Annotated in this window: 52 protein-coding genes; 12 read left to right on the forward strand and 40 right to left on the reverse strand. The window is 36.3% G+C overall.

All coding sequences use genetic code 11. The features are described from left to right. Positions 1-115: 115 nt before the first annotated feature. The 6 genes from bshC to ACR65M_RS14690 all read right to left on the reverse strand — a co-directional run bounded on the left by bshC (position 116) and on the right by ACR65M_RS14690 (position 6,349). On the reverse strand, positions 116-1,741 hold the full coding sequence (gene bshC / locus ACR65M_RS14665) for a bacillithiol biosynthesis cysteine-adding enzyme BshC (RefSeq protein ID WP_440273676.1): 1,626 nt from the start codon (positions 1,739-1,741) through the stop codon (positions 116-118). Between the two features lie 91 nt (positions 1,742-1,832). Further along, entirely contained in the window at positions 1,833-2,225 is a 393-nt protein-coding gene (locus tag ACR65M_RS14670) for a DUF3397 domain-containing protein (protein WP_341331973.1), read from the reverse strand. Between the two features lie 12 nt (positions 2,226-2,237). Next, positions 2,238-3,104 (reverse strand): 2-dehydropantoate 2-reductase, encoded by an 867-nt coding sequence (locus ACR65M_RS14675; RefSeq protein WP_440273677.1) that lies wholly within the window; start codon positions 3,102-3,104, stop codon positions 2,238-2,240. 140 nt (positions 3,105-3,244) lie between these two features. After that, positions 3,245-4,786 carry an acyl-CoA carboxylase subunit beta gene (locus tag ACR65M_RS14680; RefSeq protein ID WP_440273678.1) on the reverse strand — a complete coding sequence of 514 codons (1,542 nt, stop codon included), beginning with the start codon at positions 4,784-4,786 and terminating at the stop codon, positions 3,245-3,247. Between the two features lie 10 nt (positions 4,787-4,796). Beyond that, the gene (locus tag ACR65M_RS14685) at positions 4,797-5,009 is read right to left on the reverse strand and encodes an acyl-CoA carboxylase biotin carboxyl carrier protein subunit (protein ID WP_440273679.1); all 213 of its coding nucleotides are present in this window, start codon (positions 5,007-5,009) and stop codon (positions 4,797-4,799) included. Positions 5,010-5,023: 14 nt separating this feature from the next. Then, positions 5,024-6,349, reverse strand: coding sequence for an acetyl-CoA carboxylase biotin carboxylase subunit (locus tag ACR65M_RS14690; RefSeq protein WP_440273680.1), 1,326 nt, complete (start codon positions 6,347-6,349; stop codon positions 5,024-5,026). A gap of 189 nt (positions 6,350-6,538) precedes the next feature. On the opposite strand from ACR65M_RS14690, the gene ACR65M_RS14695 reads away from it, so the two are divergent. Beyond that, entirely contained in the window at positions 6,539-7,012 is a 474-nt protein-coding gene (locus ACR65M_RS14695; RefSeq protein ID WP_341331978.1) for an N-acetyltransferase, read from the forward strand. Positions 7,013-7,094: 82 nt separating this feature from the next. On the opposite strand, the gene gerR is transcribed toward ACR65M_RS14695, so the two are convergent. From gerR to ACR65M_RS14715, 4 genes are all read right to left on the reverse strand, one after another. Beyond that, entirely contained in the window at positions 7,095-7,712 is a 618-nt protein-coding gene (gerR, locus tag ACR65M_RS14700; protein ID WP_121449094.1) for a sporulation-specific transcriptional regulator GerR, read from the reverse strand. Between the two features lie 85 nt (positions 7,713-7,797). Continuing rightward, positions 7,798-8,562, reverse strand: a complete 765-nt coding sequence (locus ACR65M_RS14705) for an enoyl-CoA hydratase/isomerase family protein (RefSeq protein ID WP_341331979.1) — start codon at positions 8,560-8,562, stop codon at positions 7,798-7,800. A 187-nt stretch (positions 8,563-8,749) separates the two neighbouring features. Next, complete coding sequence (rpmF, locus tag ACR65M_RS14710) at positions 8,750-8,923, reverse strand: 50S ribosomal protein L32 (protein WP_077617716.1); 174 nt, start codon at positions 8,921-8,923, stop codon at positions 8,750-8,752. 37 nt (positions 8,924-8,960) lie between these two features. Next, entirely contained in the window at positions 8,961-9,482 is a 522-nt protein-coding gene (locus ACR65M_RS14715; protein ID WP_341331980.1) for a YceD family protein, read from the reverse strand. 292 nt (positions 9,483-9,774) lie between these two features. Here ACR65M_RS14715 and ACR65M_RS14720 point away from each other — a divergent pair, with 292 nt between their 5' ends. Then, complete coding sequence (locus ACR65M_RS14720) at positions 9,775-11,016, forward strand: nucleotidyltransferase (protein ID WP_341331981.1); 1,242 nt, start codon at positions 9,775-9,777, stop codon at positions 11,014-11,016. 37 nt (positions 11,017-11,053) lie between these two features. On the opposite strand, the gene ACR65M_RS14725 is transcribed toward ACR65M_RS14720, so the two are convergent. Together ACR65M_RS14725 and ACR65M_RS14730 are read right to left on the reverse strand one after the other, a co-directional pair. After that, positions 11,054-12,088, reverse strand: a complete 1,035-nt coding sequence (locus ACR65M_RS14725) for a SepM family pheromone-processing serine protease (protein WP_341331982.1) — start codon at positions 12,086-12,088, stop codon at positions 11,054-11,056. Further along, a complete protein-coding gene (locus ACR65M_RS14730) occupies positions 12,069-12,875 on the reverse strand; it encodes a patatin-like phospholipase family protein (protein ID WP_341331983.1) in 807 nt (268 codons plus the stop codon). The genes ACR65M_RS14725 and ACR65M_RS14730 overlap by 20 nt, the downstream gene beginning before the upstream one ends. Before the next feature lie 266 nt (positions 12,876-13,141). Between ACR65M_RS14730 and spoVV the strand changes: the two genes are divergently transcribed. Continuing rightward, on the forward strand, positions 13,142-14,368 hold the full coding sequence (gene spoVV, locus ACR65M_RS14735; RefSeq protein ID WP_121449100.1) for a dipicolinic acid transporter SpoVV: 1,227 nt from the start codon (positions 13,142-13,144) through the stop codon (positions 14,366-14,368). A 41-nt stretch (positions 14,369-14,409) separates the two neighbouring features. On the opposite strand, the gene coaD is transcribed toward spoVV, so the two are convergent. The 3 genes from coaD to ACR65M_RS14750 form a co-directional block, all read right to left on the reverse strand. Continuing rightward, positions 14,410-14,898 carry a pantetheine-phosphate adenylyltransferase gene (gene coaD / locus ACR65M_RS14740; protein ID WP_121449101.1) on the reverse strand — a complete coding sequence of 163 codons (489 nt, stop codon included), beginning with the start codon at positions 14,896-14,898 and terminating at the stop codon, positions 14,410-14,412. Between the two features lie 2 nt (positions 14,899-14,900). Next, entirely contained in the window at positions 14,901-15,470 is a 570-nt protein-coding gene (rsmD, locus tag ACR65M_RS14745) for a 16S rRNA (guanine(966)-N(2))-methyltransferase RsmD (protein WP_440273681.1), read from the reverse strand. Between the two features lie 106 nt (positions 15,471-15,576). After that, on the reverse strand, positions 15,577-15,699 hold the full coding sequence (locus ACR65M_RS14750; RefSeq protein WP_440273682.1) for a hypothetical protein: 123 nt from the start codon (positions 15,697-15,699) through the stop codon (positions 15,577-15,579). 177 nt (positions 15,700-15,876) lie between these two features. On the opposite strand from ACR65M_RS14750, the gene ACR65M_RS14755 reads away from it, so the two are divergent. After that, positions 15,877-16,266 carry a DUF7147 family protein gene (locus tag ACR65M_RS14755; RefSeq protein WP_341331985.1) on the forward strand — a complete coding sequence of 130 codons (390 nt, stop codon included), beginning with the start codon at positions 15,877-15,879 and terminating at the stop codon, positions 16,264-16,266. Positions 16,267-16,654: 388 nt separating this feature from the next. Here the strand turns inward: ACR65M_RS14755 and ACR65M_RS14760 are convergent, their stop codons facing one another. From ACR65M_RS14760 to ylbD, 5 genes are all read right to left on the reverse strand, one after another. Further along, positions 16,655-16,930 (reverse strand): YlbG family protein, encoded by a 276-nt coding sequence (locus tag ACR65M_RS14760; RefSeq protein ID WP_099363114.1) that lies wholly within the window; start codon positions 16,928-16,930, stop codon positions 16,655-16,657. 134 nt (positions 16,931-17,064) lie between these two features. Next, complete coding sequence (locus ACR65M_RS14765) at positions 17,065-17,508, reverse strand: YlbF/YmcA family competence regulator (RefSeq protein WP_341331986.1); 444 nt, start codon at positions 17,506-17,508, stop codon at positions 17,065-17,067. 62 nt (positions 17,509-17,570) lie between these two features. After that, positions 17,571-17,954, reverse strand: coding sequence for a hypothetical protein (locus tag ACR65M_RS14770; protein WP_341331987.1), 384 nt, complete (start codon positions 17,952-17,954; stop codon positions 17,571-17,573). Between the two features lie 93 nt (positions 17,955-18,047). Next, the gene (locus ACR65M_RS14775; protein ID WP_121449106.1) at positions 18,048-18,287 is read right to left on the reverse strand and encodes a YlbE-like family protein; all 240 of its coding nucleotides are present in this window, start codon (positions 18,285-18,287) and stop codon (positions 18,048-18,050) included. A 19-nt stretch (positions 18,288-18,306) separates the two neighbouring features. Further along, positions 18,307-18,696, reverse strand: coding sequence for a spore coat protein YlbD (gene ylbD / locus ACR65M_RS14780; RefSeq protein ID WP_341331988.1), 390 nt, complete (start codon positions 18,694-18,696; stop codon positions 18,307-18,309). A gap of 143 nt (positions 18,697-18,839) precedes the next feature. On the opposite strand from ylbD, the gene ACR65M_RS14785 reads away from it, so the two are divergent. Both ACR65M_RS14785 and ACR65M_RS14790 read left to right on the forward strand, forming a co-directional pair. Then, a complete protein-coding gene (locus ACR65M_RS14785; RefSeq protein ID WP_341331989.1) occupies positions 18,840-19,337 on the forward strand; it encodes a PaaI family thioesterase in 498 nt (165 codons plus the stop codon). 12 nt (positions 19,338-19,349) lie between these two features. Then, on the forward strand, positions 19,350-19,715 hold the full coding sequence (locus tag ACR65M_RS14790) for a hypothetical protein (protein WP_440273683.1): 366 nt from the start codon (positions 19,350-19,352) through the stop codon (positions 19,713-19,715). Between the two features lie 22 nt (positions 19,716-19,737). On the opposite strand, the gene ACR65M_RS14795 is transcribed toward ACR65M_RS14790, so the two are convergent. The 3 genes from ACR65M_RS14795 to safA form a co-directional block, all read right to left on the reverse strand. Next, the gene (locus tag ACR65M_RS14795) at positions 19,738-20,700 is read right to left on the reverse strand and encodes a CAP domain-containing protein (RefSeq protein ID WP_341333549.1); all 963 of its coding nucleotides are present in this window, start codon (positions 20,698-20,700) and stop codon (positions 19,738-19,740) included. Between the two features lie 208 nt (positions 20,701-20,908). Continuing rightward, on the reverse strand, positions 20,909-21,334 hold the full coding sequence (locus ACR65M_RS14800) for a CBS domain-containing protein (protein ID WP_341331991.1): 426 nt from the start codon (positions 21,332-21,334) through the stop codon (positions 20,909-20,911). Between the two features lie 33 nt (positions 21,335-21,367). After that, positions 21,368-21,931: a SafA/ExsA family spore coat assembly protein gene (safA, locus tag ACR65M_RS14805; protein WP_440273687.1), complete on the reverse strand. Its 564-nt coding sequence runs from the start codon at positions 21,929-21,931 to the stop codon at positions 21,368-21,370. A 226-nt stretch (positions 21,932-22,157) separates the two neighbouring features. Between safA and ACR65M_RS14810 the strand changes: the two genes are divergently transcribed. Then, positions 22,158-22,526, forward strand: a complete 369-nt coding sequence (locus ACR65M_RS14810; RefSeq protein ID WP_341331993.1) for a YugN family protein — start codon at positions 22,158-22,160, stop codon at positions 22,524-22,526. Between the two features lie 163 nt (positions 22,527-22,689). Here the strand turns inward: ACR65M_RS14810 and ACR65M_RS14815 are convergent, their stop codons facing one another. The 9 genes from ACR65M_RS14815 to cyoE form a co-directional block, all read right to left on the reverse strand. After that, entirely contained in the window at positions 22,690-23,055 is a 366-nt protein-coding gene (locus tag ACR65M_RS14815) for an Asp23/Gls24 family envelope stress response protein (RefSeq protein WP_341331994.1), read from the reverse strand. Between the two features lie 286 nt (positions 23,056-23,341). Next, positions 23,342-23,851: a GNAT family N-acetyltransferase gene (locus ACR65M_RS14820; RefSeq protein ID WP_341331995.1), complete on the reverse strand. Its 510-nt coding sequence runs from the start codon at positions 23,849-23,851 to the stop codon at positions 23,342-23,344. A gap of 124 nt (positions 23,852-23,975) precedes the next feature. Continuing rightward, positions 23,976-24,437: a DUF420 domain-containing protein gene (locus ACR65M_RS14825; RefSeq protein WP_341331996.1), complete on the reverse strand. Its 462-nt coding sequence runs from the start codon at positions 24,435-24,437 to the stop codon at positions 23,976-23,978. A gap of 38 nt (positions 24,438-24,475) precedes the next feature. Continuing rightward, on the reverse strand, positions 24,476-25,375 hold the full coding sequence (ctaG, locus tag ACR65M_RS14830; protein WP_341331997.1) for a cytochrome c oxidase assembly factor CtaG: 900 nt from the start codon (positions 25,373-25,375) through the stop codon (positions 24,476-24,478). A 145-nt stretch (positions 25,376-25,520) separates the two neighbouring features. Beyond that, positions 25,521-25,847 carry a cytochrome c oxidase subunit IVB gene (gene ctaF, locus ACR65M_RS14835; protein WP_121449116.1) on the reverse strand — a complete coding sequence of 109 codons (327 nt, stop codon included), beginning with the start codon at positions 25,845-25,847 and terminating at the stop codon, positions 25,521-25,523. A 4-nt stretch (positions 25,848-25,851) separates the two neighbouring features. Beyond that, positions 25,852-26,472 carry a cytochrome c oxidase subunit 3 gene (locus ACR65M_RS14840; RefSeq protein WP_121449117.1) on the reverse strand — a complete coding sequence of 207 codons (621 nt, stop codon included), beginning with the start codon at positions 26,470-26,472 and terminating at the stop codon, positions 25,852-25,854. Continuing rightward, a complete protein-coding gene (gene ctaD, locus ACR65M_RS14845) occupies positions 26,472-28,346 on the reverse strand; it encodes a cytochrome c oxidase subunit I (RefSeq protein ID WP_440273684.1) in 1,875 nt (624 codons plus the stop codon). Before ctaD ends, ACR65M_RS14840 begins: the two co-directional genes overlap by 1 nt. 32 nt (positions 28,347-28,378) lie before the next feature. Then, the gene (gene coxB / locus ACR65M_RS14850) at positions 28,379-29,455 is read right to left on the reverse strand and encodes a cytochrome c oxidase subunit II (RefSeq protein ID WP_341331998.1); all 1,077 of its coding nucleotides are present in this window, start codon (positions 29,453-29,455) and stop codon (positions 28,379-28,381) included. Positions 29,456-29,564: 109 nt separating this feature from the next. Next, a complete protein-coding gene (cyoE, locus tag ACR65M_RS14855) occupies positions 29,565-30,503 on the reverse strand; it encodes a heme o synthase (protein WP_341331999.1) in 939 nt (312 codons plus the stop codon). Between the two features lie 663 nt (positions 30,504-31,166). On the opposite strand from cyoE, the gene ACR65M_RS14860 reads away from it, so the two are divergent. Next, positions 31,167-32,144 (forward strand): COX15/CtaA family protein, encoded by a 978-nt coding sequence (locus ACR65M_RS14860; protein WP_341332000.1) that lies wholly within the window; start codon positions 31,167-31,169, stop codon positions 32,142-32,144. Between the two features lie 77 nt (positions 32,145-32,221). Here the strand turns inward: ACR65M_RS14860 and pyc are convergent, their stop codons facing one another. The 3 genes from pyc to ACR65M_RS14875 form a co-directional block, all read right to left on the reverse strand. Continuing rightward, positions 32,222-35,662 carry a pyruvate carboxylase gene (gene pyc, locus ACR65M_RS14865; protein WP_341332001.1) on the reverse strand — a complete coding sequence of 1,147 codons (3,441 nt, stop codon included), beginning with the start codon at positions 35,660-35,662 and terminating at the stop codon, positions 32,222-32,224. Between the two features lie 54 nt (positions 35,663-35,716). Beyond that, positions 35,717-36,931 carry a putative lipid II flippase FtsW gene (ftsW, locus tag ACR65M_RS14870; RefSeq protein ID WP_341332002.1) on the reverse strand — a complete coding sequence of 405 codons (1,215 nt, stop codon included), beginning with the start codon at positions 36,929-36,931 and terminating at the stop codon, positions 35,717-35,719. A gap of 233 nt (positions 36,932-37,164) precedes the next feature. Further along, positions 37,165-37,446 (reverse strand): Fpa/YlaN family protein, encoded by a 282-nt coding sequence (locus ACR65M_RS14875; protein ID WP_099363135.1) that lies wholly within the window; start codon positions 37,444-37,446, stop codon positions 37,165-37,167. Between the two features lie 220 nt (positions 37,447-37,666). Here ACR65M_RS14875 and ACR65M_RS14880 point away from each other — a divergent pair, with 220 nt between their 5' ends. Beyond that, a complete protein-coding gene (locus tag ACR65M_RS14880; protein WP_341332003.1) occupies positions 37,667-38,158 on the forward strand; it encodes a peptidyl-prolyl cis-trans isomerase in 492 nt (163 codons plus the stop codon). A gap of 177 nt (positions 38,159-38,335) precedes the next feature. Here the strand turns inward: ACR65M_RS14880 and ACR65M_RS14885 are convergent, their stop codons facing one another. Continuing rightward, a complete protein-coding gene (locus ACR65M_RS14885; RefSeq protein WP_341332004.1) occupies positions 38,336-39,664 on the reverse strand; it encodes a PhoH family protein in 1,329 nt (442 codons plus the stop codon). Between the two features lie 217 nt (positions 39,665-39,881). Between ACR65M_RS14885 and ACR65M_RS14890 the strand changes: the two genes are divergently transcribed. Both ACR65M_RS14890 and ACR65M_RS14895 read left to right on the forward strand, forming a co-directional pair. Then, positions 39,882-40,481, forward strand: coding sequence for a YhcN/YlaJ family sporulation lipoprotein (locus ACR65M_RS14890; protein ID WP_440273685.1), 600 nt, complete (start codon positions 39,882-39,884; stop codon positions 40,479-40,481). 599 nt (positions 40,482-41,080) lie between these two features. Further along, positions 41,081-41,284, forward strand: a complete 204-nt coding sequence (locus ACR65M_RS14895) for a YlaI family protein (protein ID WP_341332005.1) — start codon at positions 41,081-41,083, stop codon at positions 41,282-41,284. Positions 41,285-41,599: 315 nt separating this feature from the next. On the opposite strand, the gene ACR65M_RS14900 is transcribed toward ACR65M_RS14895, so the two are convergent. The 3 genes from ACR65M_RS14900 to typA form a co-directional block, all read right to left on the reverse strand. Continuing rightward, positions 41,600-41,884 (reverse strand): hypothetical protein, encoded by a 285-nt coding sequence (locus ACR65M_RS14900; protein ID WP_341332006.1) that lies wholly within the window; start codon positions 41,882-41,884, stop codon positions 41,600-41,602. A 17-nt stretch (positions 41,885-41,901) separates the two neighbouring features. After that, positions 41,902-42,207, reverse strand: coding sequence for a YlaH-like family protein (locus ACR65M_RS14905; RefSeq protein ID WP_099353582.1), 306 nt, complete (start codon positions 42,205-42,207; stop codon positions 41,902-41,904). 247 nt (positions 42,208-42,454) lie between these two features. After that, positions 42,455-44,296 (reverse strand): translational GTPase TypA, encoded by a 1,842-nt coding sequence (typA, locus tag ACR65M_RS14910; RefSeq protein WP_121445018.1) that lies wholly within the window; start codon positions 44,294-44,296, stop codon positions 42,455-42,457. Positions 44,297-44,446: 150 nt separating this feature from the next. Between typA and ACR65M_RS14915 the strand changes: the two genes are divergently transcribed. Further along, positions 44,447-44,632, forward strand: a complete 186-nt coding sequence (locus tag ACR65M_RS14915; protein ID WP_341332007.1) for a YlaF family protein — start codon at positions 44,447-44,449, stop codon at positions 44,630-44,632. A 31-nt stretch (positions 44,633-44,663) separates the two neighbouring features. Here the strand turns inward: ACR65M_RS14915 and ACR65M_RS14920 are convergent, their stop codons facing one another. Next, on the reverse strand, positions 44,664-45,458 hold the full coding sequence (locus ACR65M_RS14920) for an inositol monophosphatase family protein (RefSeq protein ID WP_440273686.1): 795 nt from the start codon (positions 45,456-45,458) through the stop codon (positions 44,664-44,666). Positions 45,459-45,642 lie beyond the last annotated feature (184 nt).

Consider the following 45,642-nt stretch of genomic DNA (forward strand, 5'->3'; position numbering starts at 1 on the left):
ATTTTTTTTGTCTTCTGGTACGACTCTATAAGTTTCGTTTGCACACACGCAGAGCGTGTGGTTTAAAAAGACTAATAAAAAAAATCCCCGGAATTCCGAGGATTTTCGTCATATTCTACATTATTACTACCTTATGCTTTCCGTTAAATTCAAACGGAAGTACTAATAAATCTTGGATAAAATCGTCTCCGTATTTATTTAAATAATAAAAAACATTCCAAACTCTCTCCTGTGGGGAGCCAAGTGGTAGAAGAGATTTTTCAATTCGGTTAAAACGATTCAATTCAATTTCATTACGGTTTAAAATACTTCGGTTTATAGTGTTCTTCAAGAAGTCAAGCTGGGACTGAATATTTTGAGCATTTTTCAAGAGGAGATCCCCTAATCCTGAATCAACTTCAAGCCCCACTTTTCGTATTTTCTTATGAATTTGCTCTACTTCTTTTTTCGCATCTAGGATAATCCCGTCCACATCAGCTGTTTGATGTTCCAACCAAGACTGTTTCACTTTTGAAAGTTCTCCGGAAAGGGTAGCTGGAATTGTTAATCCCACTTCTTCGATATTAGACTCGATCGCCCTTTCTACAATTGTCATCATGAGTCTTGGTACAACAGGAGGCATCTGAATCTCCATGACGGCAAACACTTTTTTTAACTCGGCCCAGTATGAAACCTCGCCAGGTCCGGAAATAAAAGCTAATGTTGGGAACAAGAACTCCTGCATAACTGGTCTTGTTACTACATTGTTACTTAGAAGTTCTGGTTGTTTCTCCGCAACTTCAAGTAATTCGTCTCCACAAAGTATACATTCATTGTTTTTCCCACTAAACACATCATGTTCCACATTATACTCAAGTAAAATACGTTCATCATTTTGGGTATAAAAAAGGTTAGCACTTGACTCGTTCATTTCAATCATTTTTGAGTATTGATTAGATGACAATACCTCTTGCTGAAGCAACAATCCATCATGGAGTTCTCTATTTTTTTCAACCATTTTTCTTAAGAATTGTGATTGAATAGTTCTAAGTTCTTTTGATCCTGAATCAACAAGGATAAGACCGGTTTCTCCAAAAAGATCATTAATAATGTGTACAAAGAAATCAACATATGTTTTTGAGTTTTCTACAAACCCAGTTAAACGGTCCAGAAGACGATTTGTATAGTTTGTTTCACCATATGTCTCAAAGATTTCTTCAATCCATTTTAAAAATCCCGCTTGTTCAATTTCAATCGATGAAACCATTGTTTTACGATTGTGATATTGTGGAACAGTCCTTTTTCGAATACCATTTTGTAGATTTACATAGAGATGATTGATCTCAGCAAAATCATGGTCTTCTCCCGCAATCCAAAACACTGGTAAAACCGGTACATTTAATTTCTCCTCTTGCTCTTTTGCAAGTTTTATAATAGATACGATTTTATGGATCGTATATAATGGCCCAGTTAAAATACCCGCTTGTTGCCCACCAATCACCACGACACTACTTGGATCAAGTAGCTTGTTAATATTCTCGATCGTGTGTTGATGATAATTGAATCTTTTATTAAAGGTTAGCAAATGCTCAACAAGTTTTTCACGTTCAAAATGCCTTTTTTGTATGTCCTTTTTTCTTATCTCATAGACAAGGGGAGAATGTATATCATAATCGAAAAATTTCTCTATATCCATTTTATTTAAAAGATAGTCATTGACTAATCGATTTGATGATGGCAAAGAGAGATCCAAAACCTCCATAAATTCTTGTTCTTCCTTTCTTATCCAGTATGTATCTTAGATGAGTATAGCACGCTTTTTCTATAAACCAAAAATATTCGCTCATGATGGATTAATTTATGGTTGTGACGAAAATTCGTTGAACCAATCCAATTAAAAGCAAAAGAATATAAGCAAATGTAGATGCAAGAAAAACAAATCGCCATGATTTCTTAATTACTTTCACAGTATCTATTTCATGACTCTTTCTCCAGGTTACAAAACCAGTCAGCAAAATGGCAATAACAAGGACCAGGATGATTAGCCAAAGCATGCTTTTTCCAACAATTACGAGCAATAAATAATGTACTGCAATGAGAAAAAATACGGTTGTAATATCTACCGAAAGAAAAAACGATTTTCTGTTATTTTTCATTATAAATCTACTAATAAAATAGATTAGTATAAAGCCAAGCACAGGAGCTGTAACAAATGTCGCAGCAATACCCGCAAAAAAATTTATCATTTCCTATCCCCCTCATCTTTCCATCCCTTTTATAGAATCATATAAAAATTGTGTTATCGCTAATTCCCGATCTATTTTCTTTGCTTCAGCTAATACATACCCTAAAATGGCATCAATTTCGGTTTTTCTTCCCTCTTCTATATCTCGTAGCATAGAAGATTTATTTTGAGCAGTATTCTTACAAATTGTCGCCACAAGCTCCCACATTTGTTCTTCATTACAAGGTATGACAGACGTGATTTCACGAAATAAAGTCTTGACTTGATTCTTGAAATACTCATTTTGAAGCAATCTCCCATTCTTAACTCCATATAAAGCTGTTAATGGATTGATGACCGCATTAACAATTAGCTTTGAAGTCATCATTTCATACCAATTGTTATGAAATTCGTTTTGAAACTCCTTGATAGGAATATCAAATGTAATAAAATCCCCTTTAATAATCCCAAACTTTGTAAGACCTATGCCAGTATGTATGATGGTAGTATCATTCAATTTTAATGCACCATGTTCTACAACACCTACAAGGATATTCTTATTTTCGAGTTGTTTCATGATATCAAGATGCCCCATTCCGTTTTGTAGAAAACAAACCGTTTGTACCTTTTCTATGTCTTTGATCTGTGAAAGGACGTCCTTCAATATGTATTGTTTCACCGCGATGAAAAGAATATCTTCCCTTATTACACTAGCTGTACTTGTTACAGCTTGTACACGGTATGTATTTGACGTGTTTTCAATTTCTATTGTTACACCTTTTTGATTAATTTCAGATGCCTGGCGTTCAGTTCTCGTATATAGGGTTACATCATGGTATTCTGCAAGATAGCCTGCAAATAACAACCCGATAGAACCCCCACCAATTATTCCAATTTTCATAGTTCCAACTCCATAGTTTGTCCTACCTTTATTTTACCAAAAAGCCCGACAAAATGACTAGATACTTACTACAAAAGGTAGGCAAAACAAAACAGAACTAACCCCAAGGCAATTCCTTGGGGTCTAATCATCCTTCTTATTTATACTGGGTAAACTGGATGCTTTTTCTGGACGAATTCAAGTTCCTTTGTTTCGTAAACGGCCAAACGATCAATGAGGACACGTCTAAGCTCTGCAGCTGGAACAATATCGTCAACAATTAACTCTGATGCAAGCTTGTAGATATCGATCGTCTCTTTATATTCTTGTTGTTTTTGTTGAACAAAAGCGACCCGCTCTTTTGGGTCTTCAATTTCATTAATTTTATTCGAATATACCGCATTAACTGCTGCTTCTGGCCCCATAACAGCAATTTGAGCTGTCGGAAGTGCCACACAGTAATCCGGCTCAAATGCAGGACCAGCCATCGCATAAAGTCCTGCACCATATGCTTTTCGCACGATAACTGAAATTTTCGGTACAGTTGCTGAGCTCATTGCAGCAATCAATTTTGCTCCATGTCTAATGATGCCCGCTCTTTCGACCTTTGTTCCAATCATAAACCCAGGAACATCTGCTAAGAACACTAATGGGATATGGAATGCATCACATAATGTGATAAATTTAGCCGCTTTGTCTGCAGAATCTACAAATAAGACGCCGCCCTTTACTTTCGGTTGGTTAGCGATAATTCCAACAGGTCTTCCATCTATACGTGCTAACCCAGTAATTATTTCCGGAGCAAATAGTTTCTTAATCTCATAGAAGCTACCTTCGTCAATGAGGGTATCAATACCTTCGTACATATTAAAAGGAGCATTCTGATTTACAGGTATTATCTCTTGAAGACTTTTACCTTCCTTTGGTAATTTCCCTTCAATAAAAGTGGGTTTATTTAAATAATTGGCAGGAAAAAATTGCAAATACTGTCGTGCACTTTGAATCGCTTCCTCTTCATTGCCAGCAAGTACATCGCCACAGCCACTAACTGTACAGTGCATTCGTGCTCCGCCCATTTCTTCTAAGGTCACTTTCTCACCAATTACCTTTTCAGCCATCCTTGGTGATCCTAAATACATCGAGGCATTTTTATCGACCATGATTACAATATCGCAAAACGCTGGAATATAGGCCCCTCCTGCAGCTGATGGTCCAAATAAAATACATATTTGAGGGATCATCCCAGAAAGTTTTACTTGATTATGAAAAATGCGCCCTGCGCCGCGACGATTCGGAAACATCTCAAGTTGGTCAGTAATTCGAGCTCCTGCGGAATCTACTAAATATAATAGCGGTACACGAAGCTTTTCAGCAGTCTCTTGAATTCGAATGATTTTTTCAACTGTCCGGGCTCCCCACGAACCCGCTTTAACAGTAGAATCATTTGCCATTACACATACTTTTTGACCGTTTATTTCCCCAATTGCAGTAACGACACCGTCTGCTGGAAGGTCACCCGCTAAATTGTTTGCGTATTTTCCATCTTCTTGGTATATTCCTTTATCAAATAAAAGCGCTAGACGATCACGAACAAATAATTTATTTTTTTCTTTCAGCTTTTGATGGTATTTTTCATGCCCTCCTGCTTCAATTTCTTTGCTTTTTTCTACTAACATTTGATCTAAATCCTTCGTATGAAGCATTATTACCCTCCTATTCTAGTACAAGTAATTCATCGTCTTCGTTTACAAAATCACCGATTTCTACTTTAATAGAAGCAACTTTACCAATTTGTCCGCTTTCTATTGGTATTTCCATTTTCATTGATTCCAGCATGACCACAACTTGGCCTTCGTTAATTTCTTCCCCTTCTGAAACCAATACTTGTAATACTGTCCCTGCCATACTCGCTTTTATTTCTTTCATATCAATTCCCCCTATTAATTGAGATATTTTGTAGTATATTCTCCTTTTAAAAAGGATTCCTCGTTGATAATTCGTTGGAATAAAGGGATATTCGTTTTTATTCCTTTGATTACAATTTGATTCAGATACTCCTTAGCTGATTGAATCGTTTCTTTTCGGCTGTCACCATTCACAATAATTTTTGCAATCATCGGGTCGTAAAACGGCGTAACAATTGTTCCTTTTTCATAACCATTGTCTACTCGCACATTTGGATCATTATCCGGAAATGTATACTCCTCTATTTTTCCTGGAGATGGGAAAAATTTTACCGGATCTTCTGCATACACACGAAACTCAATCGAGTGGCCTGATGATAGTATGTCATCCTGTGACAAAGGTAGTTTCTCTCCCCTGGCCACAAGAATTTGCCACTTTACAAGATCTATATTCGTAATCATTTCCGTAATGGCATGTTCAACCTGAAGTCTCGTATTCATTTCTAAGAAATAAAAATTTTCTTCTTCATCGACAATGAATTCAATCGTACCGGCATTTGTATAGTTCACATATTCAGCTGCCTTTTTGGCTGCGTGACATATTTTTTCACGCGTTTCATTAGATAAGAATGGAGAAGGTGTTTCCTCAATTACTTTCTGGTTTCGACGTTGAATCGAACAATCTCTTTCAAAAAGATGAACTACGTTTCCGTGATGGTCACCAAAGATTTGTACTTCTATATGTCTTGCATTGGGAATAAATTTTTCGATGAACACTTCTTCATTTCCGAAATACGTCTTAGCTCTAGTCTTTGTTGCGTGAAACGCTTTTTGTAGTTCTTCCTCAGAATTGCAACAAATCATCCCAATACCACCACCACCGCCACTTGCTTTTAGCATTACTGGGTAGCCATATTCTAAAGCAAGCGTACAGGCTTCCTCTATTGTTCGAATACTTTCATTACTTCCTGGCACAACAGGGATACCCGCTTCGATCATAGTTTGTCTTGCTTTTACCTTATCGCCCATCAATGAAATAAGTGAGGGTGAGGGTCCAACGAAAACCATTGATCGTTCTGCAACCGCCTTTGCGAAAGCTGCATTTTCCGATAAAAACCCATAGCCTGGATGGATTGCATCAACATGTTCCATCTGGGCAATTTCGAGGATTTTATCCATTTGAAGATAGGATTTTAAAACGGGTGCCTCACCGATTCGATGCGATACAGTTGCGTTATTTACAAATGGTAATTGCTGGTCCGCATCTGAATAAATAGCGACTGTTTCAACCCCCATCTCGTGGCATGTTTTCATGATTCGTAGAGCGATTTCTCCCCTGTTTGCAATTAATACTTTTTTCAAGATCTGTTCCCCTTTCGTTGAAAGATCAAATCCACCCACACTATAATTTCTACACGTATCTACATAATCCTGCACACAATTGAAAACGCTTTCTATATTTTTCTACAGAATTTTTTGTATTTTTGTTGTATAATGTTTTTATATTCATAATTACAGTTTCTCTTAGTAGAATCGCAAGGGGGATACAAAATGTATACGGCAAAGGTTGAGAAATTATTAGTAAACTACAAAACACTTGAAGAATTTAAAGCATTTAAAGAATATGGTCTTCAAGAATTATCCATGCTGGAAGACCTTGAATCAAACATTATCGAAAATGATAGCGTTTCACCGTTTTACGGAATTTTCTTTGGTGATAAATTAGTAGCACGTATGAGTCTTTATCGTGTTGATAAAAAATTCAATAAATATTTTGAACCTGCACAAGATTATTTAGAGCTTTGGAAGCTTGAAGTACTTCCAAATTATCAGCAAAAAGGATTTGGGAAAGCATTAGTGGACTATGCAAAAGCATATAATCTACCGATCAAAACAAATCCACGTGTGAAATCAGCTGAGTTTTGGGAGAAAATGGGCTTTACCCCTGCATCTTACAATATGGAACGTGACCTTGGAGAAAACCCTCTTCTTTGGTTCCCGAATGGTGTACATGAAATCGACTGATTTTTCTATATAAGTGCAAGGCACATGGAACTAGACACCAAAAGAAGAAAACAGCTGAACATATTGTCAGCTGTTTTCTTCTTTATTTCTCAACTCTTTCCAGATTCCCATTTCGGTCCATTTGAAATTTAACTTTCTTACTTCTTTCATCCTCCTGAAGAACCACCATTTTACGAGCACGCTCCATGATTTCGATTAATGCCTTATAATCTTCTTCAATTAATTGAATATTATTTTCTAACGTATTATTTTGTGCCTTTAATGTTTTAACTTGTTCTTGAAGCTTACTTATTTGAGTGTTCAAGTTCCGATTTTCATTTACGACCTTCTGAAACTCACTTTCCGTCTTTTCATATTCTTCAAGGAACCGAATCACATCTTTTAATTGCAATACTTGTTGTTTACTATCTACATTTTCAATGATCACTTGTTCCAATGAATTATCCTGAAGTTGTTCTCCATTGTTTTGCTTCTTCAATTCCTTACGCTGCTTTTTTGCAAGTTCAATCCCTGATTTATATTGTTTACGGACATATGAGTTCCATCTAAAACCACAAGCAGCAGCGGTTCGGGATAATGTTCGGCCCACCTCTTCAAATGCACCTAATTGTGTGCCTCCCTCACGGATATGGCGCAATACTACCTCTGCAAGCAATAAATCTTCATCTTGAGTCCATGCATCTTGACGTGTTGAAGTCATATCTTTCCCTCCTAAACTTCTTTTTTATTAATACATATGCATGTAATAGAAAAGATAGACTACTCACACTCTAGCATGGAAATAATTATTCTTTTTGCATGATTTTGCGTACTGCTTCTAGATGTTCTTCAGTTACCCACAAAGTAGTACACTCCTTGATCTCCTCACTTATTCTCTCCTTCAACCCGGTTTGAGACCATTTCCTATTTACTACCTTTTTGTATGCATTTACTACTTTAGTATTATGTAAAAATTCTTTAGAAATAAATTCTTTACAATCCATAATAGAATTGTCCACTGACAAGATATGTTGGATAAATCCAAGTTCTTTACCAGCTTCGCTTGAAAAAATCTCACCTGTGAGAAGAAGGCGATACGCTTTGTCAATCGATACTCTTTCTAATAGGAGAGTTGCTCCACCCCAGCCGGTCGTAATCCCCTGTTTACCCTGAACAAAGCCGAATCTACTTCCACGAGATGCTAGTCTATAATCACAGGCAGTCGCAAGCTCACATCCACCTCCAATTGCTAGTCCATTCAGTAGAGCAATAGTTGGTTTCGTTAATGTAGCAAGTGAGTATAGAATCATCCCCATCTTGCTAAGCATCTGATAAGCTTCATGCTCTGTTTTAAGGTTTTGAAAAACGGATAAATCTCCACCTGAACAAAATGCTTTTTGTCCTGTACCCGTAATCACTAAAACTTTATCATCATCATTTTCTTCTACGTCAGTAATGGTTTTTTTTAGTCCATCCATCACTTCATAATCGATTGCATTCCATTTTTCAGGGCGATTGATAGTAAACCAAACGATTCCCTCTTCATCTCGTTTCACTATATATTTTGACATGAATTTACCCCTTAAGCTTTTTATCTTATTGTACTGGTAAAAAATTGAGATTGGCAACATTGGATTGAGTAACATTAGAAAGAATCTGAGGTGTTTTCATTGAACGGGGGATGCTAGGAAGTACTCTAATAAAGTAAAAAGCGTATTGATAACAAATGTTATCAATACGCTTTAACATGTTAACAAATTATTTGTTAACAACTTCTTTTCCTTTGTAAGTACCGCATTCTTTACATACGCGGTGTGCTAATTTCATTTCACCACAGTTTGGGCATGCCACCATACCTGGCACTTGTAATTTGAAATGTGTACGACGTAATCTTTTTCTAGTTTTAGAAGTTCTTCTAAAAGGTACAGCCATTATTCCCACCTCCTTAAAAAAAATAGATCAAGATGGTCTATTCTTCCTCAAAGAATTTCGCTAATCCTGCTAATCTTGGGTCAATCTTGTTCTTTTTATCATCTTCACTGATAACTTCCCAATCTTGTCCTGATTGCGGTGCTGCATCTTCAGAGTTCGAATCCTCATCACAAAAAATCTGAATTGGTATTTCAAGTAAAATATTTTCCTTGATAAGCGGAAGTAAATCAATTACTTCTCCTTTAACTTGATGAACATCCTCTTCCGACTCTAAGTCAAATTCAGATGTCTGTCTAAGTAAAAACGTTTCAGTTGTTTTGATCTCGAATGGAAATTTAACATCAACCAAAGTTCGAGAACAAGGCAAAATCATTGATCCAGAGATTTCTAAATGAAAGCTCGCTTTCGTGGAGCTTAGATCAGCACGACCGGTTATTTGTACCGGCGAAATATCTCGAATCGATTTTTCGATTTCCATTAAGTCTCTAACATCAACAGTTTCGTCAATCATTAGACCTTTTCGAGCTAACTGATTTAATTGATTAATTGTCCATTTCAAGTGAAATCACCTCAAGGCAACAAAGGTAATTATAGCTTTGCGGATTACATTTGTCAATATTTTTTCTTTACACTATACTTAATGTGTAGATACTTATCTACTATATCAGCTTTTCCAAAAAAATGATATTTAAAAATAAAGTTTTAAATAGAAATGTATAAGGGTCTTGATTAGCTATAACAAGCACTATACGGGCAGGCTAGAGGGTAGTTTATTAACCTTGTTGTCGGAGCGGCTTGTGACCTTGATGGGCTATGCGCTTATACTAGACATTGAAAAAAAGGGTGAAATGATGAAAGCTGTAGGAGTTATTGTGGAATATAATCCATTTCATAATGGACATAAGTACCATCTCGAAGAAACAAAAAAGAAAACAAATTCAGATTGTACGATTGCAGTAATGAGCGGAAATTTTCTACAACGCGGTGAACCTGCCCTCGTTTCAAAATGGACAAGGACCAAAATGGCATTAGAAGCAGGGGTCGATATCGTCATTGAATTACCTTATGCGTTTGCCACTCAGAAAGCACAAAACTTTGCGAATGGAGCAATTTCCCTATTAAGTGCACTTCATTGTGACGAAGTTTGCTTTGGTAGTGAAAATGGAACAATTGACGACTTTCAAAATACTGTGGATTTTATGAAAAAAAATCAACGAACCTATGATTCCATCACTCGGCTGAATATGAAAAAAGGATATAGCTATCCTAAAGCAGCTTCTCTTGCTTATTCTTCACTTTCAAAACATGATACATACGTTGATTTATCAAAACCAAATAATATTTTAGGCTATCATTACGTAAAAGCTATCTATGATCAAAATAGTAGTGTAAAAGCTGAAACAATTATGCGAACCTCTGCGGGTTATCATGATGAAACCATTTCTCATGAATCCATCGCAAGTGCAACTAGTATTCGTAAAACATTATTTTCAACTGAGAAAAATATGGATCAAATTAAAAATTATCTTCCACCCTCAACTTCCAAATGGCTATCTTCTTACTATCGAGAAAATCAATTATTCCATCGGTGGGAGGAATACTTTACCTTATTAAAATATAGGTTACTAACGTCTACATCGGCTGAATTAGCAAATATTTATGAGGCCGAAGAAGGTATTGAAAATAGACTGCTAGCCCAAATTACAACAGCAACCTCGTTCATGGACTTTATGGAAAAAATAAAAACGAAACGATACACTTGGACAAGGCTTCAACGATTATGCGTACATATATTAACTAATACAACGAAGGAACAGCTAAAACCAATTAATGAAAATCCACTAGCCACCTATATTCGTTTACTAGGTATGTCTCAAAAAGGACAGAACTATTTGAATCACATCAAAAAAGAAATAGAACTTCCCATTGTAACAAAAGTGTCAGGATTTTCAGATGAACTATTTACACTTGATGTGAAGGCTACCCAAACATATTTAACTATATTCCCTGAACCACTTCGCTCCTCACTACTGCGACAGGAATATGCTACTCCACCAATTAGATATGATGAGGAACTGCAAAAATATTTATAAAGAAATCAGCCGCATCCATTTTGGAAGCGGCTGTGTTTTATTTACTATTTTCATCAAGATTCTTAAGATAATGAAGGGCGTCCTCAAATGTATCTACAGGAACAATTTTCATGTCACTCTTAATATCTTTTGCAGTTTCTAAAGCTTGTCGATAATCTGAAACTGCTGCACCATTTTCATTCGGTGCAAAGAAAATGTCAACATCTGTGTTATCAGCAGCAACTATCTTCTGACCAATCCCACCTATTGGGCCAACCTGTCCCTCAGTATTGATTGTTCCAGTACCAGCTATGCGTAATCCGTGAGTTAGATCCTTTTCTGTAAGCTGATTATAAATCTCAAGTGTAAACATAAGTCCAGCTGAAGGACCACCTATTTTTTTCGAATCAATGTTAATTTTTGGATCAGCTACCACTTCGATATCAGTAATTAATTCAATTCCAATTCCAATTTTGTCTGGTTCCTTTGGAAAAGGTGCAAGTGAAACAGAGACTGTTTTCTCTTCTCCATTTCGTTCAACCTCAATGTTTATCGTTTCATTTTCTTTTTTATCAGCTACATATTTCATAAATTCTGTATGTTCTTCAATTTGTTTCCCATCAACTGCAAAAATTCGATCGCCTGGCTTTAACACTTTCTCTGCAGGCATTCCCTCGACAATACCCATTATATAGATTCCATGGTTTTTTACCGTAACGGGCTTGTTTGCATACTTATAGGCAACCGTAATTGCTGATTCCTGTGAATCTTCCATATAAAATAATTGGCGATTCGTATATTCCTCATCACTCTCATTGTCCCGTCGCACATGATTAATCGGTAAAATTTCATGATACTTTTGAAACTTAGCCAATAAATAGCTAAATATATTGGCTTGGCCAAGACGTATCGTCGTTAACATAAATTCTCCTTCTTCTTCATAACCGTTTTCAACATTAATGATGGGGTCGAGTTCTGTTGCCATTCCTGGTTTTGTCACGTAATATGGGAGTTGGATAAAGGTGCCTAAAATTGCAAGCACCACACCAATTACGAGGGCTTTTAAATACGCTTTATTTCTCTTTCTCTTCATTTAATGCAGACTCCTTCCACTTTGCAATTGCCTCTTGGATCATAGGAAGTTGTTTTCTCGTTTCCTCTTCCCCGATTCGGATAATATCCTCAATATTTGTAAATGCACGGGAACTAAAATGTCCGACATGTGGACGGATCATGATATCAGAGGAAAATTCCCCATACTTCACGAGTTCCTTCTGCATAATATCAATACTCTGTAATATTACATCAAATATTGAAGCAACCTCTTCATTTATTTTAACATGTGAAACGTCTACCGCAATAACTATATCTGCCCCCATTTCTTTTGCAACAGAAATGGGAACACGATCAATTACACCACCATCGACAAGGATTCGACCATCAATTTTTTCAGGAACAAATATTCCAGGAATGGCAATACTTGCTCGGACAGCATCTGCAACTGGACCTTTTCGAAACACAACCTTTTCTCCGGTTAATAAATCAGTTGCCACAATACCAATTGGAATATCAAGTTGTTCTATATTTTTGCCGTGTGTGAATACACGTATAAGTTCTTTTACCCTTTTTCCAGCAATAAATCCCATTTTAGGAACTGTAAAATCTAAATAATATTTGCGTTTAAATGCAAGAGCAAGCTTATATAATCGGTCAATATCCAATCCTGCCCCGTAAAAACTTGCGACCAAAGAACCCATACTTGTTCCTGCGATGAGATCAATTGGAATGTTTTCAGCCAAAAGTACCTTAATTACTCCTAAATGTGCAAATCCTCTCGCCCCACCTGATCCAAGTGCCAATCCGATTACAGGTTCGTTCATACGAATCATCCCCTAACATTGAAACTATAACAGTATATGAAAAAAGAAATGAAAACTTGTACAAACTTTTGGTCTAAACTTGCCACCTATACACGTATATTTAAATAGATGTACAAACCATCGGTTGATAATTGATGATTCTATTCATTACACTCACGACGTCAGAATTAAAGAAAAAGAATATTTCGAAAACTGTGGACTCTCTTATTCTATCACTTAAATGAACTAATTGTATAGAAAAGAAGACTTCTATAGGAGGAGTACCATTGATACGTTCTAGGTTCAAAACAGTAGCCATTGCAGCAGGAATAACCTTACTTACCATTGCACTAATTTATTTTCCAAAGGATTCACTCGAAGCTTCTAGGGTCGGTTTGGAAATGTGGTGGAAGATCGTTTTCCCATCCTTACTGCCTTTCTTAATCATTTCTGAATTATTAATTGGTTTTGGTGTTGTCAAATTTATCGGTGTCTTATTTGAACCACTAATGAGACCACTGTTTCGTGTTCCAGGTGTAGGTGGTTTTGCATGGGCGATGGGCATGGCTTCAGGGTTTCCTGCCGGTGCAAAGCTAGCTGCACGGCTAAGACAGGAGAAACAGATTACAAGGGTCGAAGCAGAAAGACTTGTTTCCTTTGCGAATGCATCAAATCCTCTTTTTATATTTGCCGCTATTTCTGTAGGATTTTTTGAAAACCCAAGGTTAGGCATCTTGCTTGCGGTCAGTCATTATGTCGGTAATTTTTGTGTCGGGTTAATTATGAGGTTCTATGGTAAAAAAGACGACGAACATACACCAAAAGATAAAGAGAAAAAGAGTATTATTGTTAAAGCCTTACAGGAACTCCACCGTACAAGATTGAAGGAAAAGAGGCCATTTGGTCAATTATTAGGGGATGCGGTAACCACCTCAATACATACCTTGTTAATGATTGGTGGATTTATCATTCTATTCTCTGTATTTAATAAGCTTCTCTCTTTAATAAATGTTATTGCCATAATTGGGGCAGGTTTATCGATATTATTAAAACTGTTCCAATTACCTACCGAACTTAGCATCCCGCTTATTTCCGGAATATTTGAAATTACAACGGGATCGATGATGACAAGCGAACTAGAACACATCGATTTACTTCCTAAAGTGATAGCTGTCAGCTTTATTCTTGGATTTTGTGGACTATCAGTTCAAGCACAGGTAGCGAGTATACTAGCGGAAACTGATGTGAGTTTTAAGCCATTTTTTATGGCTCGAATTATGCACGGCTTTTTGGCTGGAGTTATCACATTATTTTTATGGAATCCACTTTACGTGAAAAACAGAGGCTCGGAAGAAACATTGGGAGTCTTCTCTCCATTAATACCAGAGCATACCCCCTTATGGGTAGAAACGGTTTGGAGTGGTTTATTAACTTACGGACCGCTTTTTACCATATTATCTTTATTTTGTTATATCGGTATATATTCCATTAGAATGAAAAACCCTCGTATTTAAAATGCGAGGGTTTTTACTATTGGTATTAAAAGATATATAGCTTAATGATTGGTGTTAAACTTCTCCTTAAGTGCAAGTTCTACTGGCTTAGGTACAAGCTCTGAAATTTCGCCATGATACTTTGCAGCTTCTTTTACTATACTTGAACTCAAAAATGAATATTGGTTATTAGTCATCATAAAAAAGGTTTCGATTTCTTCATTTAAAATACGGTTCATTGAGGTGATTTGCATTTCGTACTCGAAATCTGAAACAGCACGAAGACCACGTAAAATCGCATTTGCTTTTTTCTGACTTGCATAGTCCATCAACAAACCTTGAAATGATTCAACCTCAATATTATGTATGTCCTTTGTGCTTTCTTGTAATAGTTCGATCCGTTCCTCTACTGTAAACAAAGGTTTTTTTGACGAGTTATTTAATACACATACGTAGATTTTATCAAATACTTTTGCGCCTCTTTTAATTATATCAAGATGCCCATTTGTTACAGGATCAAAGCTTCCTGGGCAAACTGCAATTCTTGTCATTTCTATTCCCCTTCCCATCCCTCTTCATATCTGTATAGTGATACACCAATGATTCCATACTCTTCATGCCGAACTAATTCTAGGTTACCAATTGACTTTTCGAGTAATACTTCTGAATCATGTTCTGCAATAACAACTCCATCACTTGTTAACAACTGATGTTTACTAATTTCTTCAATAAGTTCAGTTAATTTTTGCTGTTTATATGGCGGATCTAAAAAAATTACATCAAATTTAATGTCCCGCTTCACGATTGCTTTTAATGCTCGCACAGCATCATTTCGATATACTTCTGCTTGATCCAGAAGGCGACAAGTTTCTAAATTTCCTTTTATCGTTTGAATGGCTTTTTGGTCTCGATCAACAAAAATCATTTTGTCGATCCCGCGGCTGAGCGCTTCAATTCCAAGTCCTCCACTTCCACCGAACAAATCAAGACCAACTCCACCATCAAAATAAGGACCGATTATATTGAAGATAGCTTCTTTCACCTTGTCTGTTGTTGGGCGTGTAGACGTCCCTGGTACCGCTTTCAAGTGCAGACCTTTCTTTACCCCAGATACAACCCTCACTACTATCACCACTGTCTATGTAAAATGAATAACATTATCCTACCATAAACATTATCGTTTGTTAATCAATTAAGAAAAATTCGAAACGAAAGGCCAGTAAAAAATTTTACTTCAATAATAAAAATACGCCGGAGCATGTATACACAATTTTCAATTGGTCATAATTAGTAATAACAACATCATTCGAGGATGTTGTTGCCAACCGCGGAGAAGACTTACGTTTCCCCATAAGTTCTTCCTCCGGTTTCTCCTCTCCCTTTGCCTTCTTCCATGTGAACGGTAACGAAAAACATGGAATGGAAGGACCCTGCAAGTGACTTGCAGGGTTTTTTTGTTTGTAATTGTTAATTCCTATCAAATCGTGATACAGTAAACATGGAATATATGAAAGTAAGGGGAAATTAGTATGATACAACGCTTTATAGAGCTTGGTGAAGGATACTCTGATATTTATGAACTCCTGGAACTTATGAAAAATAATAGGAACAGAATCTCAAAGCTATTTGCCTTTAACACTACCGTTCAAGATAGGCAGCTATCCTCTTTAGCAATAGCTTTTCAACCAACAAATCCTGGTGATTTTCAAGCTATCTATATTTGTAGGGAAGGAATACCGAACCCGCAAATCAAACCCAATAAGAGGTACTCTCTCTTTGCAGAATTAGCTAGCGTTCTGGATTTATCCATTATTACACTTGACGTTAAACCATCCACCATGTTTAGTGAAAAAGAACTGTATTATCAACACTTAATTGGGATTCTAAGAATGAACCGATACATACCGCCAATGCAATAACAATATCTACACTTGGAGGCGTTATGCAAATAGTATGTGTTGCTGGCGCCTCGAGTAATGAATGTACGTTTCATCTTTCATACCCTCGCTTGTGTTACGACCATTGCATGAGGGTACGATTCACCCTTTTTCTTACCCTCACTTGCATTACGGACATTGATTGAGGGCACGAAGACCCTATTTCTTACCCTCACTTGCGGTACGACAACTGCTCGAGGGTACGACTAACCTCTTCACACCTCTCTTGGGTACCTCATTTTTTCGTTTTGATGGTCTTCATACCGAATCTTAACGCTTCAACATTCTTAACCTTGTATTCAGCTATAACTGACCTAGAGCTAGACAATAAAAAAAGCTTATCAAAAGCAGGATGCTTTTGATAAGCTTTTTATAGTCCAATCTTATAATCGTATTCCTTTGCGCGATCTGGTTTTCTGTTCTCGAATTCAATCTTTAAAAATGGTTTATATGATGGCTCTACTCTTTTTACGAAGGCAAGCGAATTTAACTTTTCTACGATTGAATCGGTATTTTCCATATCGTTATAAAGGACCACGTATTTTAGACGTTTTGATACATAGTGAATATTGCCAAATTTACGCAGCATTTTTGAATGCTTTAGCGAATGTAGCCAAACTATAATTCCTTGGCGTTGTCCAATCATAGTGTTTTCTCCTTATTTCAATAACTTTTTTATAGTGTAGCACAATGAGTTAAAATTTTACAATATGAAATAAAGTAGAAAACTTACTTTTTTCAGAAAATATGGGTAATATATTCATATTATTTGCTAAACTATTAATGACAACCACATGCGCCGCCGCTGCCACAGCCGCCGCCACAACTTGAAATGGAATCAAAATATGGGTTGCCTGTTGGCACTTTAATATGTTTTGATACAGCTCCCCCTAGTAACACGCTGATTTCATCAAGGACTTTTTGGAGATTATCTTCTGCTTTTTTAAAATCAGCAATGGTTTCATGAAGATCTAGCTTCCTTTTTAACTCTCTTGTCTCTTTTGAAACAGTTCGAAAATCAGGATGGTATTTCCCGAATCGTTGAACCTCGTCATATTTCTCCTTCATATTCTGAAATTCCGCGATAAGTTTTTGTGCTTCCTTATCCTTTTGTAATGTATATAAACAGCTGCGATATTCCTCAGCTAGTTCAGATTGTAGAATCATTGATGCTAGGCTTTCCGCCTCTTCAAGTATCTCAACTCTTTCAAGTGTAGCTATCAAAAAAAACACCTCCATAATCACTATACCATGATTCTTCACGAATCGCATCTTATGGAACTTTATTACTTTATTTGAAAATGAATCGTGTGTGCGAGATCGTAATTCGTTAAATCATTATGGACTACTTGAATTTTCAAGGTATGCTCACCCTTTGTTAGCCCTTTTATAATAAATGCAGCCGTGGATATCTTTTCTGTCCGTCGACCATCTACTATAACATTAAGATGGCCCTCACCTTCCTTCTTACGGCCACCACTTTGTTTAAATAAAAAATTTGAGATAATACATTCGAGATATACATCATTTCCCCTAACATGGTGATTCACATGCAGAGTTCGTTCTGATTGGATCGACAAGTTTTCAGTAATCATAGCCTCAACCGGAACTTCATGTATATAAAAATAAAGGAAACTTAGAAAAAAAAGGGATAAAACAATCTTGTACAACTTTCAACCACTCCTTTTTCCTAGTTTTTCCTATCACATAACAAATATCCTGCATTCCCTAAAAAAAGCGACTCTTAAAGAGTCGCCTTGCGTTTAATCGCTTTGTCGCATACCTTGATACATTTGTAGCATGAAAGAGGCCATTTCTAAAGACTGGTTGAGTTTTTGCACTTTATGTGGAAGAGTCTGTTTGAAATACAATTTTGACTCCATCTCAAGGCTCTGAAAATCATTAGGATTCCTGGTTAATTTTCTGTACCAAATTGGGTTTTGACGTACAAAAGTTCGAATTTGTTTTTTTGTTTTGAGGTACTCATAGGTATCTTTTCGCATCATGCTCCTCCCTTCTCACCTAATCTTTTCGAAAGGCAAACGGTTGAGTATGTCGGTGCGAAGACTGCCCTTGATTCTGCTTTTCTTCTCCACGAAACTGATGGATGACTGCTTGAATCGTTGAAATGGCTTCACTTACATTTGAGATTTGCTGCTGAAGATTATTCATATCTGCATTTTTAAAGGATGAAAAGATTTTTCCGATAAAATCTTCTTTGTCTCGTTCTTCTGTCTTACTGTTACTATTTTTATATTTCTTCCACTTCTCATCATTTTCACCAAGTATATACCAATCTTCGTATACTTCTTGCCAATTAAGTGCTCCTTTTCGCACTTCCTGAACTAGAATTGGATGTTTTTTTACAAAAGATTTAAATTCTTGAACGGACGGATGAAGTTTTTTTCCCATACCAATCACCTCTTTTTCATACGAATGCCTACTATAGTTTATCTTTAATAAATTGATTTGTTCGCCCATTTTAAATTGCACTAAGCCCAATATAATTGATAAAATAAGAATAATAAAAATATTATGGATTTGAGGTAAATATCATGGAAGATCGTATCTTACAAAAATTACAGACATTCTTCGTTGAAGCAAACGAAGAAGAAAAACAGGCGTTAGAAAGGGTAATTGATGCCGTAATTCGTAAACAAACAAAACAAAATGGATCATATATTGGTGGCATACTACAAACAAGTCGAAAAGTCCTTGATGATCTAACCTATGAAATTACCATTCCAAATACGGAGCTAATTCAAAACCCATTAAAAATCGTCCATGGGGGAATTACAGCAACACTCCTTGATTCTGCTATGGGTTCAGTAGTTCACAATGTCCTCCCACATGACAAAGCAGCTGTAACAACTGAAATGAAAATTAATTATGTGGCCCCAGGAATAGGAAAAGAATTCCGCTGTGTCGCACAAATGATTCATAGAGGTTCAAAAATATGCGTGACTGAGGGTAGAGTATTCCGGGATGATGGAACATTAATCGCTCATGCTACAGGCAGTTTCTTTATCATTGATCGTCCAAACAAAAAATAACGAGGTGTAGGAATGGTTACAGCTATTGTCATTCCACTCATTATTGTCTATTTTTATGTACTTTCAAAAAAGGAAAGAAAGAAATACGAGGAAAGCTGGAAGGACCTTGAAAAAGTAAATGAAGAAGCGGTAATCAAAGGTAGAATTATCAGTAAAAATGAAGAAAAGCAACGCTATTATTATCATAAATTCGTTCATGTGACTGAGTTAAAAATAAAAACGTCCACAGGTATTATTAAAGCAAAACGGATTATTCCACTAAGGGGTGAATATAAACCTGCTCAAATTAATTTAGGTGATGAAATTTCATGTATTGGTGAATGGACAAAAGATCATTTCCAGTTCAACAAATATCAAATCTTAGTAAATAATAAGTAAGCAATACACCTAGATGCATTGCTTACTCCCATTTTTGAATAAAGTTTTGCGTGTAATATTTTTCGTATACCCCTACCCCAAGAAAGTTGTAGTCCTCGCTTAATAGAGTCTCGCGATGTCCTTCACTATTCAGCCATCCTTCAACAGCTGCAATACCGTCAACATATTTTGCTGCAATATTTTCTCCCGCAAGTTGATAGGTCACATCCCCATTAGCGAGTCGGTCAGCTAGCCCCCCGTTTGTCGGCGAGGTATGGTCAAAATATTCATTTGTACTCATATCTTTACTATGTAAATAAGCAACGCTAGCTAACTTTTCGTCTTGTTTTAATGTATGAAGTCCATGCCTAGTTCGTATCACATTGGTTATATCTAAAATTTGGGCTGAGTTTCCTTGTTCTATTTCCTTCCATTCTACCTTTGAAACTTCTTTTGCGGAAAGTAATTCTCCTCGATACGCTAATTCATAGGGACGCAGCTTAATCAGTGTCTCCCCATCTAAAAAACGAATGCTCGAAATCTCATTCGTAAATGTATCCACATATACTTGTACATAAACATTCCCCATCGCAATCAAGGGTCTAGCCTTCATTTCTTCTTCAGTTAACTCAAATCGATATGGATTTTTATTCACATTCAAAGAGATTTTAGGTTTTATTAAGCCTTTTGAATGTAACTCTGCAACAGCTTGTCCAATTTCAAATGGTTCAACTTGTACATCATTTCCTGTTCCAAACACGGTAACAACACGATCATTTTCAATCCCCACCTGGATATAATTTTGAGGGGTAGAGTTGTACACCCACCAATTATAATCATAGGATGAACGGTCTATTCGGTCGGGCTCACCAAGTATTTCTACTATTTTTGAACTCTCCACTCCAATGTATGAATAGAGCCCTTCAAATTGATGAATCTCCTGTTGATAAGGTAAAGTGGTTTTTTCAGGATTTTCATGGCTTGATAACAACTTATAATTGTTCATTCCATTCACTATTTCTGTTCTTCCATATTTAATAGAAATATAATAAATGCTAGAAGCTAAAAGTATGATAGTAACTACAATCTTAGCTATTTTCAGAAGAACCACTTCCTAACATCAATCTTTTTCTATCATGTATATTAAACTTTTCCTAGATTTATGCGATTAATGTAAGAAGAATAAAACAGGCACCAATTTGGTGCCTGTTAATTTAGTGTAATTGGTCTTGTTCAGATATATCACTTAATGCTTCTCCTGCATGTGTATCAGACATTTTATTTGTTGCCAAGTCACCTAATGATACAATCCCAACTAATTGACCATTCTCAACAACTGGTAAACGTCTAATTTGATGTTTTGCCATCAATTCGGACGCTTGTTCAAGTGACGTATCAGGAGAACATGTAACAAGATTATCACTCATCACATTTGTTACTTGATTGGAGCCTGATCTTTTTTCAGCATACCCTCGTACAACTAAATCTCGATCAGTAATCATTCCGATTAATTTTTGATCTTCTAAGATAGGAATTGCACCAACATCTAAATCCTTCATTTTAACTGCTACTTCATACACATTATCAAGGGGAGTACAATATTCAACTTCAGTACTCATTACATCACGAACAGATTCCATTGTATCCTCCTTATTAACACTCACTTTATTATCTTATTTACCAATAAACATTTGTGTCCAATAATGTCTTTTTGAACCACCTTCTGCATACCCTACACCAATATGAGTAACATCTTGCTTTAGAATATTTGCCCGATGCCCAGGGCTGTTCATCCACGCATTTACAACTTCTTGAGGTGTTCTTTGTCCAGCGGCTATATTTTCAGCTGCTGTTCGATAAGAAATCCCAAAGTTGCGCATCATCGTAAATGGTGAGCCATATGTAGGTGAAGTATGGTCAAAATAATTTCGATCTCTCATGTCTACAGATTTATAACGTGCCACACGTGAAAGTTCCCAATCAACCTTTAATGCAGGTAATCCATATTTTGCACGTTGTTGATTAGTTAACGAGATAACTTGATTTTCAATGCTTTTAACATTTTCCAGAATTGGAATTGTTACCTTTTGACCAGGATAAATGAGGTTAGGGTTTTTAAACTGAGGGTTTGCTGAAATTATTTCAGACAAACCAACTTGATAGCGAACAGCGATTTTCCATAAAGAATCACCAGGCTGTACGGTATATGTAGTCGTACCTTGTCCATTTGCAATCATTGGACTACCTAAAATAAAAAATAAACCTGTAATGATTAAAAGAAATTTCTTCATCTTATCCCTCCTTTCCCTGTTAGTTTGACCAAATCTTTAAAAATTCCACATAAAATAATTTTTTATTTTTCGTGACATATTAATGTCAAACGTTGCAACTTGTATCTTTTCGTACTATTATTATACTGAGAACATATAAATCGTTGTTTGACGGTTTTTGGAGGGATATTAAATGAGATTTGAAAATACGGGGATAGAAAACGTAACAATTGAATTACCAAGATTAACTGACATAATGAGATCAGAAGGTTTTATTCTTGCAGGTCAGTGGGATTATGAGAGAATTACATACGACCGTAAATTTGAGATTAAAGGCGATATTTACTACCTTCGTGTACAAGGTCATGCAGTTGAGGGAGTAATCGAAGAAAATGCAACTGATGCAGTCATTAAACTACTAACACCTTTCGTTGGTAAGTACTATTATCCACATGGTGTTGAATATGGCGAAGATGAAGTTTTCCCTAAAACATTAGTAGATCAATGTGAACGCATCTTAGCGAAAGTGAAAGAAAATATAGATGCGGTTGTAAACGCATAATAATGAAAAGTGAAAGACGCCCGATTTTCGGCGACAAGCTTCAGACATTCGTAGACAGAAGGTGATTTTACCTTCCGAAGCGATTGACTAGCTTTAGAACCGATGGCGAATAGAACTAAACAAATTGCATATAAAAAGGAACAGTCAAAAACTGTTCCTTTTTTTACGTTGTTGTTAATGGTTGTGTATTAGTAAGCCCTTCAACTTTAATGGTAAGACTAGATAAACTAATCCCAGTCATACTTTTTATTTCATGCAAAATTGCTGCTTGCAGGACTTCACATGTCTTTTTGATTTCTAAGCCGTATTCAATGGCAATTTTTACCTCAAGGGCAATTCCTTCTTCTTCATTTTCGATTACGGTAATACCGTTTTTATGAAAATTCCGATTAAGAATTCCAGATACCCCATCCTTTAATCCTGATACAATCGTAACCCCTTCAATATCTTCGGCGCAAATTGAAGCAATCATTGCTAATACATCATTCTTAATATAAAGCGAACCATTTTCTAATGCTTTTCTTACCACCCCAACCACACTCCTTCTCAATTTCAAGACCACCATGGTTACTCCTACCATATGCATTAAGGAATGAATTGGGCACTAGTCTAGAAAAATCTTTTCATATTATTTATTACGCATATACGACTTACCGCCCTTTTATAAGTCTTACAGGAAGTGAGTCATAAGGATGTTGCTACAAGTGTGACGTTCTTAGTCTTTGGACTTACTGCCTCAAAAAGTTCCTCTGAAAAATTGTGGCATCCACCAGAGGCTTAAACATTTAGCAGAAGTTTTACTTTGCTAAATATAATTAAATAACTTTACGGAGCTCCCAAGTCAAAAACTTACCATCCTTTTTTGTACATCTCATTCCTAGCTTTTCAAAAAGTTGGATGGATTGATAATTACTATCACTACATTCCATAAGTACTTTTTTGGCATCCGCTTGTGTCACTAGCCAATCAATTAAAGCGTCCACCGCTTCATAGGTTAAGTTCGTTTTTTGATAATCTCGATTCATTGTATACGTCAATTGGACATTACCTTTCTTATCTGGTTTTCCATGAAGATAAATATCACCAATAATCCGTTTATCGGCATAATTAATGATTAACCATAAACCCCAGCCATACTGATTCTCATCCTTCTCAAGCTTTTCTATATAAAACGGAAGAATACCTGTTATTAATGGAGATGGCCAATTTTGTGGAATCGTTATAGGTGATCGTTTTTCAAGTTCTTTGCGATGAAAAACTAATGACTTGGCAATATCCAAAGAACATGGAACCAATAATAAGTTTTCTGTAAAGATCTCAATCATCCTTAACACTCCCCTCTAAGAAAGATAAAGTTATGTGCATAGAATAACAAAATAAAAAGGTGCTCTAGAATATTGTATTCTAGAACACCTTATACATATTACAAACAATCCATTCTACCATTTTTTAAAAACCTAAAATTGCTTTTAACATCGATGTTGTTTCTCCGCCCTTATAAAAGACATACAACAAGAGATAAACCGCTACACCTGTCAACGCTGTAAAAAACCATATGATACTTGTGATGGGACCCAGCTTACGATGCTTTGCAATTTTGTTTTTAAAGCCGAGGTATAATGTAATCACTCCAAATATTGCACCTGTTGTTGCCAAGAAAATATGAAAGATTAAAAATATCGTATAGTATATTTTAACATCGTCAGGCCCGCCAAATGAAGTATTTCCGACAAATACCGTTCTTGACATATAGATAATGAAAAAAATCAATGCAAAAATAGCAGCGGTCGTCATCGCTCTTTTATGTGCATCAATTCTTTTTTGTTTAATCAGATACCAACCGATGGCAACTGTTACTGCACTTAAAACAATAAAAGTGGTGCTCACTGTAGGCAGAATCGGTAAATTCATAGTAAACCTCTCTCACATCGTTCTCTCTATATTTTTGATTAGTTCGTTTGGGGCTTGAGTAATTGCTCCTCAAGTAATTTTTCTTCCTCACGTTCCTTACGAACCCATTCAAAGAATACTTTCCCTAGTAAAATCGCATAAACAAATTCTTGAATAATTTTCATAACAACCCCGCCAGTACGTTGGTCTTCAAGTGGAGGCATGAAATTAAACATCTCTGGCCCGGTAAGATTAAGACTGGCTAGCATTGAGGCTGGTACACAAAGCTCTAGAGCAGTTACCCATGACCCAAGCTCGGTATATGTTGAATACATAGCTACATCTGAAAAAATAATAAGTGCACATGCAGGTGTTAATAACATACCGTCGGCAAAAATATAACCAACTTTTTTAAGTCCACTCAACGTGTTCCACTCTTCTAATTTATTAACTAAAGGCCACCACATAAAAAAAGCAGCAATAAAAATAAATGTCGTTGTTGCAGCATGAATGAACACATTTGTCTTTACAAAGTCAAAAATGAGTGGGATATGATATAAGGAAAATGAACCGTTAAATACAACTAAAGCAATTAATGGCTTAGTGAAAAATCTAAAAATTGGCTTTATTACGTTGAAGTTTATAAAGGTTCTCCATAACCAATTAGGCACTCCCAAAATAAAAAAGGTCGGTACAATTAAATATAGTGTAGCCATTTGCGTCATATGAGCAGTCATAGTCATATGACCTAGTAAATCAATCGGACTTCCCTTACAAAAATAAAGCAGTGCGATTCCGATCACAAATAAAATCTTTGTTTTTATTGAAGTAGGTTCAGAATGAGCAAAACGATGTCTCCATGGACCAACAATCATAAAATATAGAATCGTAATGACGATAAGCGATACTAAAAAATAGGGACTCCATAATGCCCGAAAACCAAAGATATCGATAGACATCTCTATCTCACCTCTCTTAATAATATAAACAATGTACACATACTATTAATTATACCTTTAGGGAAATAGTCATGCAAACAAACCATTTATGAACTTTTAGTGTCTAAAAAAAGAAAGCCGGCATTATACCGACTTTCTCCTACTTTTACCACCAAATAATTGTTGTGAAGCAAAGAACAGTTACAGCAGCGATTAATATTCCTGAGAACAGGAACATTTTTGGTGCTTCATGTCCTTTATGATTCATATGCATGAAATAATACAATTGTAAAATAACCTGAATCACTGCTAGAAGTAAAATAAATGGTACAACGAACCATGGTGAAAATTGTTCAGACCCAACTGCTATAAATGCAATGATAGTAAGGAAAATCATGAGAGCAAAAGAAATAACATGCTGCTTCATTTCTTCCGCACTCTTTCTTCTGCGATAGGCTAAATCAACATTTGTGTTATTAGTATTATTTGCCATGTGTTTATCCCACCATTCCCATTAAATATACAACAGTAAAGATGAACACCCATACTACGTCTATAAAGTGCCAGTAAAGGCTGAAGACATAAAACTTAGGTGCATTGTATAGATCTAATCCACGGTTAGCGTTTCTAATCATGATTGTTAGAGCCCAACATAGTCCAAATAGTACGTGAGCACCATGAGTTCCAACAAGTAAATAGAATGCAGAACCAAATGCACTGCCCGTGATTGTATGACCTAAATGTACATAATGTTTAAACTCATAGATTTCTAATCCAAGGAAAGCTGCACCTAGAAGTACAGTTAGCCCTAACCAAAGTTGCATTTTCTTAAAATTAAAGTTCTTCATATGGTACATAGCGTACACACTAGTTAATGAACTTGTTAAAAGGATCATTGTCATTGTAAAAGCAAGTGGTATCTCAAACAAATCTTGAGATGATGGTCCTGTACCATTACTTTTGTTTAGTGCTAAATAAGTTGCAAATAGGGATGCGAATAAAACTGTTTCTCCTCCAAGGAAGAGCCAAAAACCGATAAACTTATTTTTACCTTCAAGGGTCGCTTTTTCAGGCTCTGCAGGGAAAGTTTCAGCTGTTAATTTTTCTTCTGCATGCATTATGCCTCAACCCCTTTCTTGTCATCATCATCCATTAAATCCGCTTTGTGAATATGGTATCCATGATCATCAATAATTGAACGTAGGAACATAGCCCCAAAAGTAATAATTCCACCAATGATCATGACTGGAACTGACCAGCTTGCGCCATCTGGATGGTGTAAGAAACCGAATGCTGCAATGAACAGTCCTAAAGATATGATGAATGGTAAGATTGAACGATTTGGCATATGAATGTCTCCAAGTGGTTCAGCTGGAGTCATTTCTTTTTTACCTTGCATTTTTTCAACCCATAAAGGATCTAATCCACGAATTAAAGGTAATTGCTTAAAGTTATATTCTGGTGGTGGTGATGCAATAGCCCATTCAAGTGTACGGCCATCTCCCCACGCATCTGCTGATGCTTTTTCCCCTTTAATTGATGTGATTACAACATTGTAAAGAAGAACAATTACACCTAATGCCATGAAAATAGCACCAATTGAACTGATTAAGTTTCCAAGTTCCCAACCATGGTTTGGTAAGAATGTGAATACACGACGTGGCATACCCATTAAACCAAGGAAATGTTGGATAAAGAAAGTTAAATGGAAACCAATTAAGAATAACCAGAAAGTTACTTTTCCAAGAGTATCGTTAAGCATTTTACCAAACATTTTTGGCCACCAGTAGTGTGCCCCTGCAAATACTGCAAGTACAACCCCACCTACGATTACATAGTGGAAGTGAGCAACAACGAAGTAAGAATCGTGGTACTGATAGTCTGCTGGTGCAGATGCTAACATAACCCCTGTAACTCCACCCATGATGAATGACGGAATAAATGCAGCTGCATATAACATTGGTGTTGTAAATTTCAATGAACCGCCCCACATTGTAAAGAGCCAGTTAAAGATTTTAATACCAGTCGGTACAGCAATTGCCATTGTAGCAACCGCGAAAATTGCGTTCGCAATTGGTCCTAGACCTGTTGTAAACATGTGGTGAGCCCACACCATGAATCCTAAGAAACCAATTAATACTGTTGCGAATACCATTGAAGAGTATCCGAATAGTCTTTTTCTTGAGAACGTAGCAAAAATCTCTGAGAAAATACCAAACGCTGGAAGAATTAAGATATAAACTTCTGGGTGACCGAAGATCCAGAATAAATGCTCCCAAATAATTGTGTTTCCGCCCATTGATGGAACGAAGAACGCAGTACCAAAGATACGGTCAAACATCATTAATAACAACCCAACAGTTAATGGAGGGAATGCGAATAATATTAATGCTGATGCAACAAACGTAGTCCATGTAAATAATGGCATACGCATATAAGTCATACCAGGTGCTCTCATAGTGATAATTGTCGCTAAGAAGTTAATACCACCTATTAAAGTACCAATACCTGAAATTTGAAGACCAAGTACATAGAAATCAATACCATGACCTTCGGAATGTAATGCTAGTGAAGCATATGAAGTCCAACCTGCATCAGGTGCGCCATCCATAAACCAACTTAAGTTTAAGAATACCCCTCCAAAGAAGAATAACCAGAAACCTAAAGCATTAACAAATGGGAATGCAACGTCACGTGCGCCAATTTGAAGCGGCATGACAGCATTCATAAATCCTAATAATAACGGCATGGCTGCCAAGAAAATCATTGTTGTACCATGCATTGTAATGATTTCATTAAAAAAACCAGCAGTTACAAAATTATTGTCTGGTACAGCAAGTTGAATTCGAATAATAAGAGCTTCGATTCCTCCTAAAAGGAAGAAGAATCCACCTGCTATTAAATAAAGCTTAGCAATCTTTTTATGGTCAACGGTTGTTAAATAATCCCATAAAGTAGCGCCAAACCCTTTTTTCTGAGCTACAGTACTCACAATGTGACCTCCTTATTCAATTATTTCTTATCTTAATCTTCGACACTAAGGCCCATTAGATATTCAGCTAAAGCATCTAAATCTTGATCTGATAAACCTTTATTATCATAGGTTCCTGTCATGTTGTTACCCGGCTTAATTGACTCAGGATCCTTCAACCAATTTTTTAAATTTTCTTTGTTGTATTCTAATTTTCCAGCAATACTAGAGCGATCACCGAAGTTCGCTAAGCTCGGTGCTGTTGGACGCTTTTCACCTGGATTGATTGCATGACAAGAGATACAGCCGTTTGCACTGAATAATTCTTCCCCAGCTTTTGCAACATCATTCGCAGGAACATGTTCTGCATCCTTAGCTACAACCATTTTGTCGATCCACTGATCAAATTCAGCACGTGGAACTGGTTTTACTTTGAAATCCATTAATGCATGGGAAGGTCCACAGAGTTCAGCACACTTACCATATAATAAGCCGCCAGCTTCATCTGTACTCTTAGAGTTAAACTCTAGCCAGAATTTGTTTGTGTTATCTGTGTTTGTATCTAGTTTTCCACCTGCAGCTGGAATCCAAAATGAGTGTTTAACATCAGAAGAAATAAGTTCAAAATATACTTTTTCGTCAGTAGGAACAACTAACTCTTGAGCAGTGACAATACCATGGTCTGGGTATTCAAATTCCCACCAATATAGATTAGCAGTTACTTTAACTACTACTGCGTCCTCGTCTCTTGTCCCCTCTTCCATCGCTTTTACGTCAGCTAATTCAAAAGTAGCAGATACTGTTGGAACTGCTAATACTAAAAGTAAAAGAATCGGTATAACAGTCCAAATGATCTCTAAAGTGTGATTTCCTTCGACTTGCTTAGGAATCTTGTTTTCATCACCTTTTCTACGTCTGAATTTTACTAAGGCGATAACGAAGATAATTGTAACTACTGCAATAACGATGACCATGATCAATGTTGCTAGGATCATTAAATCGTACTGCATTTTCGCAACTTCCCCTGCTGGGGAAAGTGCAGAAACGAATGGTTCCCCACACCCTGCTAACAGCAGCGCCATGAAACTAAACAGTGTGAACAAGCGCACTTTTGGTAGCCATTTTTTCATAGCTTAATCAAACCCCTCTTTCAATAATATTTTGCTACTATCTTTATTGATAAAGATATTAAATCCTTCTACTTGTATATAGAAGAATTATTTATATTTTGAAACCCACTTACACTAATGTAACGATTATCATTGTTACAAACATAATCGTTAAGTAGTTAAGTGAGTAAACAAACATCTGTTTTGCCCATTTGATATCATCTTTCTTTTTAAAACCACTAATACCGAGGACTAACCACCCGATATTTAGGAGGGTTGCAATTGTTACAAATAGGCCTCCTAAAGAAAACATATAAAATGGAAGTGGGATCAAGCATAGAACCCAAATCATGATTTGTCTCTTTGTCATTGCAAACCCATGAACAACCGGCAACATCGGAACTCCCGCAGAACGGTATTCTTCAACTCGTCTCATAGCAAGTGCTAAAAAGTGCGGCGGTTGCCAGATAAACATAATAAAAAACAAGAGCCACGCTAGAACGTGTAATTCTGGATCAATCGCTGCCCACCCAATAAGAGGAGGTACAGCCCCAGATATACTTCCAATTACGGTATTAATTGTATATCTACGTTTTGACCACATTGTATATAAAACGATATAAGAGAAAACCCCAATTAATCCAATCACTGCAGCAGTAACTGTAGTGAGAAGTAGAAACCCAGTTCCTATTAGTATGAGTATTAATCCCAATACTAAAACATGTTTAGGATTAATTCTACCGGTTACAGTTGGACGTACTTTTGTACGTTCCATTACATGGTCAATATCTCGATCATAATAATTATTCACCGCACAGGAACCAGCTATAACCAACGCAGAACCAACTAGCGCATATATAACGATATCGATTTCCTGCAAAAAGCTTTGACCCGTAAAGAACAAGGCAAGCCATACACCCGTAAAGGCGGTTATTAGATTGGAATTTACAATCCCAATTTTTATGATTGCTAGGAAATCCTTAAAGGCAGTGGTTCGATATTCCTGATCACGATTTTTTTCATTCTGTATCTTTTCATCTGCACTAAGTACAGACCTTGTCGTCGTCATCATGAAGCCTCCTTATTTTAATAACGATACTTTCAAACATTGCATACAGCAATCTTATCAGCCTCATTCTTTTCAATTAATGAACGTGATACCATCATTCTGCACTATCTTCAATCTTAAAAAACGCAATAATAAAAATAAAGCGTTTTCGAGATGTGAGGTATGTATAAAAAGTACAAGTTTTATGTTATCCAGTTTATTATGTTGTAGATATTATAAATTATATTAAAAAATACCCTTTCTGTATATTAAATCACATTTTTTAGTTTTTTTGTGAACATTTAGTTAATAATTTATGACTTTTTTGTGACCTTTAAATGACCGCAAAACCGCTATTTAAACACTATTATCACTATATTAATAGTGTTAATCCCTTGTTTATAGCTACTTGTCGAAATGTAAAACAATTCCCCTATCTATTTCTAGCAAACTCCTTCATAATTTTCAACCTTTTTTACTACAATAATAAATTTTTTTCAATTTCATGCGGGTTGTAAACAAATCGTAAATTGTGTAATATCGATAATAGTGTTCCTTTGAAATTTATCTATTCTTTAGGTATGATAAATATCGTAAAAATATAGGTAGAATATAGGGACATCTGCAAAGTAAAGTTAAATACTAGACAATGTTATAGTTTTATAAAAGTAAGAAGGTGATTTTTTGAGCCGTTCATTAAAATGGTTATCGGTTTTAACAACGATCGGTATGCTATTTGTGTTAATCGGTGGTGCTCTTGTAACGAAAACAGAGTCAGGAGCTGGTTGTGGAGATTCATGGCCATTATGTCATGGGCAGTTAATCCCTGAAGAAATAACATTTGAATTAGTCATTGAACTAAGTCATAGGGTTGTTTCTGGAGTAGTAGGGATTTTAGTATTAGCTCTATCTATTTGGTCTTGGAAAGCAATCGGTCATATTAGAGAAACGAAATTTTTAGCATTTATATCTTTCTTTTTCTTAGTTTTACAAGGACTGATTGGTGCTGCAGCAGTTATGTGGGGGCAATCTGATATCGTACTGGCCCTTCATTTCGGGATTTCGCTTATTTCCTTTGCTTCTGTATTATTATTGACGTTACTTATTTTCGAGATTGATAAAAAGTTTGATGCCGACTCACTGGTGATTGACAAAAAACTACAAACTCAATTTTACGCCATAACAATCTACAGTTTAGTTGTTGTATATACCGGTGCACTCGTGAGGCATATTGGCGCTTCTCTTGCTTGTCCCGATTGGCCTGTGTGTACTTACAACAATATCGGCTTCCCCACTCAAATTCATGAATGGGTTCAAATGGGGCATCGGGCATTAGCTGGTGTATTATTCATTTGGGTATTGTACCTTTTCATCCGCATTTATAAGCACTATAAGCATGAAAAAGTTCTCTATCGCGGCTGGATGATTGCTCTTGGTTTAGTTTCTATTCAAGTTACTTCAGGGGCCGTCATTATATTTTCCAGACTAAATCTATTTATTTCTCTAGCACACGCTTTATTTATTGCTTGTTTATTTGGAGTATTTAGTTACTTCATTCTATTATCTTCAAGAAGCAAGAAAAATGAAGTGGCACTAAGATTAGAAGCTGAGAAAGCGAATGAAGACTCTATAAATGGAAATCAAACAATTACAGTGCAATAAGCTAAAAATCCGAGGATGCTCTCCTCGGATTTTTTGCATAATTTAAGCCCCAAAGTAAACTTTGGGGCTTTCTTTGGTTATTTTGTAAGTTCAAGTAAGAGATCGCCTGTTTGAATAGCTTCACCGTTTGCAACGTGAATATCCTTCACTATTCCAGTGTAAGGTGCTTGTACAGTAGTTTCCATCTTCATGGCTTCTGTAATCATGAGATGGTCCCCTTTATTCACCTTGTCACCTTTTTCAACTAATACTTTTATCACCGTACCTGGCATTGTTGCGCCAATATGGTTTTCATTATCGCGATCAGCTTTTAGCTTCGCCACAACTGTTGATTTAATATTTGTATCTTTAACGATTACTTCACGTGGCTGACCATTCAATTCAAAATAGATAACCCTAGTACCATCTGGTTGAGCTTGACCTACTGAAACAAGCTTAACAATTAATGTCTTTCCTTGTTCAATCTCTACTTCAATTTCTTCTCCAAGTCTCATTCCATAAAAGAAAGTAGGTGTATCTAACATTGAAATATCGCCAAATTGCTCAAACATTTTTTGATAATCCATAAATACCTTTGGATACAACGCGTAAGAGATCATCTCTTTATTCGTTACATCGCGGTGTAAGCTATGTGTTAAAGTATCTTTTATCTCGCTAAAATTAACAGGCTCTAGTAATTCTCCAGGGCGAACTGTAATTGGTTCGCGTCCTTTAAGGATAATTCGTTGAAGTTCCTTAGGGAAACCACCATGAGGTTGACCTAAAAATCCTTCAAAGAGTTCAACTACTGAATCAGGGAAATCTAGTGTTTCTCCTCTTTCATAAATATCATCTTCAGTGAGATTGTTTTGAACCATGTAGAGAGCCATATCTCCAACTACTTTTGAAGAAGGGGTTACTTTAACAATATCTCCAAACATATCATTTACACGACGATACATTTCTTTAACCTCTTCCCATCTTGTACCGAGGCCAACTCCCTTAGCTTGTTGTTGAAGGTTACTATACTGTCCTCCTGGCATTTCATGCTGATAGATTTCAGTATGTGGCGATGTCATCCCACTTTCGAAATCTTGATAATATTTACGAACTCCCTCCCAATAACGTGCAATCTCTTCATATGCCGTTACAGAAAGTTCAGGTTTTCTAGCTGTCCCTTCTAATGCATATAATAATGAGTTTGCACTTGGTTGAGACGTGAGGCCAGCCATTGAGCTCACTGCTACGTCAACAATATCAACTCCAGCTTCAATTGCTTTTGCATACGTAAATAGTCCATTCCCACTCGTATCATGTGTGTGTAAATGAATAGGAATTGAAACTGTTTCCTTCAATGCAGAGATTAAAGTATAAGCCGCTTGTGGCTTAAGTAATCCTGCCATATCCTTAATTCCAAGCATATGTGCACCTGATTGCTCAAGCTCCCTTGCTAATTCTTTGTAATATTGTAAATCATATTTTGAACGTGTTGGATCTGTTATGTCACCTGTATAACAAATCGCAGCTTCTGCAATTTTTCCATTGTTACGAACAGAATCGATAGCAAGTGTCATACCCTTAACCCAGTTCAAGCTGTCAAATATACGGAATACATCAATTCCTGATTCTGCTGATTCTTTTACGAATTCACGTATTAGATTATCTGGGTAATTTTTGTAACCAACCGCATTTGATGCTCGAAGCAACATTTGGAATAAAATATTTGGTGCTTGCTTGCGTAATGTAGCAAGACGGTCCCATGGTTCTTCATTTAAGAAACGGTATGCCACATCAAATGTTGCTCCACCCCACATCTCAAGTGAGAATAATTCTGGTAATAATCTTGCAGTTGGATCTGCAATATGCTTAATATCATTTGTCCTAAATCTAGTTGCTAGTAATGATTGGTGTGCATCACGGAATGTTGTATCAGTGAAGAGAACTTGTTTTTGTTTTTTCACCCAATTCACTACGCCTTCTGGACCATGTTGGTCTAGAATTTGTTTCGTTCCTGAAGGGACTGGTTCATTATGTTTTACTTTTGGTAAAAACGGCTTATCAAACACAGGCTTTCTTTTCTTTTCAACACCAGGGAAACCGTTAACAGTTACATTTCCGATATAGGAAAGCATTTTTGTACCACGGTCCTTTGGTTTAGGAAAAATGAATAGCTCAGGTGATGAATCAATAAAGGATGTATCGTATTCTCCGGATAGGAATTTTTCATGTTTAACAACGTTTTCTAAGAACGGGATATTTGTTTTAATTCCACGGATTCTGAATTCCTTCAAGTTTCTGACCATTTTGGATGCAGCTTGTTCAAAAGTTAAGGCCTGAGTAGATAACTTAACTAATAAAGAATCATAATATGGTGTGATAACTGCACCTTGGAACCCATTTCCTGCATCAAGACGAACACCAAATCCGCCACCACTTCGATAAGCACTAATTTTACCTGTGTCAGGCATAAAGTTATTTAATGGGTCTTCTGTTGTAACACGGGATTGAATTGCATACCCATGTGTTTTGATATCTTCTTGTGCTGGAATGCCAATCGCATTACTGTGTATCGAATGACCTTCAGCAACTTGTATTTGTGTTTGTACAATATCAATACCTGTAATCATTTCTGTAATTGTATGCTCAACCTGTACGCGCGGGTTTACTTCAATAAAGTAAAACTCATTATTCGCAACTAAGAATTCAACAGTTCCAGCATTCAAATACTGTACATTTTTCATTAATTTAACAGCAGCTTCACAAATATCTTGGCGTAATTTCTCTGTTAAAGATACACTTGGCGCTACTTCAACAACTTTTTGATGGCGTCGTTGAACAGAGCAATCGCGTTCATATAGATGAACAATATTACCTTGACTGTCACCGATAATTTGAACTTCAATGTGTTTTGGATTTTCAATAAGCTTTTCGATATAGACTTCATCATTACCAAATGCAGCCTTAGCTTCTGATTTAGCACGTTCGTATGACTCTTTTAATCCTGCCTTGCTACGGACAATCCGCATTCCACGTCCGCCACCACCAAGAGATGCTTTGATAATGACTGGATAACCGTGTTCTTCTCCAAATCGCACTGCCTCTTCCAAATTCTTCAATGGTCCATCACTACCAGGAATAACTGGGATCTCCGCTTTTTCCGCTTGATGTCTAGCTTTTACCTTGTCTCCAAACATATCTAAATGAGTAGATTTAGGTCCAATGAAAATAATATTCTCTTCTTCACATCTTCTTGCAAAATCAATATTTTCAGATAAGAATCCATAACCTGGATGAATCGCATCTACGTCATTTTCTTTTGCGATTTCAATAATCCCTTCAATATCCAAATATGCATCAATTGGTTTCTTTCCTTCACCAACTAAATAAGCCTCATCAGCCTTATATCGATGATAAGAGCCTGCATCTTCCTTCGAATATATTGCAACTGTACGAATATGCAACTCCGTACAAGCCCTGAATACACGTATTGCGATTTCTCCCCGATTGGCAACTAGTACCTTCTTGATGCGTTTCTCCATATAAATCCTCCTTTAAATAAGAACGTAAATTTATCATCAACATATAGATAATGGTTATCTATAAGAGACATAGTTTTTTTGATAAGTACGAGCTGGTTGATTTTGTGGCTTCTTTTCTTTTGTACTATACATAGAATGATAGTTTGTAAACATTGAAACATTGATCAGAATCCCCATGGATGCCATTAATAGCAATAATGAAGAACCTCCATAACTAATAAATGGTAATGTAACTCCAGTGATCGGAATAAGTCCTGTCAAACCACCTAAATTGATAAAAGTTTGAATGGCAACCATAGATGATATACCGACTGCAAGTAAACTACCAAATGGGTCAGTACATTTTCTAGCAATTTGAAATCCTCGTAAAACAATATATGTTAATAATAATAATACAAATAATACTCCAAATAAACCTAATTCCTCTGCAATAACTGCCATTATGAAATCTGTATGGGCTTCAGGGAGATAATTAAACTTTTGGATACTTTGTCCAAGCCCCAGGCCTTTCCACCCACCAGCTCCTAGAGCAATGTATGAGTTTACCAATTGATAACCATTTTTTTCATCCTCAAATGGATGCATAAAACCTAAAAAACGGCCCATTCTGCCTTCAGATAATATCCCATCTGATAAAATATATAATAATGGTGATAAAATAACTGCTGTTATTAGGCCAAGTAATATCAACTTTCCTAAGCTTCTTAGATTCATTCCTGAACATAAAATAATGGATAAAGCAATTAATCCTATAATAAAGGCCGTTCCATAGTCAGGCTGGATTGCTACTGTCATACATATACAGAGAGTAAAAATGATTGGCGGCATAACTGCTATACCAAATTGGTTGATATATGCTTGTTTCTTAGAATAGACTGCAGCAAGATAAATAATAACACTTAGCTTTGTAAACTCGGAGGGCTGAATCCCCCTTGCTCCTACCATTATCCAGCTTTGTGCATTATTAGCTGTGTGTCCAACGACAAATACTAATAAAAGCATCGCAACTGAACCTAGGACAATTATAAGAAGAATTTTTTTTGTGGCATATAGTTTATAAGGTAGAATCATGGTTACAAAAAATGCAACTGCACCTACTAGTAAGGCCATTCTTTGTCTATCAAAAAAGAATGATGGGTTTTCTCCAAACTTAGGGGCTGAGGCAATGACCATGCTTGCACTATAGACCATGACTAGTCCAAAACAACATAAAAGAAAAACAGCAAGGACTAAAGTATAATCATATGATTTTAAAATTTTCTTGAGCATTGGGCATCTTCCTCTAAATAGAAGGTATAATTATTTATTGTACTATATTTTTGCAATATATATTGCAAAAAACCTCCATTTTCTTTTAATCTTATAAACTATTAAAACAATATTAAGTGAAATCCTTTAATAAAAAATACTGTAAAACGGGAAAACTGTAAACCCAAATTATAAAAAAACTCAAATTATCCTAAAGTCATGATAATTTGAGTTAATTTATCTATAGATTTTTCCTACTTTCGGGTAGAAGCTTCATGTAGAACGGATAATTCACGCTCAAGTTTTGAGATGAGCTCTTTACCTTCATTGCTCTCTATTAATCCCAATCTTACCGCAAAGTCTATTTCTCTGGATAATCCGAACATTTGCGTATCCAGTACTTCTTCGTATAATGGGCATTGAGGCATAGTTAAATTATCCATTTGAACTTTAATAAGTTTTAATATTTTTTCAGCATCTGCTTGTAGTAAAGACAGTGCTTTTTCACGGTGATTCACCGAAATCTCTGAAGTCAATTCATAACCCCTCCGTTTGCGAAGCGATACCTAATCCTATCTATAAATATTAACCTGTATACAGTAAAATTGCAAGAATAAATAGAAAAGACTAGCACTCTTATAAATGGAACTAATTAACAATTAGGCAATTATCAGGTTTCACTCCAATAATAAAAGTCTGATACTTCCTATTACGTTTCAAAACCTCTATAATATGAATGAAAGGAATGATTTATCGATGATTATTATGATTGAAGGAAAGACTAAGTATAACATTACACTTGATCCTAGTGTGTGGATTTTTGATGATCGTAGAGTAGATTTACTTACATATTTCGATTCAAATCAAAAAGTGGAAGAAGATTTAAGCGAATACACAAAGTCAGTTTCAAAGCATTGGGATAGAGAAATCCGCGAAGGTGCGATTTACCCTCCTACTCTCAAAACAGAAAAGAAGTTTTTGAAAGAAAAAATATTAACCGGTACATATGGCATTCCATTTTGTGATTTTATTAAAAATGCAGAACCGTTAGAAGATGCCACAACCTTAAAAATTGTACAAAAAGAACAAGAAACTAAGATTCCATTAAGTGAAGCATATGATGCTATCCTTGGGTTTTCAAATGTAGGTAAACCATTACGTGAAGATGGTCCTGTCCATTTTTATTTTGGAGATGGTTCAAACCGTGAGAACCCAATAAAACATATAACTCGTTTTATCATTGAATAATTCAGAAATACGTAAGCGATATCCTCAACACCGACTAGCGCTGGAACCTCAACGAGGATGGTATGGCCACAGCAGGATGGTGAAGCCTGACTCGGGAGGCAATGCATTCGAGCTTAATATGAGAATAAAGCCTGTCACTAACCCTTTTAATCGAGGAAGCATGACAGGCTTCATACTTTAAAGAATATCTGCAGCTAATTGGGCAAGGCCAGATCTTTCTCCCTTAACTAATCGAATATGGCCACCTATTTTTTGGTCCTTAAACTTCTCTACCACATATGTTAACCCATTATTGTATTCATCCAAATAAGGATGGTCAATTTGTTCAGTATCTCCCATAAACACGATTTTACTTTTTTCCCCTACTCTAGTAAGGATTGTTTTTACTTCATGCTTGGTTAAATTTTGAGCCTCATCAATAATGATAAATTGCTCAGGGATGCTTCTACCTCGAATATAAGTCAATGCCTCCACCTCTATCGAACCCATTCCAGCTAAAATGGCATCAAGTTCTCCAGGTTTTTTTGTATTAAACAAATATTCAAGATTATCGTAAATTGGCTGCATCCACGGCCTAAGCTTTTCCTGCTTTTCTCCTGGTAAGAATCCGATATCTTTACCAACTGGGACGATCGGACGGGCTACTAAGAGTTTCTTATACTTACCCATATCCTCCGTCTGCATTAAACCAGCAGCAAGCGCCAACAAGGTCTTCCCTGTACCAGCCTTGCCTATTAAAGTCACCAATGGAATATCATCTCTTAACAACAGCTCAAACGCCATTGTTTGCTGCACATTTCGAGGTTTAATGCCCCATATATGATCCAGTTTAAAATTAAGCTTTCTAACTACTTTACCTGTCTTATCGACTATTCCAATAGCAGATGAGGAACCTCCAAGTGCGTCTTTTAATAAGATAAATTGGTTTGGATAAAATGGATGGTTAACTAACTCTGTAACATGAAGCTCCCCTTTTTCATAAAAAAGGTCAAGTAGGTTACGATTTATATAAATCTCGAGGAACCCCGAGTATATATGATCAACCTCAACGACGCGGTCATTTAAAAAATCTTCAGATTGTAGTCCTAATGCGTCTGCCTTAACACGAACCAGTGCATCTTTACTAACTAAGATTACCTGTTTCCCATTTTCTTTTTCTTGTTCTTCTAATGAGAGATTTTTGGCAACTGCCAAGATGCGATTATCATTTGTTTTTTCAACAAAGATATCTTGTAATTCATGGAAGGATCTGTGGTTTAATTCAATCCTTAGGCTTCCACCAGTTTCAAGCTGGATTTTTTCGTGGAGCTTCCCTGTTTTCCGCAAATTATCAATTAATTTTGAAACTTGCCTTGCATTTCTACCTATTTCATCCATATAACGTTTTTTTGAGTCTACCTCTTCTAAAACAACTGCTGGTATAACAACCTCATTATCTTCAAATGAATATATTGCTCTGGGATCTTGCAGTAATACATTTGTGTCTAATACATAAATTTTCCCCAAAATCACGCCTCCTACTCAAGTCGGTTTCATTTTTTGTTTTAGGAGTGAAACAGGTTATACATTCGTGTAAGAATTTTTTATTTTATTATATTAGTCATTCCTCTTTTTGTTCTAATAAGGACGACCATTGATAAAAATATATGTCTGAATGAATAAAGATAGAAGAATAATTGAACAATAAAAAAAGAAAACACATTGAGCGATAGGAGGCAAAACAGTGAGATATATTAATATCCTTCTGTTCTTAACTATAATTTTTATTATTTCTGGTTGTGGTACATCAAATAATGCTGGAGAAAATGAGAAAGATACTCGTGTAAAAGTTCAAAATTCAATTGAAAACCATGTTGACAGAAAAACAGGACAAGAAATAGCGAGTCATCTTGTCGAACTTGCGAGTAGTGTCCCAAACGTAAATGATGCAACTGCTGTTGTTCTAGGGAAGTATGCAATTGTCGGAATTGATGTAAATGCAAAATTAGAAAGGTCAAGAGTACAAACGATTAAGTACTCGGTTGCTGAAAGCCTGCAGCATGACCCTTACGGAGCAAATGCAATTGTTGTTGCAGACGCTGATACGTATGAACGTTTAAAACAAATGAAAAAGCAGATTGAAGATGGACGACCTGTTACAGGTATTTTGGACGAATTAGCACAGATTGTCGGCAGACTAGTACCTGATATTCCAAGCGATATAATTGATAATAACAATACAGAACCTACAAAAACAAATGACAGCCAGCTGAAAAAAGAAGAACAAAAGAAATTTGATAAAGAACAACAAGATCAGTCCAATAAAAAAATGGGTAATAAATAATGGTTGAATGTAATCACAGCACGAGAAGATGGTTTCTCGTGCTGCTTTTATTTATAAGTAATAGTTCTTAAGTTTTTTGATGATATGGGACTATTTTGTATAAGGTTCAATTTAATTTTACTTTCATTGTGTTTATGAAGGACTTTACGCATGGGGCCGACTTCCGCGTGGGACTTTCATCCACTCTTTGAAGGACTTTACGCATGGGGCCGACCTCCGCGTGGGACTTCATCCACTCTTTGAAGGACTTTACGCATGGGGCTGACCTTCGCGTGGGACTTCATCCACTCTTTGAAGGACTTTACGCATGGAGCTGACCTTCGCGTGGGACTTCATCCACTCTTTGAAGGACTTTACGCATGGGGTTGTGTCTCGCGCGGACTTCATCCTCTCTATGAAGGACTTTACGCATGGGGCTGCGCCTCGTGCAGGACTTCATCATCCTATAATCAGCATCTTCCAAACGTTATTTCAACTGGACCTTGTTTCATCCGATAGAAATAGTATTCTCTATAAAAAAGACAAACTTTGTCAGAAAAGTGTGTGTTGTTGTATAATGGGAAAAAGAAACTAGATAATACTAGAGGGGTTCATAAAAAATGAAAGTAAAATGTGTAATTTGTGATAAAATTGAAGACATCGAGGATGAATCAAGTCAAGCAAAACGTTTGAGAAATCGCCCAATTCATACATATATGTGCCAAGAATGCCATGACCGTATTGAAACAAGAACGATAGAACGAATCGCAACTAACAAATTCAAGTTATACCGTAAAAAGAAAACAGAGGATGATTGGTGGTAAAAACAAAAGTGCAAGCGCCTTTTTTAGAGGAACATCGACTACCTTCTGCCACGTCCTGTTGCAAACATCGATGTCAGCACTTCCTCGAAAATACTTTGCATTTTCTTCGTGCGATGAACATGTTCCCGACGCCTTTCATGTCCTGTGCAAGTCCGACGAGTACAAGAACAGACGTCTTGAAGATTGAACTTTGACCTTCCAGACGAATTAGCTTGTGACCTCGAGGGGCTATGCGCTGGAACAGTATGTAGCTGGGCAACATAACAGGTTATCCAGCTTAATATAAAAGCCGAGCTATGCGCTCGGCTTTTTGTTTTATTCGTAGTTATGGTATCTCTCGGGATGTTGCTGGATTTGATCGTGCATGATATCGATTAATTCAATCGGGAACCTTGCACTTTTTGCTTCCCCGTCAATTGTATACTTCACAAGATACATTACATCATCTTTTTCAATTTCGATGTCCTTCAGTTTAAACTCATTTACTAAAATATCCTCGAAAAGATCGAATGTTTCCTTTGCAGCTTTATCATCAGGTCGAGCTTCAGCCACAACTTTAATCGTTAACCAATTATAGATTGCATCCTGCAAGGATTTCATAAAATTGCCTCCTTATTTTACGCTTCACTTTTTTTTGATTGGTGAAGTCGAATTTTATAAATGATTAAAATAAGAGCGGCAATCGCCAATCCTTCTGCTATTGGTAAGAATGCACCTAAAAACGTTAAAATTGTACACCCTAAAGCAAGAAATAAATAAATCACAATATTTTTTAACAATGGCAACTTCTTTGCAAAACCTAACTTAAACACAATAATTGTTAAAAGCAAGATCACAATGTATAACATATTTGAACCGACACTGGGAGTTGTCGAACTATAGATTGTTTTTGCAACTGGCCACATGTGTTCGTATACATCCATTCATACCCCTCCTTCTCACACTTTCCTATTATCAAATGCGCCTTGGCGTATTTGCGCCCAGATTTTTTTCGAGCTTGCTCGAAAAATTTCCTTTAAAAAATCTGTGGCATCGGCCGAAGGCTTAACTTTATACAGCTGGGTTATGAACCCTGAATTAATTGTATATTTTTTACAGGTCCCCACTTAGAGAAGCAGAGAATTTTGCTGTATAAAGTTAAAGTATCAGAAAGGGACAAGGTTCACAACATTAATGATTCACTTCAGCAAGTTTTTTTCTTTTTGCTGCTTTTTCACGTTCATTTTTATCAAGAACTTTCTTACGTAAACGGATGGATTCTGGTGTAACTTCACAGTACTCATCATCGTTTAGGTATTCAAGTGATTCTTCTAATGACATGATGCGAGGCTTTTTCATTGTTGTTGTTTGGTCTTTATTCGCTGAACGCATATTTGTCATTTGTTTCATTTTCACGATATTAACGGTTAGGTCATTTTCACGAGTATGTTCTCCAACAATCATACCTTCATAAACTTCTGTACCTGGTTCAACGAAAATAGTTCCACGGTCTTCAACACCCATAATACCGTACTGAGAAGCTTTTCCTGATTCCATTGAAACAAGAACACCTTGTCTACGTCCACCAACATTACCAGAAGCCATTGGTTTGTAGCTATCAAAGGTATGATTCAATATACCAAATCCTCTAGTTAAAGTTAAAAATTCAGTTGTATAACCAATTAGACCACGTGCTGGAACCATAAAGATGAGTCGCACTTGACCATTACCATTATTAATCATATCTAACATTTCACCTTTACGAGCTCCAATCGACTCCATAATGGATCCAGTGTGCTCTTCAGGAACATCGATTTGAACACGCTCAACTGGCTCACAACGAACGCCATCAATATCTCTTACGATAACTTCTGGCTTCGAAACCTGAAGCTCATATCCCTCACGTCGCATATTTTCAATTAAAATTGATAAATGCAACTCCCCGCGACCAGATACAACCCATGCATCAGGAGAATCTGTGTTCTCAACTCGTAAGCTTACATCTGTTTGAAGTTGTGCACGCAAGCGCTCTTCAATTTTACGGGAAGTTATATATTTCCCTTCACGTCCAGCAAAAGGACTGTTGTTAACTAAAAACGTCATTTGTAGAGTTGGTTCGTCAATATGAAGCACTGGTAATGCATCTTGGTGTTCAATTGGACATACCGTTTCGCCTACATTAATATCTTCCATACCAGAAACTGCAACGAGATCTCCGGCTTTTGCTTCCTGAATTTCAATACGCTTTAAGCCCGAGAAACCAAATATCTTTGTCACACGGAATTGTTTAACACTTCCATCTAATTTCATTAAGGCAACTTGCTGTCCAACGTGCATAGTTCCTCTGAATACACGGCCGATACCAATTCTTCCAACATAATCGTTATAATCAAGCAATGCTACCTGGAATTGTAGTGGTTCTTCACTATTATCAACTGGAGCAGGGATATTTTCTAGAATACAGTTAAACAATGCTTCCATATTTTCATCTTGTTGATGTGGATCAGTACTTGCAGTTCCATTAATAGCCGAAGCATATACAACTGGAAATTCTAATTGTTCCTCAGAAGCATCAAGTTCGATAAATAAGTCAATTACTTCATCAACAACTTCTTCTGGTCGAGCAAAGTCACGGTCAATTTTATTTACTACCACAATAGGTGTAAGATTTTGTTCCAATGCTTTTTTCAATACAAAACGAGTTTGTGGCATACAGCCTTCATAAGCATCAACAACTAATAATACTCCATCAACCATTTTCATAATACGCTCAACTTCTCCTCCGAAGTCAGCATGTCCTGGTGTATCCATGATATTGATTCGCGTATCTTTATAATTAATCGCTGTATTTTTGGCGAGAATAGTGATACCACGTTCACGTTCTATGTCATTTGAATCCATTGCACGTTCCTCTACGTGCTCATTTGTACGGAATGTTCCTGATTGGTGAAGCATTTTATCAACCAGTGTTGTTTTTCCATGGTCTACGTGAGCGATAATTGCTATATTTCGTAAATCATTTCGTATTGTCACTATTTACACATCTCCTAGAATTAATTTAAGGATAAATTAATTTTACATTTTTTTACTTTCGAAAAGAACTGGAACTAAAACATTATATACCAAACAGTAGAAATAATACACATTTATCTGTAAAATAAATTATGGAAAGGGGCCCATACTATGAAAAACGTAAATTTGCCAATGCTCTTGTTTGCGATTACAACTGCAGTTTGCATTATGTTAATTGGAGTATCAATTGCTGAAAGAAGTCTGTTAGGTATTATTCTGTCTATTATTGCTGTAATTATTGTGACAGGTTTAGGATTTACCACAAAGAAAAAAATGCGTGAGAATGGCAGAATATAAATTCTGCTTTCCTCACGCTTTATTTTTGATATTATTTCCTTTTTAAAAATTGTGTAAAGATCTCTTGATGTAGATTCGGTCTTGCAACAAATACACTGTTTTCCTTTAAGAAGTTTAATGGCTCTCCATCAAGGGTTGTTACTACTCCACCAACTTCATTTAACAGAACTACACCAGCAGCAAAATCCCATGGTGATAAACGCATGGTAATATAAACATCAATCCTTCCAGTAACAACATAAGCCAGCTCCAGTGCAGCTGAACCATAAGAACGAGTTCCACGAACAGCATTGACGATCGGTATCAATATTTTTGGATCAATTCGTTTGTTTTCGGTAACCCATGTTGCATTTATGGCAACAATTGCTTTTTCCAGAGGAACTCCCCTTAACGGTTCAATTTTTGTAGAGTTAAAATAAGCACCATGACCTTTACGTGCATGATACAGCTCATCATGAACAACATCGTAAATAAGGCCGATTTGCCCCACTCCATCTTCATAGACTGCTACAGAAATGGCAAAATTACGCTGTTGATGAATAAAATTCATTGTACCGTCAATCGGATCGATAATCCAAGTGATACCATTTAAAGATTGGAGCTTATCTCCATAGCCTTCCTCCCCAAGAATTTGGTGAGTCGGAAAAGTCTCATGAATCTTTTCAATAAAGTATTGTTCCGTTTCCTTATCCATGTTAGTCACGAGGTCATCTGGGTTTGATTTTGATTCAACTACAAGCTTTGTTTTAAAAGAATCCCGAATTCGTTCCCCAGCCTCTTTTATCCAATGTTTCGCATATTTATCTATTTCGTCCCAATTTACCATATCTGTACCTCACTTTTTTCATCTCAAAGGATAGTATGTGCTATGTATCTTTCTTTAAAAGCATACTTTACTTATTTATGGACATGCAAGTAATAAGGAAAGCGAACCATTGAACTGACCTAGCCAAATGAGACATATATAAAACACCTATCCATATTAAATTTAACACTTTTTCATTAATTTG

This window comes from Ferdinandcohnia sp. SAFN-114 (assembly GCF_059415045.1).

Bases quoted from the DNA above. Each gene is read 5' to 3' on its own strand.
- bshC (WP_440273676.1), bottom strand. From the start codon at position 1,741: ATGGAGGTTTTGGATCTCTCTTTGCCATCATCAAATCGATTAGTCAAT.
- ACR65M_RS14670 (WP_341331973.1), bottom strand. From the start codon at position 2,225: ATGATAAATTTTTTTGCGGGTATTGCTGCGACATTTGTTACAGCTCCT.
- ACR65M_RS14675 (WP_440273677.1), bottom strand. From the start codon at position 3,104: ATGAAAATTGGAATAATTGGTGGGGGTTCTATCGGGTTGTTATTTGCA.
- ACR65M_RS14680 (WP_440273678.1), bottom strand. From the start codon at position 4,786: ATGCTTCATACGAAGGATTTAGATCAAATGTTAGTAGAAAAAAGCAAA.
- ACR65M_RS14685 (WP_440273679.1), bottom strand. From the start codon at position 5,009: ATGAAAGAAATAAAAGCGAGTATGGCAGGGACAGTATTACAAGTATTG.
- ACR65M_RS14695 (WP_341331978.1), top strand. From the start codon at position 6,539: ATGTATACGGCAAAGGTTGAGAAATTATTAGTAAACTACAAAACACTT.
- gerR (WP_121449094.1), bottom strand. From the start codon at position 7,712: ATGACTTCAACACGTCAAGATGCATGGACTCAAGATGAAGATTTATTG.
- ACR65M_RS14705 (WP_341331979.1), bottom strand. From the start codon at position 8,562: ATGTCAAAATATATAGTGAAACGAGATGAAGAGGGAATCGTTTGGTTT.
- rpmF (WP_077617716.1), bottom strand. From the start codon at position 8,923: ATGGCTGTACCTTTTAGAAGAACTTCTAAAACTAGAAAAAGATTACGT.
- ACR65M_RS14720 (WP_341331981.1), top strand. From the start codon at position 9,775: ATGAAAGCTGTAGGAGTTATTGTGGAATATAATCCATTTCATAATGGA.
- ACR65M_RS14725 (WP_341331982.1), bottom strand. From the start codon at position 12,088: ATGAAGAGAAAGAGAAATAAAGCGTATTTAAAAGCCCTCGTAATTGGT.
- ACR65M_RS14730 (WP_341331983.1), bottom strand. From the start codon at position 12,875: ATGAACGAACCTGTAATCGGATTGGCACTTGGATCAGGTGGGGCGAGA.
- coaD (WP_121449101.1), bottom strand. From the start codon at position 14,898: ATGACAAGAATTGCAGTTTGCCCAGGAAGCTTTGATCCTGTAACAAAT.
- ACR65M_RS14750 (WP_440273682.1), bottom strand. From the start codon at position 15,699: ATGGGGAAACGTAAGTCTTCTCCGCGGTTGGCAACAACATCCTCGAAT.
- ACR65M_RS14755 (WP_341331985.1), top strand. From the start codon at position 15,877: ATGATACAACGCTTTATAGAGCTTGGTGAAGGATACTCTGATATTTAT.
- ACR65M_RS14760 (WP_099363114.1), bottom strand. From the start codon at position 16,930: ATGATTGGACAACGCCAAGGAATTATAGTTTGGCTACATTCGCTAAAG.
- ACR65M_RS14775 (WP_121449106.1), bottom strand. From the start codon at position 18,287: ATGCGAAAAGATACCTATGAGTACCTCAAAACAAAAAAACAAATTCGA.
- ylbD (WP_341331988.1), bottom strand. From the start codon at position 18,696: ATGGGAAAAAAACTTCATCCGTCCGTTCAAGAATTTAAATCTTTTGTA.
- ACR65M_RS14785 (WP_341331989.1), top strand. From the start codon at position 18,840: ATGGAAGATCGTATCTTACAAAAATTACAGACATTCTTCGTTGAAGCA.
- ACR65M_RS14790 (WP_440273683.1), top strand. From the start codon at position 19,350: ATGGTTACAGCTATTGTCATTCCACTCATTATTGTCTATTTTTATGTA.
- ACR65M_RS14795 (WP_341333549.1), bottom strand. From the start codon at position 20,700: ATGAACAATTATAAGTTGTTATCAAGCCATGAAAATCCTGAAAAAACC.
- ACR65M_RS14800 (WP_341331991.1), bottom strand. From the start codon at position 21,334: ATGGAATCTGTTCGTGATGTAATGAGTACTGAAGTTGAATATTGTACT.
- safA (WP_440273687.1), bottom strand. From the start codon at position 21,931: ATGATTGCAAATGGACAAGGTACGACTACATATACCGTACAGCCTGGT.
- ACR65M_RS14810 (WP_341331993.1), top strand. From the start codon at position 22,158: ATGAGATTTGAAAATACGGGGATAGAAAACGTAACAATTGAATTACCA.
- ACR65M_RS14820 (WP_341331995.1), bottom strand. From the start codon at position 23,851: ATGATTGAGATCTTTACAGAAAACTTATTATTGGTTCCATGTTCTTTG.
- ACR65M_RS14825 (WP_341331996.1), bottom strand. From the start codon at position 24,437: ATGAATTTACCGATTCTGCCTACAGTGAGCACCACTTTTATTGTTTTA.
- ctaG (WP_341331997.1), bottom strand. From the start codon at position 25,375: ATGTCTATCGATATCTTTGGTTTTCGGGCATTATGGAGTCCCTATTTT.
- ctaF (WP_121449116.1), bottom strand. From the start codon at position 25,847: ATGGCAAATAATACTAATAACACAAATGTTGATTTAGCCTATCGCAGA.
- ACR65M_RS14840 (WP_121449117.1), bottom strand. From the start codon at position 26,472: ATGCATGCAGAAGAAAAATTAACAGCTGAAACTTTCCCTGCAGAGCCT.
- coxB (WP_341331998.1), bottom strand. From the start codon at position 29,455: ATGAAAAAATGGCTACCAAAAGTGCGCTTGTTCACACTGTTTAGTTTC.
- cyoE (WP_341331999.1), bottom strand. From the start codon at position 30,503: ATGACGACGACAAGGTCTGTACTTAGTGCAGATGAAAAGATACAGAAT.
- pyc (WP_341332001.1), bottom strand. From the start codon at position 35,662: ATGGAGAAACGCATCAAGAAGGTACTAGTTGCCAATCGGGGAGAAATC.
- ftsW (WP_341332002.1), bottom strand. From the start codon at position 36,931: ATGCTCAAGAAAATTTTAAAATCATATGATTATACTTTAGTCCTTGCT.
- ACR65M_RS14880 (WP_341332003.1), top strand. From the start codon at position 37,667: ATGATTATTATGATTGAAGGAAAGACTAAGTATAACATTACACTTGAT.
- ACR65M_RS14895 (WP_341332005.1), top strand. From the start codon at position 41,081: ATGAAAGTAAAATGTGTAATTTGTGATAAAATTGAAGACATCGAGGAT.
- ACR65M_RS14900 (WP_341332006.1), bottom strand. From the start codon at position 41,884: ATGAAATCCTTGCAGGATGCAATCTATAATTGGTTAACGATTAAAGTT.
- ACR65M_RS14905 (WP_099353582.1), bottom strand. From the start codon at position 42,207: ATGGATGTATACGAACACATGTGGCCAGTTGCAAAAACAATCTATAGT.
- ACR65M_RS14915 (WP_341332007.1), top strand. From the start codon at position 44,447: ATGAAAAACGTAAATTTGCCAATGCTCTTGTTTGCGATTACAACTGCA.
- ACR65M_RS14920 (WP_440273686.1), bottom strand. From the start codon at position 45,458: ATGGTAAATTGGGACGAAATAGATAAATATGCGAAACATTGGATAAAA.